The 57,671-nt window shown below is 58.4% G+C and carries 51 protein-coding genes (2 of these 51 only partly in view); 23 read left to right on the top strand and 28 right to left on the bottom strand.

Annotated features, from left to right (window positions below; translation table 11 throughout):
- The 6 genes from rpoB to H9Q16_RS18670 all read right to left on the bottom strand — a co-directional run.
- Positions 1 to 2,971, bottom strand: partial view of a DNA-directed RNA polymerase subunit beta gene (rpoB, locus tag H9Q16_RS18695; protein WP_191076998.1) — the 5' portion only. The gene continues 1,169 nt to the left of window position 1, outside the view; only the first 2,971 of its 4,140 coding nucleotides appear in the window; it begins with the start codon at positions 2,969 to 2,971; the stop codon falls past the left edge of the window.
- A gap of 435 nt (positions 2,972 to 3,406) precedes the next feature.
- Positions 3,407 to 3,952: a hypothetical protein gene (locus H9Q16_RS18690; protein WP_191076997.1), complete on the bottom strand. Its 546-nt coding sequence runs from the start codon at positions 3,950 to 3,952 to the stop codon at positions 3,407 to 3,409.
- Positions 3,949 to 5,220, bottom strand: coding sequence for a ParB N-terminal domain-containing protein (locus tag H9Q16_RS18685; protein WP_216859502.1), 1,272 nt, complete (start codon positions 5,218 to 5,220; stop codon positions 3,949 to 3,951). Before H9Q16_RS18685 ends, H9Q16_RS18690 begins: the two co-directional genes overlap by 4 nt.
- A gap of 151 nt (positions 5,221 to 5,371) precedes the next feature.
- Positions 5,372 to 5,746 (bottom strand): 50S ribosomal protein L7/L12, encoded by a 375-nt coding sequence (gene rplL, locus H9Q16_RS18680; protein WP_191076996.1) that lies wholly within the window; start codon positions 5,744 to 5,746, stop codon positions 5,372 to 5,374.
- Between the two features lie 66 nt (positions 5,747 to 5,812).
- Entirely contained in the window at positions 5,813 to 6,325 is a 513-nt protein-coding gene (gene rplJ, locus H9Q16_RS18675; RefSeq protein WP_191076995.1) for a 50S ribosomal protein L10, read from the bottom strand.
- Between the two features lie 312 nt (positions 6,326 to 6,637).
- Positions 6,638 to 7,234: a GNAT family N-acetyltransferase gene (locus H9Q16_RS18670; protein ID WP_191076994.1), complete on the bottom strand. Its 597-nt coding sequence runs from the start codon at positions 7,232 to 7,234 to the stop codon at positions 6,638 to 6,640.
- Between the two features lie 408 nt (positions 7,235 to 7,642).
- Here H9Q16_RS18670 and H9Q16_RS18665 point away from each other — a divergent pair, with 408 nt between their 5' ends.
- Positions 7,643 to 8,986, top strand: a complete 1,344-nt coding sequence (locus H9Q16_RS18665; RefSeq protein WP_191076993.1) for a sulfatase-like hydrolase/transferase — start codon at positions 7,643 to 7,645, stop codon at positions 8,984 to 8,986.
- A 102-nt stretch (positions 8,987 to 9,088) separates the two neighbouring features.
- Here the strand turns inward: H9Q16_RS18665 and rplA are convergent, their stop codons facing one another.
- Together rplA and rplK are read right to left on the bottom strand one after the other, a co-directional pair.
- On the bottom strand, positions 9,089 to 9,787 hold the full coding sequence (gene rplA, locus H9Q16_RS18660; protein WP_191076992.1) for a 50S ribosomal protein L1: 699 nt from the start codon (positions 9,785 to 9,787) through the stop codon (positions 9,089 to 9,091).
- 1 nt (position 9,788) lies between these two features.
- Positions 9,789 to 10,214 carry a 50S ribosomal protein L11 gene (gene rplK / locus H9Q16_RS18655; RefSeq protein WP_191076991.1) on the bottom strand — a complete coding sequence of 142 codons (426 nt, stop codon included), beginning with the start codon at positions 10,212 to 10,214 and terminating at the stop codon, positions 9,789 to 9,791.
- Between the two features lie 245 nt (positions 10,215 to 10,459).
- On the opposite strand from rplK, the gene H9Q16_RS18650 reads away from it, so the two are divergent.
- From H9Q16_RS18650 to H9Q16_RS18640, 3 genes are all read left to right on the top strand, one after another.
- A complete protein-coding gene (locus H9Q16_RS18650; RefSeq protein ID WP_191076990.1) occupies positions 10,460 to 11,647 on the top strand; it encodes a Hint domain-containing protein in 1,188 nt (395 codons plus the stop codon).
- A gap of 203 nt (positions 11,648 to 11,850) precedes the next feature.
- Positions 11,851 to 12,408, top strand: a complete 558-nt coding sequence (locus tag H9Q16_RS18645; RefSeq protein WP_191076989.1) for an adenylate/guanylate cyclase domain-containing protein — start codon at positions 11,851 to 11,853, stop codon at positions 12,406 to 12,408.
- A 291-nt stretch (positions 12,409 to 12,699) separates the two neighbouring features.
- Positions 12,700 to 13,227, top strand: a complete 528-nt coding sequence (locus H9Q16_RS18640; RefSeq protein ID WP_191076988.1) for a flavodoxin domain-containing protein — start codon at positions 12,700 to 12,702, stop codon at positions 13,225 to 13,227.
- 256 nt (positions 13,228 to 13,483) lie between these two features.
- Here H9Q16_RS18640 and tuf read toward each other — a convergent pair whose 3' ends face one another.
- Both tuf and H9Q16_RS18630 read right to left on the bottom strand, forming a co-directional pair.
- Positions 13,484 to 14,659, bottom strand: coding sequence for an elongation factor Tu (gene tuf / locus H9Q16_RS18635; RefSeq protein ID WP_191076987.1), 1,176 nt, complete (start codon positions 14,657 to 14,659; stop codon positions 13,484 to 13,486).
- Between the two features lie 121 nt (positions 14,660 to 14,780).
- The gene (locus H9Q16_RS18630; RefSeq protein ID WP_246455866.1) at positions 14,781 to 15,332 is read right to left on the bottom strand and encodes a hypothetical protein; all 552 of its coding nucleotides are present in this window, start codon (positions 15,330 to 15,332) and stop codon (positions 14,781 to 14,783) included.
- Positions 15,333 to 15,464: 132 nt separating this feature from the next.
- Between H9Q16_RS18630 and H9Q16_RS18625 the strand changes: the two genes are divergently transcribed.
- Positions 15,465 to 16,826, top strand: a complete 1,362-nt coding sequence (locus H9Q16_RS18625; RefSeq protein ID WP_191076986.1) for a cytochrome P450 — start codon at positions 15,465 to 15,467, stop codon at positions 16,824 to 16,826.
- Between the two features lie 130 nt (positions 16,827 to 16,956).
- On the opposite strand, the gene H9Q16_RS18620 is transcribed toward H9Q16_RS18625, so the two are convergent.
- From H9Q16_RS18620 to parC, 3 genes are all read right to left on the bottom strand, one after another.
- Positions 16,957 to 18,063: a M48 family metallopeptidase gene (locus tag H9Q16_RS18620; protein WP_191076985.1), complete on the bottom strand. Its 1,107-nt coding sequence runs from the start codon at positions 18,061 to 18,063 to the stop codon at positions 16,957 to 16,959.
- Positions 18,060 to 19,316, bottom strand: a complete 1,257-nt coding sequence (locus tag H9Q16_RS18615) for a DUF898 family protein (RefSeq protein WP_191077146.1) — start codon at positions 19,314 to 19,316, stop codon at positions 18,060 to 18,062. The genes H9Q16_RS18620 and H9Q16_RS18615 overlap by 4 nt, the downstream gene beginning before the upstream one ends.
- 97 nt (positions 19,317 to 19,413) lie before the next feature.
- Positions 19,414 to 21,717, bottom strand: a complete 2,304-nt coding sequence (parC, locus tag H9Q16_RS18610) for a DNA topoisomerase IV subunit A (RefSeq protein ID WP_191076984.1) — start codon at positions 21,715 to 21,717, stop codon at positions 19,414 to 19,416.
- 201 nt (positions 21,718 to 21,918) lie between these two features.
- Between parC and H9Q16_RS18605 the strand changes: the two genes are divergently transcribed.
- The 6 genes from H9Q16_RS18605 to H9Q16_RS18580 all read left to right on the top strand — a co-directional run bounded on the left by H9Q16_RS18605 (position 21,919) and on the right by H9Q16_RS18580 (position 26,142).
- The gene (locus tag H9Q16_RS18605) at positions 21,919 to 22,572 is read left to right on the top strand and encodes an SH3 domain-containing protein (protein WP_191076983.1); all 654 of its coding nucleotides are present in this window, start codon (positions 21,919 to 21,921) and stop codon (positions 22,570 to 22,572) included.
- Positions 22,573 to 22,628: 56 nt separating this feature from the next.
- The gene (locus H9Q16_RS18600) at positions 22,629 to 23,456 is read left to right on the top strand and encodes an SDR family NAD(P)-dependent oxidoreductase (RefSeq protein ID WP_191076982.1); all 828 of its coding nucleotides are present in this window, start codon (positions 22,629 to 22,631) and stop codon (positions 23,454 to 23,456) included.
- Between the two features lie 59 nt (positions 23,457 to 23,515).
- A complete protein-coding gene (locus tag H9Q16_RS18595) occupies positions 23,516 to 23,713 on the top strand; it encodes a twin transmembrane helix small protein (protein WP_191076981.1) in 198 nt (65 codons plus the stop codon).
- 4 nt (positions 23,714 to 23,717) lie between these two features.
- On the top strand, positions 23,718 to 24,293 hold the full coding sequence (locus H9Q16_RS18590) for a cob(I)yrinic acid a,c-diamide adenosyltransferase (RefSeq protein WP_191076980.1): 576 nt from the start codon (positions 23,718 to 23,720) through the stop codon (positions 24,291 to 24,293).
- 164 nt (positions 24,294 to 24,457) lie between these two features.
- Positions 24,458 to 25,216 (top strand): electron transfer flavoprotein subunit beta/FixA family protein, encoded by a 759-nt coding sequence (locus tag H9Q16_RS18585; RefSeq protein WP_191076979.1) that lies wholly within the window; start codon positions 24,458 to 24,460, stop codon positions 25,214 to 25,216.
- On the top strand, positions 25,216 to 26,142 hold the full coding sequence (locus H9Q16_RS18580) for an electron transfer flavoprotein subunit alpha/FixB family protein (RefSeq protein WP_191076978.1): 927 nt from the start codon (positions 25,216 to 25,218) through the stop codon (positions 26,140 to 26,142). The genes H9Q16_RS18585 and H9Q16_RS18580 overlap by 1 nt, the downstream gene beginning before the upstream one ends.
- A gap of 117 nt (positions 26,143 to 26,259) precedes the next feature.
- On the opposite strand, the gene H9Q16_RS18575 is transcribed toward H9Q16_RS18580, so the two are convergent.
- Positions 26,260 to 27,090, bottom strand: coding sequence for a DUF6473 family protein (locus tag H9Q16_RS18575; RefSeq protein ID WP_191076977.1), 831 nt, complete (start codon positions 27,088 to 27,090; stop codon positions 26,260 to 26,262).
- Positions 27,091 to 27,248: 158 nt separating this feature from the next.
- Between H9Q16_RS18575 and H9Q16_RS18570 the strand changes: the two genes are divergently transcribed.
- Positions 27,249 to 28,124, top strand: coding sequence for a 3-hydroxybutyryl-CoA dehydrogenase (locus tag H9Q16_RS18570; protein ID WP_191076976.1), 876 nt, complete (start codon positions 27,249 to 27,251; stop codon positions 28,122 to 28,124).
- Positions 28,125 to 28,169: 45 nt separating this feature from the next.
- On the opposite strand, the gene H9Q16_RS18565 is transcribed toward H9Q16_RS18570, so the two are convergent.
- The 7 genes from H9Q16_RS18565 to H9Q16_RS18535 form a co-directional block, all read right to left on the bottom strand.
- A complete protein-coding gene (locus H9Q16_RS18565) occupies positions 28,170 to 29,024 on the bottom strand; it encodes a lysophospholipid acyltransferase family protein (RefSeq protein ID WP_343067897.1) in 855 nt (284 codons plus the stop codon).
- A 69-nt stretch (positions 29,025 to 29,093) separates the two neighbouring features.
- The gene (locus tag H9Q16_RS18560; protein WP_191076974.1) at positions 29,094 to 29,363 is read right to left on the bottom strand and encodes an HPr family phosphocarrier protein; all 270 of its coding nucleotides are present in this window, start codon (positions 29,361 to 29,363) and stop codon (positions 29,094 to 29,096) included.
- 13 nt (positions 29,364 to 29,376) lie between these two features.
- Positions 29,377 to 29,769: a PTS sugar transporter subunit IIA domain-containing protein gene (locus tag H9Q16_RS18555; RefSeq protein ID WP_191076973.1), complete on the bottom strand. Its 393-nt coding sequence runs from the start codon at positions 29,767 to 29,769 to the stop codon at positions 29,377 to 29,379.
- A gap of 3 nt (positions 29,770 to 29,772) precedes the next feature.
- Positions 29,773 to 30,684, bottom strand: coding sequence for an RNase adapter RapZ (gene rapZ, locus H9Q16_RS18550; protein ID WP_191076972.1), 912 nt, complete (start codon positions 30,682 to 30,684; stop codon positions 29,773 to 29,775).
- Positions 30,681 to 31,112: a serine kinase gene (locus H9Q16_RS18545; RefSeq protein WP_191076971.1), complete on the bottom strand. Its 432-nt coding sequence runs from the start codon at positions 31,110 to 31,112 to the stop codon at positions 30,681 to 30,683. The genes rapZ and H9Q16_RS18545 overlap by 4 nt, the downstream gene beginning before the upstream one ends.
- A 20-nt stretch (positions 31,113 to 31,132) precedes the next feature.
- Complete coding sequence (locus H9Q16_RS18540; RefSeq protein ID WP_191076970.1) at positions 31,133 to 32,830, bottom strand: sensor N-terminal transmembrane domain-containing protein; 1,698 nt, start codon at positions 32,828 to 32,830, stop codon at positions 31,133 to 31,135.
- A 33-nt stretch (positions 32,831 to 32,863) separates the two neighbouring features.
- A complete protein-coding gene (locus H9Q16_RS18535) occupies positions 32,864 to 33,565 on the bottom strand; it encodes a response regulator transcription factor (protein ID WP_191076969.1) in 702 nt (233 codons plus the stop codon).
- Between the two features lie 374 nt (positions 33,566 to 33,939).
- On the opposite strand from H9Q16_RS18535, the gene H9Q16_RS18530 reads away from it, so the two are divergent.
- Entirely contained in the window at positions 33,940 to 35,538 is a 1,599-nt protein-coding gene (locus tag H9Q16_RS18530; protein WP_191076968.1) for a phosphoenolpyruvate carboxykinase, read from the top strand.
- A 52-nt stretch (positions 35,539 to 35,590) separates the two neighbouring features.
- Here the strand turns inward: H9Q16_RS18530 and H9Q16_RS18525 are convergent, their stop codons facing one another.
- Both H9Q16_RS18525 and H9Q16_RS18520 read right to left on the bottom strand, forming a co-directional pair.
- A complete protein-coding gene (locus H9Q16_RS18525; protein WP_191076967.1) occupies positions 35,591 to 36,307 on the bottom strand; it encodes a hypothetical protein in 717 nt (238 codons plus the stop codon).
- Between the two features lie 38 nt (positions 36,308 to 36,345).
- Complete coding sequence (locus tag H9Q16_RS18520; RefSeq protein ID WP_191076966.1) at positions 36,346 to 37,299, bottom strand: helix-turn-helix domain-containing protein; 954 nt, start codon at positions 37,297 to 37,299, stop codon at positions 36,346 to 36,348.
- A gap of 153 nt (positions 37,300 to 37,452) precedes the next feature.
- Here H9Q16_RS18520 and H9Q16_RS18515 point away from each other — a divergent pair, with 153 nt between their 5' ends.
- The 8 genes from H9Q16_RS18515 to H9Q16_RS18480 all read left to right on the top strand — a co-directional run bounded on the left by H9Q16_RS18515 (position 37,453) and on the right by H9Q16_RS18480 (position 50,985).
- The gene (locus tag H9Q16_RS18515; protein WP_191076965.1) at positions 37,453 to 37,812 is read left to right on the top strand and encodes a helix-turn-helix domain-containing protein; all 360 of its coding nucleotides are present in this window, start codon (positions 37,453 to 37,455) and stop codon (positions 37,810 to 37,812) included.
- Between the two features lie 344 nt (positions 37,813 to 38,156).
- Positions 38,157 to 39,842: an acyl-CoA dehydrogenase family protein gene (locus tag H9Q16_RS18510; RefSeq protein ID WP_191076964.1), complete on the top strand. Its 1,686-nt coding sequence runs from the start codon at positions 38,157 to 38,159 to the stop codon at positions 39,840 to 39,842.
- A 198-nt stretch (positions 39,843 to 40,040) separates the two neighbouring features.
- On the top strand, positions 40,041 to 41,276 hold the full coding sequence (locus H9Q16_RS18505) for a putative DNA modification/repair radical SAM protein (protein ID WP_191076963.1): 1,236 nt from the start codon (positions 40,041 to 40,043) through the stop codon (positions 41,274 to 41,276).
- 8 nt (positions 41,277 to 41,284) lie between these two features.
- Complete coding sequence (locus H9Q16_RS18500) at positions 41,285 to 42,724, top strand: UdgX family uracil-DNA binding protein (protein ID WP_343067892.1); 1,440 nt, start codon at positions 41,285 to 41,287, stop codon at positions 42,722 to 42,724.
- Positions 42,725 to 42,810: 86 nt separating this feature from the next.
- A complete protein-coding gene (locus tag H9Q16_RS18495) occupies positions 42,811 to 45,765 on the top strand; it encodes a cytochrome P460 family protein (RefSeq protein WP_191076961.1) in 2,955 nt (984 codons plus the stop codon).
- Between the two features lie 26 nt (positions 45,766 to 45,791).
- Positions 45,792 to 47,501, top strand: coding sequence for a cis-3-hydroxy-L-proline dehydratase (lhpI, locus tag H9Q16_RS18490; RefSeq protein ID WP_191076960.1), 1,710 nt, complete (start codon positions 45,792 to 45,794; stop codon positions 47,499 to 47,501).
- A 125-nt stretch (positions 47,502 to 47,626) separates the two neighbouring features.
- Positions 47,627 to 48,133 (top strand): adenylate/guanylate cyclase domain-containing protein, encoded by a 507-nt coding sequence (locus tag H9Q16_RS18485; protein ID WP_191076959.1) that lies wholly within the window; start codon positions 47,627 to 47,629, stop codon positions 48,131 to 48,133.
- The gene (locus H9Q16_RS18480) at positions 48,130 to 50,985 is read left to right on the top strand and encodes an AAA family ATPase (RefSeq protein ID WP_191076958.1); all 2,856 of its coding nucleotides are present in this window, start codon (positions 48,130 to 48,132) and stop codon (positions 50,983 to 50,985) included. The genes H9Q16_RS18485 and H9Q16_RS18480 overlap by 4 nt, the downstream gene beginning before the upstream one ends.
- A 58-nt stretch (positions 50,986 to 51,043) precedes the next feature.
- On the opposite strand, the gene glnT is transcribed toward H9Q16_RS18480, so the two are convergent.
- From glnT to H9Q16_RS18455, 5 genes are all read right to left on the bottom strand, one after another.
- Positions 51,044 to 52,378, bottom strand: coding sequence for a type III glutamate--ammonia ligase (gene glnT / locus H9Q16_RS18475; RefSeq protein WP_191076957.1), 1,335 nt, complete (start codon positions 52,376 to 52,378; stop codon positions 51,044 to 51,046).
- 57 nt (positions 52,379 to 52,435) lie between these two features.
- The gene (locus H9Q16_RS18470; protein WP_191076956.1) at positions 52,436 to 53,779 is read right to left on the bottom strand and encodes an FMN-binding glutamate synthase family protein; all 1,344 of its coding nucleotides are present in this window, start codon (positions 53,777 to 53,779) and stop codon (positions 52,436 to 52,438) included.
- Between the two features lie 10 nt (positions 53,780 to 53,789).
- A complete protein-coding gene (locus H9Q16_RS18465) occupies positions 53,790 to 54,467 on the bottom strand; it encodes a GltB/FmdC/FwdC-like GXGXG domain-containing protein (RefSeq protein WP_191076955.1) in 678 nt (225 codons plus the stop codon).
- A gap of 1 nt (position 54,468) precedes the next feature.
- The gene (locus H9Q16_RS18460) at positions 54,469 to 55,392 is read right to left on the bottom strand and encodes a class II glutamine amidotransferase (protein ID WP_191076954.1); all 924 of its coding nucleotides are present in this window, start codon (positions 55,390 to 55,392) and stop codon (positions 54,469 to 54,471) included.
- Between the two features lie 134 nt (positions 55,393 to 55,526).
- A complete protein-coding gene (locus H9Q16_RS18455; RefSeq protein WP_191076953.1) occupies positions 55,527 to 56,156 on the bottom strand; it encodes a helix-turn-helix domain-containing protein in 630 nt (209 codons plus the stop codon).
- 111 nt (positions 56,157 to 56,267) lie between these two features.
- Between H9Q16_RS18455 and H9Q16_RS18450 the strand changes: the two genes are divergently transcribed.
- On the top strand, positions 56,268 to 57,269 hold the full coding sequence (locus H9Q16_RS18450) for a GlxA family transcriptional regulator (RefSeq protein WP_191076952.1): 1,002 nt from the start codon (positions 56,268 to 56,270) through the stop codon (positions 57,267 to 57,269).
- Positions 57,270 to 57,518: 249 nt separating this feature from the next.
- Positions 57,519 to 57,671: the 5' end (the start) of a hypothetical protein gene (locus H9Q16_RS18445; protein WP_191076951.1), read on the top strand. It continues 342 nt past the right edge of the window; 153 of the gene's 495 nt are visible here — the first part of the coding sequence; its start codon is at positions 57,519 to 57,521; its stop codon lies beyond the right edge, outside the window.

Raw genomic sequence — 57,671 nt, 5'->3', positions numbered from 1 at the left:
AGATGTTGCGGTCAAGGATCGCAAGTTCGTCATCCCGGTCACGGGCCAGACGCTCGACTTCTTCACGCTCGATCTGCAGCGCACGTTCGTCTTTTTCCACGCCGTGGCGGTTAAAGACGCGCACTTCGACAACCGTGCCGAAATCACCCGGCTTCACGCGCAGGGATGTGTCCCGCACGTCGCTGGCTTTCTCACCAAAGATCGCACGGAGCAACTTCTCTTCCGGCGTCATCGGGCTTTCGCCCTTTGGTGTGATCTTGCCCACAAGGATATCACCCGGCTCAACGTCCGCGCCGATATAGACGATGCCCGCCTCATCGAGATTGCGCAGCGCTTCTTCACCAACGTTTGGAATGTCGCGGGTGATCTCTTCCGGACCCAGCTTGGTGTCACGCGCGGCGACTTCGAATTCCTCGATGTGGATCGAGGTGAAGACGTCGTCGCGGGAAACCCGCTCGGAAATCAGGATCGAGTCCTCGTAGTTGTAGCCATTCCACGGCATGAACGCGACGACCACGTTCTTGCCCAAAGCCAGTTCACCCATATCCGTCGACGGACCATCAGCGATCACCTGGCCCTTGCCCACCGTGTCACCCACTTTGACCAGCGGACGCTGGTTGATGCAGGTGTTCTGGTTAGAGCGCTGGAATTTGCGCATGCGGTAGATGTCCACGCCCGCGTCGCCCAGCTCCAGATCCTCGGTGGCCCGGATCACGATCCGGCTGGCATCGACCTGGTCGATGACACCGGCGCGTTTGGCCATGATGGCCGCACCGGAGTCGCGTGCCACGACCTCTTCGATACCTGTGCCAACAAGCGGAGCTTCCGCCTGCAGCAAGGGCACCGCCTGCCGTTGCATGTTGGAGCCCATAAGCGCGCGGTTCGCGTCGTCGTTCTCAAGGAACGGGATCAGCGAGGCAGCGACAGAGACCAGCTGCTTTGGGGATACGTCAATCAGATCGACATGTTCGGAAGGTGCCAGCGTGTATTCACCGGACTGGCGGGTGTTCACGAATTCATTGGTGAACTTTCCGTTCTCGTCGATGGAGGCGTTGGCCTGCGCCACAGTATGACGCATTTCCTCGGTCGCGGACATGTACTGCACTTCGTCCGAGACAACCGCGTTTTCAACCTTGCGGTAGGGCGTCTCGATAAATCCGTACTTGTTCACGCGGGCGAAGGTGGCCAGCGAGTTGATCAGACCAATGTTCGGCCCTTCCGGCGTCTCAATCGGGCACATCCGACCATAGTGGGTGGGATGCACGTCGCGCACCTCAAAACCGGCACGCTCGCGGGTGAGACCGCCCGGGCCAAGCGCTGAAAGGCGGCGCTTGTGCGTCACTTCCGACAGCGGGTTGGTCTGGTCCATGAACTGCGACAGCTGCGAGGAGCCGAAAAATTCGCGCACCGCAGCGGCGGCGGGCTTGGCATTGATCAGGTCCTGCGGCATGACGGTATCGATCTCGACCGATGACATGCGTTCTTTGATCGCACGCTCCATGCGCAGCAGACCAACGCGGTACTGGTTTTCCATCAATTCACCCACGGACCGCACACGACGGTTCCCAAGGTGGTCGATGTCGTCAATGTCGCCACGCCCATCGCGCAGGTCCACCAACGCCTTGATGCAGGCCACGATATCATCGCGGTCCAGCGTGCGCTGTGTGTCTTCCTTGTCGAGGTTGAGGCGCATGTTCATCTTCACCCGGCCAACCGCGCTAAGGTCATACCGCTCGCTGTCGAAGAAGAGTGTGTCAAAGAGCGCAGAGGCCGCTTCGACGGTGGGCGGCTCGCCTGGGCGCATGACACGGTAGATATCCATGAGCGCGGTGTCGCGATTCATGTTCTTGTCGTTGGCCATTGTGTTGCGCATGTACGGACCGACATTGACATTATCGATGTCCAGCAGCGGAATCTCAGTGATCCCGGCGTCGATCAGTTCCTTTGCGGTGCCGCCGATCAGCTCACCGTCCTTGCTGTATTCCAGCGTCAGCTCATCGCCAGCCTCGACGTAGATCGCGCCGGTTTCTTCGTTGATGATGTCTTTGGCGCTGAACTTGCCCACGATATGCTCGAACGGCAGCAGCAGGTCCTTGACCTTGCCGTCGTCGATGATCTGCTTGACCGCACGTGGCGTGACTTTCTTGCCTGCCTCGAACAGCACATCGCCGGATTTGGCATCGACAATATCATACGTGGGGCGTGTACCGCGCACACGGTCAGCGAAGAACGGGGCGACCCAGCCTTTGTTCTTCTTCAGTTTGTAGGTCACCGTCTCGTAATAGGCATCCATGATCGCTTCCTGATCAAGGCCCAGCGCATAAAGCAGCGTGGTGACAGGCAGTTTGCGGCGACGGTCGATGCGCGCGAACACGATGTCCTTGGCGTCGAACTCAAAGTCAAGCCAGGAGCCGCGATAGGGAATGATCCGGCAAGCAAAAAGCAATTTGCCGCTGGAATGCGTCTTGCCCTTGTCATGGTCAAAGAACACGCCCGGGGAGCGGTGCATCTGGCTGACGATCACACGCTCGGTGCCATTCACGATGAACGTCCCATTGGGGGTCATCAGGGGCATGTCGCCCATGAACACGTCCTGTTCCTTGATGTCCTTGACGGATTTCGCACCCGTGTCCTCGTCTACATCAAACACGATCAGGCGCAGCGTCACCTTGAGCGGCGCGCTGTAGGTCATGTCGCGCTGCTGGCATTCCTCGACGTCGTACTTGGGCTTTTCAAGCTCGTACTTGACGTATTCCAGCACGGAGGTTTCGTTGAAGTCCTTGATCGGAAAAACCGACTGGAACACGCCCTGAATGCCGTCGCCATCCGTCGGCTGAGGCTGATCGCCGGAATTCAGGAAAAGATCATAGGAAGACTTCTGTACCTCGATGAGGTTCGGCATATCCAGAACTTCGCGGATTTTGCCATAATATTTACGGAGACGTTTCTGGCCAAGGAACGATTGTGCCATGTGTCGGAACACCTTTTTTGTTTCTCACCGGTCGCGCGCGCAGTCGGGTCCCTGCGCGGGCAGCCATACGGAGACGGCGCGGGTTCAGTCCATTCTCGCCACACGACCCAAAGTGCGGCACTCGACTGCGTCCCTGCCTTGGAAAAGCCCGCGCTGTGGGGCCTTGCCAAGATAGGTCTGTTGCGCAAATGCGGTGCCGCCCCTCAGGTGACTTGTGTCATGTCAGAGGGGGATGCGGACTCCTAAGGCTGCGCGACAGGAAAAGCGGCCTCGAATCGTTCGAAACCGCGTGAGGGGTTCAGATAGGACGGGAAAGGGGGAAGTGCAAGGGGGTGACGGCCCTTGTTTTTGCACGAAGCGCCAGTGGATGGCGATGGAAGGGAGTGTGCGGGAGGAAGGGGGGTTGGGTCAAGGGGGTTGTCGGGGAACGACGGGTCATTGTGTTTCTGGGCCGAGGTGCAACCCGAGCGCGCTTGGTGGAAAGGGCTTCCCAAAGATAGCATGATAAAGTGCGGACAGACACCCGAGTGCTGCAAGTATCGCTCTTTCAACATCGGCATGAGTTATCTTGTGGGCGTTCTTTGGGTGTACTAATCTGTTACGCACTGCGATGGATGTCTTTAAGTTAGAAAACCAATCTCCTTTCGATTTCTGAAGGTTTTCAGCAAATCTCGCTAAGAGGAATTCTATTCTATCTTCAAGGTTATAATATTTCTGACGCTCAGTAATGACAAACCGCCCTTTTTCCAAAGCTATATCTCGCTCCCGCAGAAGGGATTTTTCAATAGTGCTAAACTCCACTGAATTCTCAAAATGGGAAGCAATATAATTTAATTGTGACTCAAGGAAAAAGAATGCATGTGTCAAAGACGCTCTAAATAGCCGCTGCTCTTCAACTTGTGACTTGCTATTTTTCGCTTGGAGTAAGAACTCTTTCGAAGATTGAAGCAGCTCATTCGAGTAGTTCTCAAATTCACTCACTTGAGTTTGTCCCGCATTGCCCGCGCTCGGAGATTTGCTTGTTTCGCTTCGTATTCTTGAATCGCTAACTCAATTCCCTTTTTTGATATTCCCAGTCCCTTCTCTGCTTGAAGCCAAAATAACTCCGCGAACCGTCCCCGCTCCTTAGGATCCGATCGATAACCCAATCCCCGATAGTTCGCCGGGTCGGTTGAATGGCGGCCATTAGCCAATAGGTCTGCTCTTAGTGGATCTTTGGACTTGCCCTTCTCCGCCAATGAATAGTGGCGCTTCAATCGCGTCAGATTTTCAGAAAGACAACCCGCGACGAAGGCCCAGCCGGCAAGTAGAGCCAAGTTTTTGGCCTTATGACGGTAATCTGCCGGGCCCATATACTTGTCTTTGGTGTTGTCATAGAACGCGGCCATCTGAGCGGCCCTAAGAGCCGCAAACGCCTTTCCAGCGCCCCTCAATTTCGGGTCTTTCCACAATTCCGGATGCCGTTGTTTGGTTTCTCTCCAAATCACTGGCTCTCGCTTGCCAGACTCAACCAGTTGGGGTGTAGTGTCTCGACTTGCCCAATCAGCAGAATCAACTGCTTTGCCCAAGTAGTAGTTGGTGATGAAAGACCGTGCTTCCTTAACAGTAATTGGGTTACTACGGCCGGGTTTGTCAGCAAAATCCTGTTTCTTTTCTAACAGACCGCACTTCTGGCACCAATCTCGAAGCTCCGCACCAGCCAACGTCTCAAACATCCGGTCCAGCAATTCCTTCGAAACCGATATGTTGGTATTTGAGATGATTTGAACGTCTAAGCGCTGCTCGTTGTCGAGTTGAAAGTAGACCTTCACACCATGTTCTATGTCTACATCTTCTTCCTGTGCCTCGCTGATTGCTTCAAATCGATGTTGCCCTCCGATAATCTTAAGTGGTTCGTCCGCTTCACCGTCAAATTCGGCAACAATGTTGCTGAAGCGACGCCCCTCAACCGCATCGCTGCGCATTTGTTCAAATGCGGCGTGGTCTGCCACAACGTCCCGGTTGGCGCGGTACTCTGCTGAGGCTTCGGCATCGAGAGGAACATCAGTTGTACCCAGAGATGTAATTTTGGACGCGAGGATATGACATTCGATAAAGACCGCTCCTGTTCTATGGTCCCTTAGAAGAGTCAAATTCTCCCGCTCCAACGGATCAAACAATTCAACGAATTTTTCGATGTCTTCCACATAATCATCAAGATCGACATCATCCTCCCAAACGGTAATTTCGAATGCAATTTGATCTGTCATGGTTCTTTTTCCCACTTGTATGGGTTGGAAGCGTCTGCGCTTGGAGCACCAAGTTCAAGACCCATTGAAACAAAAAAAACGGCGGCCCCTCTCGGGACCGCCGCTCTCAATCTCACCGCAGGCCCGGGTTCACCCCGGCACACAGCAAAACTTACGCGAGTTCGACCTCGGCGCCAGCTGCTTCCAGCTTGGCCTTGATCTCTTCGGCTTCGGCTTTGTCGACGCCTTCTTTGATCTTGCCACCGGCTTCGACCATGTCCTTGGCTTCTTTCAGGCCCAGGCCCGTGATGCCGCGGACTTCCTTGATCACGTTGATCTTGGAGGCGCCAGCGTTCTTGAGAACGACGTCAAATTCTGTCTTCTCTTCTGCTGCGTCGCCACCGCCATCGGCAGGGCCTGCCATCATGACAGCGCCACCAGCGGCGGGCTCGATGCCGTATTCATCCTTGAGGATGGTTTTCAGTTCTTGTGCTTCCAGCAGGGTCAGACCAACGATCTCTTCTGCCAGTTTCTTCAGATCAGCCATTTCAGCTCTCCGTTTTTAAGTGTGTTCCAACGTGTGTGACCATTCACCACGCCGATCGAAAGTTGCTTACGCTGCCTTGTCCTCGATAGTGGACAGGATACCAGCGATGTTTGCCGCAGGTGCGCCAATGGCCCCGGCGATGTTCGATGCAGGTGCGCCCAGCATGCCCGCGATAGTAGCAATAAGCTCCTCGCGCGAAGGCATCTTGGACACGGATTCCACACCGGCCACGTCGAGTACGTTCTCACCCATTGCACCGCCGAGGATGACGAACTTGTCATTCTCCTTGGCGAAGTCCTGTGCCACCTTGGCGGCGGCGACAGGGTCTTCGGAATAGGTCAGAACGGTCATGCCCGTCAGAAGGTCGGCAATGCTTGCGCATGGCTTACCCTCAAGGGCGATCTTGGCGAGCCTGTTCTTGGCAACACGCACGGCCCCGCCTGCGTCACGAGCACGCGCGCGAAGGTCCTGCATTTCAGCAACTGTCAGACCGACGTAGTGGCTCACCACAACGACGCCAGAGCTTTCAAAGATCTGGCCGAGTTCGTCGACCAACTGTTCTTTTTGTGCTCTATCCACAGTTTCACTCCAGTAAGGGAGGGTTTCCCCTCCGGCTCAGTTTTGCCGGGGGTGTCCCCGACATTTCGGGTCCTTACGGGTGGGGAGAGTGCACTGCGCAGAGCGCCCTTGCGGGTGCTCGGAAACAGAATTTCTACCTTCCCGTCTCAGGCAGGAATTATGAGGGCCTTGGGTCCTCACCCACCGTCTCGGACGAAAAGCACGAAAGCGCGACGAATCGCGCTTGGGTACTTGGTCGGTGCATTACCGCCTCTGGGGGCGTTTTCCAACCCCTGCCATTGGTTTTGGTCGATATTCCCGGCATGGCGCGGCTCAGTGTGGCGCCACCTCTGGCCGCACAGGGTCAGCAGGGGCTTTCACATGATAGATCGACCTCAGGTAGCTGCGCGAGTCGGCAACCACTTCTTCGATGATCGACAGAGGTGTCGGCGACGGCGGATCCAGCGTGGCTTCGACATCGTCAGGATCGAAGCCCATGATGGCGTGGTTCTTTTCAGCCAACGCCTGCATCCGCTTGTTCTCAGGAAGCCAGCTCATTTCAAGCGTGTGCACCAGACGGTTTTGGGCCGCAGCCACCACTCTGTGTAGCAGGGCATCGCCCAGCCCGTAGTCCTGCCAATCCGGTTCCACCAGCAGCGCTACCTCGGCCCGCCGCGGCAGGCTGTCAGGCAAGATACATAATTCAGCAACCCCGCGCAGTTTACCGTCAGGGAATGCGCCAAAGACAAGCGCGTCGCTGTTGATGAGGTTGCGCGCGTAAGCTTCGACGCGCGTGTCGCTCACCGACGCGCAAAATCTAAGGCGGCGCGTATCTGAATCGAGTTTGAGGAAGTATGCGACCAGCATGTCTTCGTCTGCTTTCCAAAGCCGACGAATTTCGGGGCGCATCTTTTGTGGTAGTCTGTGCATCGTTCTGGACTTTCCGGCTGGTACCGGCGTTGCCGGCAGCTGTTTCGTCCTCCCGATTTGAAGGTAATGCTGCAATGCAGCGATTTCCAGTGCCCCCTTTTGCATTTCCAGAAAGGTGACGCGACGGAGGTCAGAAATCTATCAAAGCTGCCAAAAAAATGGACGGTATCTCGAAAAACAGGCATCTGACCGAAGCAAGTGGCCATGATGTGAATGAAGGCCTGAGCAAAGATTTTTGGCCGAACGCTCCTGTTCGCATTTTCACCAATTCTTGATTGCGTCCCTTTATTCCTATGTGAGATTGCCCCAAGGTGGCCTGGTCATGGCCGCAGGTTGTCAGCACTTCGCCTGCACTGACCAAGAAGGCAGGGATCAGCTTTGCCCCAAGAGCCACGTACAGGAAACCAGATGTCTCACGCGCGCAAGAATATCGTGCTCATCAGCCTTGATGACACCGTCGCGTTCTGGAAATACAAAAGCATCTTTGGCGAAGAGCTGAAAACACCTAACCTTGACCGCATCTGCGGGCAATCCACCGCTTTTCATTCCGCATACTGTCAGGTGCCAATCTGCAGCCCCTCGCGTGCCAGCATGATGACCGGGAAATCCCCGCATCAAACCGGCATCACCCTCAGTGACAAGCATTATCTCGACAAAGTCCCTCTTCAAAGTCTGTTGCCGTACAGGATGAAGGAAAACGGGTATTTCTGTTCATCGGGAGGCAAGGTTATCGCGGGCTACAGACCTGTTTCAGACGAGGTGCAGCAAACGCTTTATTCCGATGTGGGCAGAACGTACCGCATGGCACCGCGTTTGCGCCAGCATAAGCGCGGCGAAGAACCTGACAGCGATAGTTACGTACTGACCGGCGGGTTTCGCGACGGTGTCGGAACCATAGATCCAAAAATGGAACGAACCTATTATGACCGACAGGTCGTTCAATCCGCGCGGCGGTTCTTCAAGAGTTATGACGGCGACATGCCATTCTATCGCGAGATTGGTCTGTGCGCGGCGCACGGGCCTTGGATCACGCCGATCAGGTACAAGGAAATGTATAATGAGCGCGCCATCAAACGGCCGCGTGCCTGGGGCAGAGGGTTTGATGAAAACGCATTCATGAACGCGTTGACGGTCAAGAACTTCGACAGCTCAGATCTACAGTTCTGGAAGAAGAGCGTGCGGAACTATTTCTCGGCGATGACCTTTGCCGATATGCACGTCGGATTGATCTGGGACGCGATAAAACGCTCTCGGCATGCAGACAATACCCTCATTGTCATCGTGGCGGATCACGGACTGCACCTGGGCGAGCGGGATCGTTTTCGCAAACATACATTGTGGGAACAGGTGGCAAATGTGCCGCTGATCATTCACGACCCCGCGCACCCCGAAGCACGGGTTGTCACCGACCCTGTCGGGTTAATCGATGTCGGCCCCACCATCCTTGACTACCTCGATTTGCCGCCGATCGTAGATAGCCCCGGCAAATCCTTGTGCCCTTTGATGGAACTGGGGTCGGACCCCGACCGCGCGGTGCCAACGTTCATTGGCGACTGCGCGGCGATCCGGAAGGGAAGGTATCGCTTCATCCGATACGGCGATGGCTCAACCCAATTGTTCGATCTGGCAAAGGACTGGTGGCAAACCACCAATCTGGGCGAAGGCCACCCCGCGTATGGTGATATGCAGGTGGCATTTGCAGCATGCTGCACGGAATACAACTATCGTGTGGTGGCCCAGGCGGCGCAGTAGCCGGGTATCCATCGGCCGACGATCCGGTTATCTGCACCAAGAAAAGAAAAAGGGCGCCGGAATGGCCCGACGCCCCTTGCTACAGTTATCACGGGTGAGCGATCACTCAGTCACAGCATCTTCAACCGAAATGCTGATCCCCGGACCCATGGTGGAGGTCAGGTTGATCTTCTTCATGTAGGTACCCTTGGACCCAGACGGCTTGGCCTTGGCCACAGCACCGACAAAGGCCCGCACGTTTTCGACCAGTTTTGCTTCGTCAAAGCTGAGTTTGCCGATGCCCGCATGCACGACACCACCTTTTTCGGCTTTGAACTGCACTTCGCCACCCTTGGCCGCTTTGACGGCGTCCGCGACGTCCATGGTCACGGTGCCAACCTTGGGGTTTGGCATCAGGTTGCGGGGGCCAAGGACCTTACCCAGACGGCCCACGATGGGCATCATGTCGGGGGTGGCGATGCAGCGGTCAAAGTCGATCTTGCCGGACTGCACGGTTTCCATCAGGTCTTCTGCGCCGACGATGTCCGCACCGGCCTTCTCGGCCTCTTCAGCCTTGGGGCCACGGGCAAAGACGGCGACGCGCATGGTCTTGCCGGTGCCGTTGGGCAGGCCGACCACACCGCGGACCATCTGGTCTGCGTGACGCGGGTCAACGCCGAGGTTCATGGCAATTTCCATGGTCTCGTCAAATTTGACCTTTGAATTACTCTTGATCAGCTTGACCGCCTCTTCGACGGTCACATCATCCTTGCCTGCAAATGCTTCGCGGGCAGCGGTGGTACGTTTTCCAAGTTTTGCCATCTTACTTTACCTCGATGCCCATGGACTTAGCGGAGCCCAGAATGATCTTCATCGCCTGTTCGACGTCATTGGCGGACAGATCCACCATCTTGGCTTCCGCGATTTCACGCAGTTGCTTGGTCGTCACGCTGCCGACGGTCTCGCGGCTGGGTGTTTTGGCGCCGGAATTCACCTTGGCGGCTTTCTTCAGGTAGTAGGACGCAGGCGGCGTCTTGATGTCCATCGTAAAGGACTTGTCCTGATAATAGCTGATCACAGTGGGGCACGGTGCACCCGGCTCCATTTCTGCGGTCTTGGCGTTGAACGCCTTGCAGAATTCCATGATGTTGATGCCGCGCTGACCCAAAGCGGGTCCTACGGGCGGGGAGGGGTTTGCTTGCCCCGCCTTGATCTGCAACTTCATCGTACCGACGAGTTTCTTGGCCATTGGCCTTCTCCTTTCAACACCCTTGCGACGCGTCGCGAAGGGATATTTCGTTGCGTGGTCCGGTCGGGACATCGCGATGCCCGTACCTCCCACGTGTGAATCACCCTTTGGGGCGATTGCGGCGGCTTACCTCTGTCCGGCATGCATTGCAAGACGGGATGCCAGCGCACCGCGCGAGGCTTCACCCCTTCTTTACTTCCTTGCGCGAGGATTCGGGGTTCATGCGCATGATAAGGGTAAGGTGAATGACAGTTTATCTGTGGAACGCGATCTATCTTGGCAATGCGCCCGACATGGACCCCAACGAGACCAATCCCAAGGCAGAAAACGCCAAAATGCTTCTTGGTACTTATGGCTCGTCCGACGCACCGCTGCGCAACAATATTGTTGATGTCAAAGCAAACGACGCGGACGGCGATGCGACGATCAACTACGACGACCCAAGCGAAACTCTTGAGATCGGCGGGGTCAAATATACGCTGGATTCAGGCGCATTGTTTGATGCGACAATCACCTACACAGACGGCAGCACCGCAACCATAACGGCTGTAATTTTGCAGACGACGACCGGCGATCTTTATCTGGCACCAGAACTGACGGCAAACGCCGATCAGGCGGCGATGGAGGCCCGGCCGATCCAATCGCTGACGCTAGACAAGGTTGCTGATAACAAAAAGCCCGCCGGTGCTGATCGCCAACAGACCGATTTTGTCTGCTTTGCGAACGGCACACGCATCGCGACACCTTCGGGCGATCGTCTGATCGAAAAGCTGACCATAGGGGACGAGGTCACCGTTCAAGGGGGCAGCACAAAAGTGATCCGCTGGATCAGTCACCGACCCATCTCTGTTTGCCGCCAGATCGTTGACCCCGCAGCACGGCCCGTTCGCATTGCCGCTGGCGCTCTTGGACCTGGACAACCAGTTGCGCCGTTGTTCGTCTCGCAACAACATCGGCTGTTGCTGACAGATCCGTTGGCGTGCCGCATGTTCGGAGCCGCAGGCGTATTGGTGGCTGCTAAAAAGCTCCTGGCGTTTGAGGGTTTTTCGCTGGCTCCGGCACAAAGGCCGATCTCATATTTTCACATTGTACTGGACAGACACATAATTTTGCTTGCCAACGGCGCGCCAGCAGAAAGCCTTCTGTTAGGCAAAGAAGCACAAAAGGTGCTTCAGGATTTGCCGGGCGCACAAGTCGCGCTGACATCTGCGCGGCACAGGCCATGCCGCCCGATCGCCACGGGACAAAAGCTGCAGCGTTTCCTTTGGAGACAGCAAAGGCGACGCGACAGGGGCGGAACTGGATTGGGCGGACAGTTGGCCTTGGGCAATCGAAACGATCCATATCCTGAGGTTTCGCTCGATCTTAAACCCCGCACGGTCAGTCGCGAGGCCGGTCTCTGGTCGCCACAACGACCGACACCTTGCCGGTAAAACGCAACCTTCTGACATTTTGAGTGCCCTAAGGCTCGCCCCAATGGCTTTGGCCAGTGAACGTTTTACTCAAACAACGTGCGCGCGCGCCGCGCATCGTTGCGCTTGAGGATTTCCCGATGTCGCAATGATTTGCCAATATATCATTACCGGGTATCGTCTGCTCAGTAATCCAAGATAGCGGCGTTTGAGGCAGCGGACCCATGAGCGATCCAGACATCGAACTTGAGCGGCAGTTGATTGCCATTCTTGCGGCGGATGTCGTTGGCTATTCGTCCCTTGTCAGCAAGAACGAAGATGGGGCCATCTGCGCGATTGGCCTGCTGTGGCAAAACATTGTCGAACCTGCCGCACGGGGCGTTGGGGGCCGCGTAGTGAAAACTATGGGCGACGGCGTTCTGATTGCATTCAGTAGCGCAGTGAATGCAGTGAAATGTGCGCTTGCGGTGCAAGAGGCGCTGGCGGCGGGCGACACAGCCTTTTCCGATGGCATCCAGTTTTTTCTGCGTATCGGGGTGCATCTTGGGGATGTCGTGATCGACGGTGATGACATTCTTGGCACCGGCGTCAACATGGCTGCACGGCTTGAGGGGCTGGCAAACCCCGGCGGGATTTGCGTCTCTGGCGCGGCCTGGGATCAGTTGGGGTCTGACCTGGCACAGGATGGATCCGCAGGCACCCTGCGGCCCCTCGTTACGTCAGATGACCGTGTCTGGCAGGACTACCGCGCGAACCTGATTGCAAGCGGCTTGCCGAAATGAGACATGCATCCGCCCTGCGTCAGGCACCATCGGAGTGGAGGTTCTGTGCCTCATCAACCATGGTCTTGATGATCCGCACCCCATAAAGACGCGAAAAGGGATTTTTGCGAACTCGGGACGGGATCGCGGTACAGACTTTGATCTAAAACAACGACCCAGCCGCAAAACCACGCCACCCTTTCGGGAGACGTCGAAGGTGCAAGGGGACCAAAAACGCTTCAGCGATGGAACTTTGTTCAAAGGGTATATGCGGATCGATCCTGCGCCAGGAACAACAAAAGGGAGAAACACATGAACGTTCTCATCTTGTTTGAAAGTGTAGAAGGCCAAACCCAAAAGATTGCGACTTTCGTTGCCGATGAGGTCAGTAAGCTGGGTCATACCTCGACCTTGGCGAACGCAGAAGAAACGGCAGCTGTCACCTTTGACAGCGTCGACGCCGTGATCCTTGCCGCCCCGGTCCACCAACGTCGGCACCCCCGAAAATTCGAAGCGCTGCTGGCAGGCTTTGTGGGAAACTTGGCGCAGTGCAGGACAATGTTATTGTCGATCAGCCTCAGTGCGGCCTTTCCGGATGGACTGGAAGAAGCCGGCGAATATGTCACCGAAATGCTGATGCGAACACGCCTCAAGCCCGACAAAACCTTGCTGGTCGCCGGTGCCGTCAGGACATCACAGTACGACTACTTTGCAACGCAGGTTATCCGGCATGTGGTAATGCGCGGGCGCGAATATGACGCCAGCGCAGGAGAGCACGAGTTTACGGATTGGGGTGCGATCTCGGACGGCGTGAGAGCATTCTTGAACGCGCGCGTTTAAGGGCACAAAGGCCGCCCCTGTGCAGGGCTACCTTTGTTGTTTCAGCCAAGATGAGTGCGAGCACCCATGCCAGGAGCGTAGGCCGGGGTTCACCCCGGCACTTGCTGCAAAGCAAAAGGCCGCTCCGGTGTGGAGCGGCCTTCTCTATTGTCTCTAACGGGTGCTGCGGCGGGGGGGCTCGTGACATTCCATGCAGGAATGCACTGCCACCCCGTGCCGCACACGCGGCTGGTTTTGCGATGCAAAACCGCCGTGTTTAGTCCGTGATCTTGGACACCACGCCAGCACCCACAGTCCGGCCACCTTCGCGGATGGCAAAGCGCAGGCCCTGCTCCATCGCGATGGGCGCGATCAGCTCGACGCCGAAGGACACGTTGTCGCCCGGCATCACCATCTCGGTGCCCTCGGCCAGCTGAACCGTGCCGGTCACGTCCGTCGTGCGGAAGTAGAACTGAGGACGGTAGTTGGCGAAGAACGGCGTGTGACGGCCACCCTCTTCCTTGGTCAGGATATAGGCTTCGGCTTCGAACTTGGTGTGCGGCGTCACAGAACCCGGCTTGCACAGAACCTGTCCGCGCTCAACGCCTTCACGGTCGATGCCACGCAGCAGCGCGCCGATGTTGTCGCCCGCTTCACCACGATCCAGCAGCTTGCGGAACATTTCCACGCCCGTGCAGGTCGTCTTCTTGGTGTCGCGGATGCCCACGATCTCGATCTCGTCGCCCACGTTGATCACGCCACGCTCCACACGACCGGTCACAACCGTGCCCCGGCCAGAGATCGAGAACACGTCCTCGACCGGCATCAGGAAAGGCTGATCCACCGCGCGCTCGGGCGTGGGGATGTATTCGTCAACCGCTTCCATCAGCTTGCGGATGGAGTTCTCGCCGATCTCCTCGTCACGGCCTTCCATCGCCGCCAACGCAGAGCCGGGGATGATCGGAATGTCATCGCCGGGGTATTCATACGAAGACAGCAGCTCGCGGATTTCCATTTCCACCAGTTCCAGCAGTTCCTCGTCGTCCACCTGGTCGACCTTGTTCATGTAGACAACCATGTGCGGGATGCCCACCTGGCGGCCCAGCAGGATGTGCTCGCGGGTCTGGGGCATCGGGCCGTCGGCCGCGTTCACCACCAGGATCGCGCCGTCCATCTGTGCGGCACCGGTGATCATGTTCTTGACGTAGTCGGCGTGGCCGGGGCAATCAACGTGCGCGTAGTGGCGCGCCTCGGTCTCGTATTCCACGTGCGCGGTGGAAATGGTGATCCCACGCGCCTTTTCTTCGGGCGCCCCGTCAATCTGGTCATACGCCTGGAAGTCACCGAAGTACTTGGTGATCGCCGCTGTCAACGTCGTCTTGCCGTGGTCAACGTGACCAATCGTGCCGATGTTCACATGCGGTTTCGTGCGTTCAAACTTTGCCTTTGCCATGGTGGCGCCCTTTATATTGAGGGGCCTCACAGCTGAGACCCAAACCCTATCTGGCGCGCGATGTATGGGATGCGCGCGGTAAAATCAAGCAGGTTTGAAGGGCTAGGCCCGTAAAGCGCTTCTATTCGGCAGCAGGCCCCATGAACCAGCCTTCCGCCTTGTTCTGCTTGACCAGATAGGTCTCAATCGACTTGGCCGCGTTCTGCGCCAGATTCTTGAGCTGCTCTTCGGCTGATTTGGTATACCCCGAGCCCACGATCGGCCCCTGATCGAGCGATTCCAGCACGGTAATCTGATGCGGTTTTTCGTTCAGTTTCTTGTTTTTTGCATCATCCCAGACGGTCAGGTTGATGATCATCACCGACTTGGGCGCAAAGACCAGCGGGATGCCTGGCGTGGCCAGATTATATCCTTCGACGCTCATCCCAAAGTGATAGCGGCGTGCACCGCTATACCGCGCGAAACGTTCCGCGGTTGCATCCGTCAGCGCCGTGGTAAGTTGCGCTTTGGTGACCTCTCGGCTCAGCGGGCCTTTCTGCGCCTTTGGTGCCACGGCGATATTATGCTCCAACCTGAAATCGCCCAGCGGGACCGGGGCATCATCAAGGTCTGCGGCGCCATTGCAGGCGGCAAGCAGGGCAAACGACATCAAAAGGGCAACAAGGCGTGTCATCAGGTTCTCCGGACGCATGGATGCTTCTTGCGATAGCTCATGCCCTAAAGGGGTGCAATCAAATGCCGCGTTGGCAGGTGGGGAGGCGCACCCTATCTTAAGACTGTAGCGCCCCAAAAAAGGAGGCCCGCGATGCTTGATCACTCCCCTACCCCGACGCCTGTACGCGTTCCGCTGGTAACGGAGCCCTGGGGCATCCTCAAAAGCCTGCAGGAAGCCCGGCGCAACGTGCTGAGCATCATTCCCCAGATTGCGGTCAAGCAAAGGATGGTTTCTGGCAAGACCGGCAAACGCTGGCACATGGTGATGGACCCGCAGGCCATTCGCGAAATGCTCTTGGACCGGGTCGACGATTATCCCAAGTCGGTGGTGACCAAGAACCTGCTGAAACCTGCCATCGGGGATTCGCTGTTCATCGCTGAAGGCGCCCATTGGCGCTGGCAGCGGCGCGCGGCGGCGCCTGTGTTTTCGCACCGTAACGTGATGAATTTGTCGCCAATCATGAGCGCGGCCGCCGAACGCGCCGCCAGCCGTGTCACACAGGCCGGACCACGCGCGGTCAACATGCTGGACGAGATGGTCACGACCACATTTGACGTCATCGGCGATGTGACTTTTTCAGGTGGCGACACGTTTGACCGCGACGCGGTGCACGGTGCCATCGACGACTATATTGCGGAGGCGGGTAAGATCAGCCTGTTCGACATTCTGGGTTTTCCAGACTGGATCCCGCGACCGGGTCGGTTGATGTCTGGCAAGGCGCTGAAGGAAATGAAGGCCATGGCCGACGGCGCGATAGACGCGCGCGCCAAGCGCGGTCATGAAGGCGTGCCAGATCTGCTGGACCTGCTGCTGGACGGCGAAGACCCCAAGACCAAGCGCAAGATGAACACATCAGAGCTACGTGATAATCTGCTGACCTTCATCGTTGCGGGCCATGAAACCACCGCGCTGACTTTGGCTTGGGCCATGTATCTGGTCGGCTTCGATCAAGCCGTGCAGGACCGCGCGCGGGCAGAGGCCCAGAACGTGCTGCAGGGACGGGCCTGCACGGGCGAAGACGTTGAAAAGCTCCCCTTCATCCGCATGATCATCGACGAAGCACTCAGGATGTACCCGGCTGCCGGCATTATCAGCCGCACCGCGCAAAAACAGGATACACTGGGCGGGCGCGAGATCCTGCCCGGCGATACCGTCATGATCCCAATCTATGCGCTGGGGCGACATGAAATGCTGTGGGATGAACCCGACGCCTTCCGCCCCGAGCGGTTCAAGGATCGCAAGGCCATAGACCGTTATGCGTACTTGCCCTTCGGAGATGGGCCGCGCATCTGCATCGGGGCGAGCTTTGCCCTGCAGGAGGCCGTGATCATCTTGGCTACCCTGCTGTCACGGTTCAGGTTTACTCCCGTTCAGGGCAAGGAGCCTGAGCCAGTTATGATCCTGACACTGCGCCCGGAAGGCGGGGTGTGGATGACGGCGGAGGCGATCTAAGCCAAGTGCGACAGCGTTTGGATCAAAGCAGTTCGCACGGATTGCATGCTTGTCAGACAAACATGAAATCAACGATCAGGATGGCGTTTCCCTTGCATCGGATCGGACTTTCTCAAATTCCGCCTATACGTCATTCGCAAATGTTTCGAAGGGCTTCCCACGCCGCATCGTCAAGCGATTGTGTATAGTTTGCCCCGTCTTTCTCAGCCGCACGCGCGGCATCAATCCGTTCACCTAGCGCTGGATGGCTTAGAAAGTGCGCCGCGACCCCATCACGTTCCCCATGCTTGCGGCGCATGGTTTCAAACAAGTCTCCCAGCGCGCCCGGATTGATCCCGGCCTCGGCCAGCAATTCAAGCGCGAAGGCATCCGCACCAGATTCTGCCTCTTGGGAATATTGAGCAGAGATCAGCCGCTCTGTAAGAAAAAGCACCGCAGCCCCACCTGCAAAATCACCGAAAAGCAAGCCCAAGACACCGATAGACCCAGCTGAGCGCAGCGCGTGACGGGTGGGATCACGGCTGATCACATGGCCGATCTCATGGCCCAGCACCGCGACCACCTCGTCTGGCCCCGTGGCAGCGTCGATCAGGCCGCGAAACAGCACGACATAGCCACCGGGAAGTGCAAAGGCGTTGATCATGCTGTGATCCAGCACGTAAACTTTGATGTCCTGGCGAAAGCCGCGATCATCAGTAAGCTTTGCCACCGCCTGATCCAATGCCGCGCGCCCCTTTTCATTTTCGCACAGGGGAATTGGGTTGGTACCGGTTTCGCTCAGCACCTCGCGAATTTGCTCAAAAGTGGCATCGCCCAGCGCCTGCTCGCCTGCGGGTGGGACGTATTCGGCCAGATTGTCTGCCAATAGCGGGATCAGGATGCCGATTTGCACGGCCACGGCCCCAACAGCTGCCAGAGCCCATCCCGCAAGACGCATTCGGCCCTTCGGCGGTGCTGCGCGATTCGCCCGAGGCAGAGCTGCGGCGACAAAGGGGTTTGGTGTGCACAGTCGGGCCAACGGGTCAGTGGTGCTGCGCAATATCGCCGCGCCTTGCTTGGCCATATCAGACACGCGCCTCACTGAACCGGCGGGCCAAGACACCGTTCCCTGATCTGTTTCGATCTCAAGTGTTGCCCCGTCATCGGTCAGTGCCAAGGTCCGCACGTTTCGCGGAAGGGGCACATCACCGTCGAAATAAGACGCCCCCGTGACATCGAAACTGCGGTTGCTGCTCATATGGCTGCCCCCAGATCCAATGCCTCGGCAAAACCTTCGGCTTCAGCGAATTCATCGCGCGTACGCTGGCTGATACGCGCCAGGCCCGATGCCGTTGGCAAGGTTGTCGTCAGGGCCATGTGCCGCATCAACGGAAAGGTCACAAAGGTGTTGTGCAGCACACCCCACAACAAAAAGACACCCAGATACAGCGCGCCAAGCAGAACAAAGCTAAGCCACTGCGGCATATCAGCCATCACCGCAATGTCATCGCCCAGGACCGCGTCGAACCCCAAGGCCCCAATGACCAGAAGGATCAGCAAGGCCAGCCCGAAAACCAATACGGAGTAGGACAGAGAAATGCCCAGCACATAGATCATCGTGACCCTTGGCGGTTTGATCTTTGACGCAAAGCGCACGCCGTCCGCGCTTTTGTGGTTCGCCATGATGCGTTTGGTTGCCCATCGATAATGTATGGCACCATAAACAAGGGCAGACATGCACAGCGGGATCAGAAACAGCCGCTCTGGCCAGTTCATCGATAGCATTTCCCCGTCCTGAAACAGAAGGAGGTAAACGCTGCGGATCGCCCTGTCGACATCCGACAGCGTATCGGGCCAGACGGGGTCAATCAGCAGCAACCATGCCGCCACGCCGCTCGTCGCTACCAGCGCGAGAACAAAAGGAATGGCGGCGCGATAAAGCATTTGCCAGCGCCCACCCTGCAGCAATTTGGCAGAGCCGAAGTATGTCCTGTCCGTGCGGTATTTTTCCAACAGAAAGGTCATGCGCGGCCACAGAACGCCAAGCGAGATGATCGTGAGGAACCAGTACAGCATCGCGCGGCCTGCATACCCCCAGGCACCGGGCTCAAGCGCAAAGCGTACACCACGCCAGCGTGTGCGTCCCAGCACGTAGCGGCGTGCCCGGTAGCGCGCATAAAACCAGATCGGGATCACACCTGCGATGCTGGCCAGATACCCTACCCAGGAAGAGTTGAAGACAGAAAAGCTGACAAACATCAGAAGCAGGTTCACGATGCCGATGTAGAAGGTCAGAATGACCACAGCGATGAAAAAGCCCAATAGCTTTTCAAACGGATCGCCGACGTACTCCATTGGGTGCCCACCCGGGCGTATCGCTGACCAGTACCAGCGCCTGAGCCGGGTCTTCATCCAGAAGCGATAGATCCCCAGCGTCAGAATCGTGAAGAACCCTGTCTTCAGTGCCAGCCAGAAAAGAGCGCCACGCTTGCCGACAAATTCGACACCCATGCCGTCTGGAGGCGTCGGCGCTGGGGCGTGCACCTGCGGCTGGGCAGGCGCATCTCGCCCAAGGGCCGTGCTCCACGGCCCCGGGCGTTCTACCGCGTCAGGTGAACTTGTTGTCACGAGGAAAGCCGCGGGGGGCCATGCGACCCGCCGAGGCGCGCTTGCCCGACCATTCGGTCAACTCCGTTTCTGTGCGGGTCCGGCCTGCCGGGTCCAGCCAGCTCAGGCCCTCGGCACCGGTGAATGTGGTGGCGTCTGACAGACCGCCATCCTTGTACTTCTGGAGCCGCACACCTTTTCCGCGGCCCATCTCGGGCAGTTCATCTGCGCCAAAGATCAGCACTTTGCGGTTCTCGCCCACGGTCGCGACCATGTCCCCGCTCACGGGTTTGCAAACCAGTGCTTTTACCTCACCTCGCACATTCAGCACCTGCTTGCCGCTGCGGGTCTGCGCCACAACATCGTTTTCAGGTACGATGAATCCATCCCCCGAACTGGAGGCGACCAGCAGCTTGCGGTCCGGCTGGTGAATAAAGAGGCCCACAATCGCCGCCTCGTTTGGCAGGTCCACCATCAGGCGCAGGGGTTCGCCCATGCCGCGCCCGCCGGGCAGGTTGGACGCAGACAGCGTGTAGAACCGCCCATTCGAGCCGAATACCAGCAAACGATCTGTCGTCTCTGCATGGAAGATAAATCGCGGGCCGTCCCCATCCTTGAACTTCAGGTCCCGGGTCAGGTCGATGTGGCCTGTCATGGCCCTGATCCACCCCATCTGGCTGCAGACGATGGTGATTGGTTCGCGCTCGATCATGGCTTCAAGGGGCACATCCTCGATCTCTCCGGCCTCGGCAAAGATCGTCCGCCGCGCGCCGCCATGATAGTCCTTGCCGAACTGCTTTTTGGTCTCGCGCAACTGGCCGATGATGTGGTCCCACTGCAGATCATCACTTTCAAGCAGGTCTTCAAGCCCTGCGCGTTCTTCCATCAGATCGGATTGTTCGCGCAAAAGTTCCAGTTCCTCGAGCCGCCGCAGCGACCGCAGGCGCATGTTGAGAATAGCGTCGACCTGTACCTCGCTCAATTCGCCCTCACCGGGCGCGGGCGAGACATAGTCCTTCTCGTCAGTGGCGCGCACATGCGGCTTGCCCCAGTCCTCGCGCATCAGCGCTGCCTTGGGGTCGTCGTCATACCGAATGATGTCGATCACGCGATCCAGATTGAGAAAGGCAACGATAAAACCTTCGAGCACCTCAAGCCGATGGTCGATCTTTTCCATCCGGTGCACAGAACGCCGTTGCAGGACCTCGCGCCGGTGATCGACAAAGGCTCGCAGCACCTCTTTCATCGAACACACTCGTGGCGTGACCCCATCAATCAGCACGTTCATGTTGAGCGAAAAGCGCACTTCAAGGTCGGAACTGCGGAACATCATCCCCATCAGCACATCCGCATCCACATTCTTGGATCGCGGTTCAAGGATCATGCGCACATCTTCGGCGCTCTCGTCACGCACGTCTGCAAGGATCGGAATTTTCTTGGTCTGGATCGCTTCAGCGATCTTTTCGATCAGCTTGGATTTCTGCACCTGATACGGGATTTCGGTAACGACAATCTGCCACTGCCCGCGCCCCAGCTCCTCAACGTGCCATTTGCACCGCAGGCGGAACCCACCTTTGCCGGTTCGGTACGCGGTGGCGATGTTCTCTTGCGGCTCAACAATCACGCCGCCCGTCGGGAAATCAGGGCCCGGTACGTAGTTGAGCAGCGTGTCATCGCGTACATCGGGCGTCTTGATCAGATGGATGCAAGCATCACAGAGCTCCGCAATGTTATGCGGCGGGATGTTGGTGGCCATGCCCACCGCGATCCCGCTGGAGCCATTGGCCAGAAGATTCGGGAACTGCGCAGGCAACACTACAGGTTCAGTGAGTGTGCCATCATAGTTGTCTCGAAAATCAACGGCGTTTTCGTTGAGACCCTCGAGCATGGCTTCGGCAACGGCGGTCATGCGCGCCTCGGTGTAGCGCGATGCCGCCGGGTTATCCCCATCGATATTGCCAAAGTTGCCCTGCCCGTCCACCAGCGGATAGCGCACGTTGAAATCCTGCGCGAGACGGGCCATCGCATCATAAATCGCGGCGTCGCCATGCGGGTGATAGTTGCCCATCACATCGCCGCTGATCTTGGCCGACTTGCGGAACCCCCCGTTTGAGGCCAGCCGCAACTCGCGCATCGCATAAAGTATCCGGCGGTGCACAGGCTTCAGGCCATCGCGCGCATCCGGCAACGCCCGATGCATGATCGTGGACAGCGCGTATGTCAGATACCGGTCCCCCAGCGCGCGGCGCAGCGGTTCGGACACATTGTTGGGGTCCATATTGGGGGGATCAGTGACGTCAGCCATATATGCTGTGTAGCGGTGCAGAATGGAGGCGGCAAGCATCCGATGCTGAGATTTCAACGCTTCGCTTACGCATTTCGGATATCCCGGGGACCGGGGGAAGGTTTTGAGATTTTCCCCTGCCGCGCAGCGCAGTTTTTTGATATGAACCTAAAGGGGGTCGTCTGCGTTAGACTTCCGACAGTGTGACATTGGGGTAATGAAATGAAGCGGTTTATTCTGCTGACATTCGGTTTTCTGGGGTGGGCCTTTTACGAAATGAGCGGCGGCGCAGCCTTTGAGCCTGCGTCCGCCAAGGCAGCGCGGCTGCAGCCTGCACCTGAGGTTGTCGTAGCGGAGGTCGTGCAGGAAGAGACGGTAACGCAGGCCGACGCTGGTCCGACTATCGTCGATACGGATCCGCCCCTGAACGAGCCAGACGAAGAAGTGACACGGGTATCGCTTAACCTGACGACCCTGCAGAACGTCACACAAGATCCCGCACCCGCACCGACCGTGCCTGTGACATCCGCATCTGTAGATGCTCAGACGGGCGTGGCGATTAACTCTGACGTCACACTCGCGTCTGCGGACACGCCGGCGATCATCCCCAGCCTGATCATCCCAAATGATACAGGCGCGGCAACGGTCAACAACGCTGTGATTGAAAGCGACCCGATTGGGGATATCCGCACTGTCACGGGCAGCCGTGTGAACGTGCGCGGCGGTCCCGGTACAGACTTCGGCATCGTGTCGAGGCTGGTGCGCGGCGATGCGGTCGAAGTGTTGCAAGACGATGGGGATGGCTGGGTGCTGATGCGGTCTATCGACAGCGGCGAAGAAGGCTGGATGGCCGATTTCCTTCTGACCGCTGGCTGACTTGCCAATCGCCCGACGAAACGCGATGTAGGGCCTCCGAACCGGGGGCCTTTTTCATGTCCAAGCGCACAATGCTGATCACCGGCTGTTCCAGCGGCATCGGATATGCCTGTGCCGTTGGCATGCGCGCCCGCGGGTGGCGCGTCTTTGCGTCCTGCCGCAAACAGGAAGACTGCGACCGGCTGCGGTCCGAAGGGTTTGACGCACCGCGCATCGATTACCAGGACGAAGACAGCATCCGGTCGGGCCTGGCGGAGGTTCTTGATGCCACCGGAGGCACGCTTGATGTGCTTTTCAACAACGGGGCCTACGCCATTCCCGGCGCCACCGAAGATCTGCCAACCGACGCCCTGCGTGACATATTCGAGACCAATGTTTTTGGCTGGCATACCCTGACGCGCGCGGCAATCCCGGTCATGCGCGCTCAGGGCCGGGGTCGCATCGTGCAATGCTCTTCGGTTCTGGGGCTCATTGCGATGCCTTGGCGGGGGGCTTACACCGCCTCCAAGTTCGCCCTCGAAGGTTTGGCAGATACCCTGCGCATGGAAATGCGTGATACCGGCATTGACATCATCACTATCGAACCGGGCCCGATCACGTCGCAATTCAGGGCCAACTCCATTACACAGTTTGACCGTTGGATCGACTGGAAAGGATCCGCCCGGTCTGACCAATACGAAGCCAAGCTGATCGCGCGCCTGCATAATTCAACCGAAAAATCCATGTTCACACTTTCCCCGGACGCCGTGTTGAAGAAACTGGTGCACGCCACGGAAAGCACCCGGCCCCGGCCGCGCTACTATGTCACAACCCCGACCTATCTCGCCGGTTTTGCGCGCCGATTGCTGCCCACGCGGGCTCTTGACTGGGTGTTCAACCGTTGAATGCACCTTGCGCTGACGCGCCCAACCGCTACATCACGGTACAATAGCAAGGATTTCTTATGTCTGACCCCTTTCTGATACTGATTGTCATCGCCTGTCTGGCGGTCGTGGTTATCTTGATGTTCGGGCTTGGCGGCTTTGCCGGGGGCGGGGCATTCAACAAAAAGAACGCAAACAAGATCATGCGCCTGCGCATCGCGGCACAGTTCGTGGCGGTCGTTCTGATCGTGATCTATGTCTGGTATATCAAGGGTTGACGACATGGTTGTGCTGAACAAAATCTACACCCGTACAGGGGATGCTGGCACCACGGCCCTTGGCAACGGCGACCGCGTCGCAAAACATAATGCTCGTGTCGAAGCATATGGCACCTCGGATGAACTGAACTGCTTTGTCGGCGTGGCGCGGCTGGACGCATCTGATGAGACGGACAGGGCGCTGTCGCGCATTCAAAACGATCTATTTGATCTGGGCGCCGACCTGTGCCGCCCCGACATGGAAAAAGACGCCGACGCTGAATACCCGCCGCTGCGTATGACGCAGGCCCAGATTGACCGGCTGGAGGCAGAAATCGATATCATGAACGCCGATCTGGAACCGCTGCGCAGCTTTATACTGCCCGGCGGCAAGGCGCTGGCCGCGCATCTGCATGTCTGCCGCACCGTTGCGCGCCGCGCTGAACGGCTGGCCGTGCTGGCCAGCGAAGCGGAACAGGTCAATCAGATCGCGATTACCTATCTCAACCGGCTGAGCGACTGGTTTTTTGTCGCGGCCCGTATGGCCAACAATGGCGGCAATGACGATGTGCTGTGGGTTCCGGGGGCCAACCGCGCATAGCGTGCGCGGATCGCAACGCGTGCAAACTGGTGAAACGCGGCGTCCAAAGTGCCGCATGTGCCGATTTTGCACTGTTTTCACCTCTCTGCCTTCGATAAACGGGCGCAGAGAAGTTTTGGGGGCTTTCCCGGCAGGGTGAGTCGTAATTGAAGGAGAGAACGCTCATGAAGGTGCTTGTGCCCGTCAAACGCGTGATCGACTACAACGTGAAAGTCCGCGTCAAAGCGGACGGTTCCGGGGTCGATCTTGCCAACGTAAAAATGTCGATGAACCCGTTTGACGAAATTTCCGTCGAACAGGCGATCCGCCTGAAAGAAGCCGGTCAGGCGGACGAAGTCGTCGCTGTTTCCATTGGCGTCAAACAGTCTCAGGAAACGCTGCGGACGGCGCTGGCAATGGGCGCGGATCGCGCAATCCTCGTGGTCGCCACAGACGACGTGCACAACGACATCGAGCCTTTGGCAGTGGCCAAGATTCTCAAGGCCATCGTGGACGAAGAGCAGCCCGGCCTCGTGCTTTGTGGCAAACAAGCCATCGACAATGACATGAACGCCACCGGCCAGATGCTGGCCGCGCTCATGGGTTGGTCGCAGGCGACATTTGCATCAGAAGTTTCGATCGAAGGCGACAAGGCCAAGGTCACCCGCGAAGTAGACGGCGGTTTGCAGACAATTGAGGTTTCCATGCCTACGGTTATCACCGTGGACCTGCGCCTTAATGAGCCGCGCTATGCCTCGCTGCCCAACATCATGAAGGCCAAGAAAAAGCCGTTGGATGAAAAGACGCCGGAAGACTACGGCGTGGATGTTTCCAACCGTCTGGAAATCGTGAAAACCGAAGAGCCCGAGGCGCGCGCCGCTGGCATCAAGGTCGGCTCTGTTGATGAGCTGGTCGAGAAACTCAAAGAAGCGGGGGCTGTGTAATGGCTGTTCTTCTTCTCGCAGAAGTAAACGATGGTGAACTGGCAATGGACGCAACGGCCAAGGCCGTGACTGCCGCCAAGCAACTGGGTGACGTCACTGTTCTGGCCGCTGGCGGTTCTGCCGCCGCCGCTGGTGAGGCCGCCTCGAAAATCAATGGTGTCGCCAAGGTCCTGGTTGCCGAGGATCCAACGCTGGGGCACCGCCTTGCTGAATCCACGGCTGCCCTCATTGTGTCGCTGGCAGATGATTACGAACACATCGTGGCACCCGCCACGACCGATGCCAAGAACGTCATGCCCCGTGTCGCGGCATTGCTGGACGTGATGGTCATTTCTGACGCTTCCGGCGTTGTGGATGCCAATACATTTGAGCGTCCGATCTATGCGGGTAACGCGATCCAGACCGTCAAGTCATCGGATGCAAAAAAGGTCGTGACGTTCCGGACGTCCACATTTGACGCAGCTGGCGAAGGCGGATCGGCCTCGGTTGAGACAATCGGCGCTGCAGCCGATCCGGGCCTTTCAAGCTGGGTCGAGGACAAGGTTGCCGAAAGCGATCGCCCCGAACTCACGTCGGCTGGGGTGGTTGTGTCCGGTGGTCGTGGTGTCGGCTCCGAAGACGACTTTGCCCTGATCGAAAAGCTGGCCGACAAGCTGGGTGCCGCTGTTGGCGCGTCCCGTGCGGCAGTCGATTCTGGCTATGCGCCCAACGACTGGCAGGTTGGTCAGACTGGCAAGGTCGTGGCCCCCGATCTTTACGTGGCCGTCGGCATTTCCGGTGCAATCCAGCACCTTGCGGGGATGAAGGACAGCAAGATCATCGTGGCCATCAACAAGGACGAGGAAGCACCAATCTTCCAGGTGGCCGATTACGGACTGGTTGCCGACCTCTTCACAGCCGTACCCGAGCTGATTGAAAAGCTCTGAGGCGATCAGGCCCGAACAAGATCAAGGCCCGCTCATTCGAGCGGGCCTTTTTTTTGGTCCCAACGGCCCATGCGCGAACGTGGCTGACCGACAAAGGTCGCACCCGTCAAATGTGCCTTACATGAGCGATTTCATCGCCTTGCAAACGGCTGTCGCCACTTCTTGGTGTGCTTTTGGGCCCAGCATCTGCTGGGCCGCAAGGGTTTCCATCTGACTGAACACCATACCGTCGGTTCCCGCCTCCATCGCCTCTTTTGACGCAGTCACTTCCACATACTCGGTTGCAAGCGGTGCAATTTCATCGACCATCTCGCGGGTGACAAAGAGCGGATCATCCCCAAGAGCGATCGACGCCGCCCGCCCCCGTGCTGGCGCGTGGTTCGCAAACCAGACCAGAACCACCTTACCGCTGAACTGGCTCAACATCATCCGCATGCGCGCGACCCACGCCTGCTGCAATTCTGAGCGCACGACATCAAAACGGTCCTGCGAGATATCCAGCAGCGTCTTCAGCATATGCTTGTTGAAATGGAATTCCGAAAAATCGACCTCGCGATAGATCGTACTTAGCAGGACCGACGCCTTGACGAACCGGTCATTGCGTCGCGGGTGTACGGAATAGAACCTGTTCGACATATTCTGTGTGCCCATGATCTGCATCACTGTCACCCGGGCATCTCCGGTGGCCTCAACCACAAAGGGATCATGCAAAAATACATCTACACCGGCATTGATGGTCCCGAAATTCGCGCAGGTCAGACCAATCTCTTCCTCAATCAGGGCCGGAAAGGGTTTTTCGATGAACTTGCCGTAGGTCTCTGTCCCTCCGATGAAGGCGGCAAATGGCTTACTAAGGTTGCGGCGCGGTCCGCGAAACAGCAACCGTGATGTGCCATAGCGACACGGCAGATAATCGAGGGCCCCCGCCCCAAGGACATCATACGTCATAAACCCACCTCACTCATTTTCACCCAAATGCAACGATGCCCCGCCGTGTCCTGCGATTCGCTTAACGCGCATATTTTGCTTTAGTTTTCGTCAAAACGCGCCCTTGCGGCCATGCGCCTGCGCGCCATACTGTGCCCTATCAAGCAGGAGAACAGGTGATGGAAATCCAATCCGTAGGGGTCGTGGGCGCAGGTCAGATGGGAAACGGGATTGCCCATGTGATGGCGCTGGCCGGCTATGATGTGATGATGACGGATATCAGCGCTGATGCGCTGGATGCAGCCATGAAAACAATCACCGGCAACCTGGATCGGCAGGTCAGCCGGGAAAAGATCACCGCGGACGAGCGGAACAATGCATTGGATCGGATCGCATCCACAACAACCCTGTCCGATCTTGGCCAATGCGATCTGATTATCGAAAGTGCGACTGAGCGCGAAACCGTCAAGCAGGCCATATTTGAAGACCTGCTGCCACACCTCACCCCCGAAACGATCCTGACATCAAATACGTCCTCAATCTCGATCACACGGTTGGCCAGCCGTACGGATCGACCGGAAAAGTTCATGGGCTTTCATTTCATGAACCCCGTACCGGTGATGCCGCTTGTGGAACTGATCCGCGGCATTGCGACCGACGAGCCGACGTTCAAGGCCTGCAAGGCAGTCGTGGATAAGCTGGGCAAAACCGCTGCCACAGCCGAAGATTTCCCGGCCTTTATCGTGAACCGCATCCTGATGCCGATGATAAACGAGGCGGTCTATACGTTGTATGAGGGCGTCGGAAACGTCGAAAGTATCGACAAGGCTATGAAGCTGGGCACCAACCACCCCATGGGCCCGCTGGAACTGGCGGACTTCATTGGGCTGGATACCTGTCTGGCGATCATGAATGTGCTGCACGACGGTTTGGCAGATACCAAATACCGCCCCTGCCCGCTGCTGACCAAGTATGTGGAGGCCGGATGGCTGGGCCGCAAATCGCAGCGCGGGTTTTATGACTATCGCGGAGACGTGCCGGTGCCCACGCGCTGATCGCGGCGCCCCAGAACTTCGGATGGAGTATGTTTAAGGGCGCAACTAATCCTTCAGATCAAGCGTCGTCTTGCGCAGCCATGACATGAACTCGCGCGGATTCTCCGCCCGCTTGTCAATATCTTCCTGTGCGATCGGATGGCCGACAATAGGCGCCTGCGGTTTGTTACAGCTGTGCACGATTTCATGCAGCAGCAGCCCTTGGCGCAACATCGGGCTGACCTTGTTGGCGATTTGATAGGCACGCGAATTCTGTCCCGGAAATTTCATCGGCACCACCTGCGCGCCAGAACGGCGGATCATCTTGGCGGTGAAGACGTTCCACTCTGCCTCGACAGCCGGGCCCCACCAGGTCTCTGACGAGGCGACGACACCGGACGGGAACAGGCAAACAACACCGCCGTCCTTAAGATGCGCCATCGCCTTGGCACGCATCTCGACCCCTTTGCGCTGCGCATCAGGGTCATGCGGGAATGGTACCGGGATCATGTAACTGCCCGCCACCTCGTCAATGGAGGTCAGCAGTGACCGGGTGAGAATACGGTAGTCTTGCCGCACTCGCCCGATGAGATCGGCAAAGATCATGCCATCGACCATCCCGTGCGGATGATTGGCCACGACCACCACCGGCCCTTCCTTGGGAAGGCGATCAAGCTGTTCCTGTGGGGTCTCCAGGTCAATCCCCATGGTGTCCAGCGCTGCGCGCCAGAAGGCCTGACCCGTTGGAGCACCGCGCTTCTCGAACTTGCGGATCATCCGCAGAACTTTCAGCTTACCGGTGAAAAGCTCGATCGTGCTGATGATGCGGCTTTGCCAGGGATTCTGGAAGGTGGACGCGTAAGAAAGGCTCTTGCGATCATATTTGATCGGCGCCGGAGCCTCCTTTGGCGCGGCGGGCACATCCTTTGCGGAAAGCGGTCCTGCGTTGTCCGACACGTTCAATCACCTCTGGTCCGGGCATCTCGGCCCTCAGGAACCTTCACCAAATTTGTCCGCCACAAGCGCCGTCAAGGCTTCGGCCAATGCGTCTTCATCTGGGCCGGACGTTTGGACGTCAATAGTGCTTCCACGCGCTGCTGCCAACATCAAAAGCCCCATGATGCTGTCGCCCGACGCGCTCATCCCATCTTTGCTGACCTCGCAGCGGGCGTCAAATGCCTCTACAACTTCGACCAACTTAGCCGAGGCCCGGGCGTGCAAACCCTTTTCGTTTACGATCTTGAGAGAGATTTCCGGCATGAATTTGAGGCCCTTAGCTGGCACTGACGTTATGACTGTCGATATACTTCTTGCCAGCTTCCAAGGCGGCCCGCACGGCATCATTCACATCCAACTGCCGCGATTTGGCAAGTTTCAACAACATCGGCAGGTTTGCGCCATAGATAATGCGCCGGTTGTCGGGCTGGCATGCCATCAAACTAAGGTTGGACGGCGAGCCCCCGAAAAGGTCCGTCACCATCACCACACCCGCCCCCTGATCTACCGCGTCGGCGGCCGCGCAAATTTCGCGCTGCTTTTCGTCACGGTCGTGATCCGCGCGGATCGATATCGCGCGCACACCGATCTGGTCTCCGATCACATGCTCGATTGCCGACAGATACTCCTCTGCCAGCCCGCCATGTGCGACTATCACGATTCCGATCACCGGTTAGTTTTCCTCAGGTTGCTGGCGGTCCAGCTCGCGGTGTCTAATTGACACCTGCCAGCCCTGTTCTGCAAGGCGCAAAGCATGGTCTTCTGCCAGCGTAACCGACCGGTGTTGCCCTCCGGTGCACCCAAAGGCGATGGCAATGTGCGACTTCCCCTCTTCACGGAACGCCGGAAGCAGCAGCGCGCTGAGATCAAACACCGTATCGGCAAAGGTCTTGTAGCGCGCATCCTGGGCCACGAAGTCAGCGACATCTGGGTGGGTGCCATTCAATTTCCGCAGTGCTGGCTCCCAATAGGGATTTCGCAAAAACCGGCAGTCATGGACAATATCAACGCTGCGTGGCAGGCCGCGTTTATAGGAAAAGGACTGCACGGAGACTGCCAGATAATGCCTGCCATCCGGTGCGAACCAATGCTCCACCTCCGCGCGCAACTGGTGGATATTCAGATTGCTGCTGTCAATCAGGACGTCGGCGCGTTCCCGGATCGGTGCCAGCAGCTTTTTCTCAAGCAAGATCCCCTCGCCCGGGGAATCCGCGGGCGCAAGAGGATGTCTGCGCCGCGTCTCGGAAAACCTGCGCAACAGGATGTCATCTGCACAATCGAGATACAGCAGCTCAAGCATCACGTCTGAAGACGCCGCAATCTCACCGATCAGATCCAGCAACCGAGTGGTGGAAAAGTCCCGGTTGCGCGCATCAATGCCCAGTGCCACCGACCGTTCGGTGGTCTGCCCTTTCAACAACGCCGGCAGCATGCGCAGCGGCAGATTGTCGATTGCCTCAAACCCGGCATCCTCAAGCACATTCAGTGCAGACGACCGCCCTGCGCCGGACGGGCCCGTCACAAGGACAAGGCGGCGTTTGCCCGACAGGGCAGAAGCAACGGTGGGGGCTTGATCAGTGGTCATGGTACCTTTGAACTATTTCCGTACATATAAAGCAAAATCGCGTGTGCAAAATGTGGGGTGTCAACTTTGTGAAGACAAGGAAGTTCGATGCCCAGCACATCGTGGTGCTTTGTCGCAGGTAATCGATCCGATTCTATCTGGCCCATATCAATGACCAGGCGGATATCTGTCGGGCCCGCGGGCGGCACATTGATAAGACCGACACCCCGGGCCTCAATCAAACCGGCAATATTCTCGGGCACGTCAGCAATGACACGCCCCCCCTCCAGCGAAACGGACGTGCGATCATCCGCCACCAGACGGGCACCTAGCGCCAGAAGCTGCAACGCGAGCGAGGATTTTCCGGAGCCCGAAGGCCCGATAATCAAGACACCCTTTTTCGCCACCGAAACAGTGGTGGCGTGGATGATCTTTGCGGATGGTGTCACAGTGTTGCCGAGGCCGCCACTCAGGTCGGCAGACCGACAACAAATCGCGCGCCCAGCGGTTCAGAGGTGATATCCGCCTCGGTCGGGCGAATGTTTTCCGCCCAGATCACGCCGCCATGGGCCTCAACAATCTGTTTGGAAATCGCCAGCCCAAGGCCAGAGTTGTTTCCAAAATGCTCGTCAGGGCGTTGCGAATAGAACCGCTTAAAGATCTTGCCCAGCGCCTGATCCGGAATGCCCGGGCCGGTATCTTCGACCACAACCAACACGCGGTTTTCCTTTTGGCGCGCCCAGACACGGATCGCATCGCCATCTTCGCAGAACGAAATCGCATTGGTGATCAGGTTGACAAAGACCTGCGCCAGCCGTGCTTCCAATCCGTGTACATTAATCGGGTTGGAAGGTAGATCTGTAATGAAATCAATGCCTTTTGTTTTCGCATCCTCTCCCAGATACTGACCGAGATTATTCAGCATCTGCAACAGATCGAACGGCTCTTCCTCTTCCTTGACCAGCTCTGAATCCAAACGACTGGCGTTGGAGATATCGCTCACCAGACGGTCCAGTCGGCGCACATCGTGGTCGATCACATCCAGCAACTTTTCGCGCTGATCGTCGCGCTTGACCATGCGCAGAGTGCCAACTGCAGACCGCAGAGACGCCAGCGGGTTCTTGATTTCATGGCTGACGTCTGCGGCAAACTGTTCGTTGCCGTCTATGCGGTTGTAAAGCGCTGATACCATGCCACGCAGCGCGCCGGATAACCGGCCGATCTCGTCCGGCCGCGCCGTCAGATCAGGTATGCGAATGCGACCGGGATTCATCTTGCGCGCATTCTTTTCGCGCCCCAACTCGGCCGCAGCAGAGAGATCCGCCAGCGGATTAGCGATCTGTGAGGCCAGCGCAAGGCTCAGCCCGATAGACACCAGCGTGGCGATGATAAACATCTGCAACACGCGTTCACGTTCGCTCCGCACCAGACGGTCGATTTCGCCTGCGGCAGATGCAATGGCAACGAACCCAACAGGCGTGTCGCCCTGCATGATCGGCGTGGTCACGGTGAACAATGTGCCCCCGCTACCATCCTTGCGCTGCTCGATTTGCGTGCCATCTCTCAAGGTCGCCGCGAATTGTGCCTTGAGCTGCTCTTCGATCGGCATCTGCGCGACCTCAGCAGAGCGCGTACCGCCCAGCGGAGAGGAAATCTTCGTCCAGAGCCAGCTCAATCCGTCCGTCAGCAAGGTGCGTTCGTCACTTGCGGCAAAACCATCCTCAGCACTGTCCGTGGCTTCGAGGCTGGCGATCAGCGTTTCGGACATATCGTAGACAAGGACTTCGATCCCGCTGCGAAAATTGAGGCCTTGAAGGGTCTCACCGACATCAACAGTGTCACCTTCGGCAAGATCGACAGACGGGCCGAGCGGCAATTGCACCTCGATCACATCGGCAATCAACACTGCCGACGAAACCAAGCTGCCCCCGCGCTGAATCGCCAGGGAATCGCGCGAGGAATTGAGATAAAGAATGCCTGCAACCAATACGTTAAGGGCAATCAAGTTGAACGTGATAATCTTGCGGGTCAGTGGCGAGGTCCGCAACGAGGACAGGCCACGCCGCTCGCGGCGCGCCCGTATCTCATCGGGAGAGGCGTCAGGGGCGACCCAATCGTCGCCCAGAACCACGTCGCCTTCCCGAGTGGCAGGGGTTAAGTCCCGCACAAAGTTCCTTTCGGCCAGTGCCACGCGCCTATATCACTCTTCGTTGTATCTGTAGCCGATACCGTAGAGCGTCTCAATCGCGGAGAACTCATCGTCCGCCGTGCGCATCTTCTTGCGCAAACGCTTGATGTGGCTGTCGATGGTCCGGTCGTCGACATAAACCTGATCGTCATAGGCGACGTCCATCAGCTGATCGCGCGATTTGACGAAACCGGGGCGTTGGGCAAGAGCCTGAAGCAACAGAAACTCTGTCACGGTCAGTGACACGTCTTTACCCTTCCAGCTAACCGCGTGACGCAGCGGGTCCATCCGCAAGTCGCCCCGCTCCATCACCTTGGTCTCTTCGGTATCGCCGACCTCGTCGGTGGCAACCGCATCCTGACGGCGCAAAAGGGCGCGAATACGCTCGACTAGCAAGCGCTGGCTGAAGGGTTTCTTGACGTAGTCGTCGGCCCCCATGCGCAGGCCCAGAACCTCGTCGATCTCATCGTCCTTGGACGTCAGAAAGATGACCGGCATCGCGGTCTTCTGGCGCAGACGCTGCAACAGATCCATCCCGTCCATGCGCGGCATCTTGATGTCCAGCACGGCCATATCGGGAAGTTTCTTGTTGAAAGCGTCAAGGGCGGCTTGCCCGTCATTATATGTCTCGACCTCGAACCCTTCGGCTTCGAGAGTCATCGAGACGGACGTCAGGATATTCCTGTCGTCATCCACTAATGCAATCTTGTTCATTGCCTGTATCCTTATCCTGCTCAATTGGTCGTTTATGATTTTTCGGCCATTGATCCCTACTTTTGGCCACCGAATCAATCTCAAATTGCGAATCACTCGGGCAAGTAGCCCCATTTCGGCCACAATTTGGTTAGGAATGGCTAAATTGCCGCACTTTAGCATCGACCTTGAAAGATAAGATTTGATCAACCTGCCTCGCATATGTGTTGTCGCGGCCAAAGATCGCTGTGGTGGCGCTAACTGTGACAAAGCTCCCTGTTCATCCCTAAAACGGGCATGCTAAGACCCGCATTAAGGCCTCAGAAGGCCAACGGGCACACGCCCTCAAAGGGACAGAGTACGACGCGCCCTTGCGCGGAAACAGGAGACACCACATGACATCAGGACGGGTAAACCCGCAATTCCGCCTAGAGGATCAACAGATCACAGGGCTTGGGGATGTTTATTACAACCTGATGGAACCTGCGCTGATCGAAACCGCCCTGAAGCGGGGTGAAGGTACATTGGGCAATGGCGGCGCCTTTCTGGTGACAACGGGCAAATTCACCGGCCGGTCCCCCAAGGACAAGCACGTGGTCAAGACAGACAGCGTGGCCGACACCATCTGGTGGGAAAACAACGCGGAAATGTCGCCCGAAGGTTTTGATGCGCTTTACGACGACATGCTCGCGCATATGCAGGGCAAAGAGTACTTTGTACAGGATCTGGTGGGCGGGGCCGACCCGCGCCACGCGATAAATGTCCGCATGGTCACGGAACTTGCCTGGCATGGCCTTTTCATCCGCACCATGCTGCGTCGCCCCGACCGTGAAGACTTGGATGATTTCGTCGCAGATTTCACTGTCATCAACTGCCCCAGCTTTCAGGCGGACCCCAAAAAGCACGGCTGTCGCTCAGAGACCGTGATCGCCATGAACTTTGACCGCAAGATGATCCTGATTGGCGGCACTGAATATGCGGGCGAGAACAAAAAATCCGTCTTTTCGCTGCTCAACTACCTGCTGCCAGAAAAAAACATCATGCCGATGCACTGCTCTGCCAACCATGCGACAGGCAATCCCGTGGACACGGCTGTCTTTTTCGGCCTCTCCGGTACTGGCAAGACGACGTTGTCGGCAGACCCCCAGCGCGTTCTGATCGGGGATGACGAACACGGCTGGTCGGACAATGGCACCTTCAACTTCGAAGGGGGCTGCTATGCCAAGACAATCAACCTCTCGCCCGAAGCCGAGCCCGAGATTTACGCGACCACCAAGAAGTTCGGGACCGTCATTGAGAACATGGTATTTGACCCGGACACAAAAGAGCTCGACTTTGACGATGATAGTCTGACCGCCAACATGCGCTGTGCCTATCCGCTGCACTATATCTCGAACGCATCCGAAAAGGCCGTTGGCGGGCACCCCAAGAACATTATCATGCTGACCTGCGACGCCTTTGGCGTCTTGCCCCCCATCGCGCGGCTGTCGCCTGCACAGGCGATGTATCACTTTCTTTCGGGCTTTACCTCAAAGGTCGCGGGCACAGAGCGCGGCGTGACAGAGCCCGAGCCCACGTTCTCCACATGCTTTGGCGCGCCCTTCATGCCGCGCAGACCAGAGGTGTACGGGAACCTGCTGCGTGAAAAGATCGCGCAACACGGGGCAACCTGCTGGTTGGTGAATACCGGCTGGACCGGGGGTGCCTATGGCACCGGCTCTCGCATGCCGATCCGGGCAACACGCGCACTATTGACGGCGGCGCTTGAAGGCGATCTGGCGGATGTAAAATACCGCAAGGATGCAAATTTTGGGTTTGAAGTGCCGGTATCCGTCGAGGGGGTCGCGGATATCCTGCTGGATCCGCGCCGGACATGGGACAATCCCGAAAGCTATGACCGCCAGGCGGCCAAGCTGGTCAAAATGTTCTCGGAGAATTTTGCCCAGTACGTCCCGTTCATTGATGACGACGTAAAGGCAGCCGCAATCGGTTAAAAACCCTATGCGGCGCGTGCGGTGGGCGGGCCACACGGCCCGCCCCCTCGTTTTATGCGGCTTGTTGAATGATCTCGTATAGCGGCATCTCGAACAGGAACCGCACATCCGCATTGCTGAGATAGCTCAGGAACCCTTCCATGGCCGTGTCGCTGCCCATCCGGTACCAGCGCAGCGAACCCGGTTCGTTGTGCATGTACCCCATGCGTTCCGCAAATCCCTTGAATGCGACCGTGCGCGCCATGAAACCAAAGATGTAGTCTGGGTTCCACTGCTCCATGATCAACATGAGGCCATAACGCGCGAATACGGACGACAAACCGACCCCGCGATATTCACCTGCCTCTTTGTTAATCCAGATGTCACCGTGATACACCACTTCGCCAGAAATCGTGTGTGCTCCGGGCGTTGCGCGGTATCTGGAGCGCACAAAATCGATGTCAGGCAGTGCTGGAGGGAACTCACGGAATCGCTTGAGCATATATTCACTCAGCGTTTTTCCACCCATCGGCGTCAGCTTTGCAGCCTGCGTATGGATAAGCACATCATCGGAATTATAGGCCGCCAACCAGAACGCATTCTTCTCGTTCAGATCATGCAGCTTTGGGTCGAAAGGCGCGCCAAGTGCTTGAATAGGCCTACCTTTTTTGACGATCTTTGCATATTCGTCAAAGTCAGTTCCGATCTCAATCCGAATTCCCGCGCCGTGAAGAATGTCGTGGCTCGCAGCAAAAAACTGCGCGCCATCGTTCACAAATTGGACTGTCATTTTCGCTTCCTTTACCGAGTCGTTAACTCAAAGGTAGCTCAATCTTCCTCTTTCTGCTCGAATTTTGCCTCATTTTTGTCAAAATTTATCAACACGTCGGCTGGAATCGGCGCAAGTGCCGCCGTTTCGACCCCTTCGATCTCGATATTTGCGATCGGTTCGACCAGCGCAAACAGCGCCGTACTGCCGTCCGGAAACTGCCCACCCATCATCAAACGGGCATAGCGGATAGCCTGCAATCTGCCCTTCTCTCCGCGCGGCACCTGAGTAGATACATGGTCCAACCGGGCCCCTTGCGTATTGGTCACCTCCGAAAAGGGCTGTTCCAGCAGGCGTGCGAAATTCTCGCCGCCGGGCATATTGCCAATACTGCGCCCCACGCTGCTGCGTGCCTTCGCCCAGCCGAACCATTTAACGTAAAAACACTCTTCGCCGAATTCGACACAGATCCAGCCTGTCTGGGTCAGCCGGTATACGATCAGAAACGGCCTGACATGCGCAAGCTCCGGCGCTTCGATCGCCCCGCCGCTCATCGCCCACGCCCGCAACGTTTCGCGCATCAGGACAGAGTCGCCAGCCCAGACCTTGCTCAGCGGGTGTTGCTGCTGGTGGAATGACCATCCGTTGGGAAGGCGGAAATTCACATATTGCATGTTGTCGTGGTGCTTGGCCGTGCCGCGCAGCCACATGGTAAACCGCGCCACCAGGTCAAGCGCCTCAGGCAGCGCCTCTTCTCCGGCTTTGGTCAGGCTGTACCGACGATCTTCGACATTAAACAGCTGAACGCCCATCTCAGTCTCAAGCTGCGTGATGTGACGCCGCAGGGTCTGGCGCGTGCTGGACAGTTCCGCCACGGCATGGCTCAGGTTAAGAGTGCGTGCGAGCGTCACGAAAGACCGCGTCATTTCAAACAAAAGCGCGGGGGGTGGGGTTTCTTTCGGGGCCTCTACTGCTTCGCTGCCCGTGCCACTTTGGGTCATTTGTTGGTTCATGAAACCATTGGTAAGCAAATCACCCATTAATGCAACGAAAATCACCCATTAAGTGTAAAATTTTTCGCGGAAAGGAAAAATATCTATGCAATTGAATGAATATCAGAATCTGACGATCAATGAGGTGTAGTTCAACCAGAGGTTCGCAAAATAATGTCCCATCCCGTAGATATCCACGTCGGACGCAAGTTAAAGCAAATTCGCACACTGCGCCGTTTTTCTCAGACTGATGTCGCCCGTAAGCTTAACCTGTCATTCCAGCAGATCCAAAAATACGAAATCGGCTCAAACCGTGTAGCGGCAAGCCGGCTTTTCGAGCTTGCTCAGATACTTGACGTGCCGCCGTCCTATTTCTTTGACGGGCTGCATGGCAACAACGACGAAACGCCCAAAGATGACAACGGCATGCAGATCGTCTCGGCCTTGGCCGCGATCAAGGACGAAAAGATGAAATCTCGGATCGTCACGTTCATCGAAGACATTTCAGGGATGACAGTCGCACGTCACGTGTGATGGTCCGAGGCCTCAGCGGGCGTGCAGCAATCGGGCAACAGTCCGATCAAGAAAAACAAGAACGTTGCACGTCACATACCCGGCCCCAGAGAATCAGCTTTTCCGCAATGCGTCAGAAGGCGCCCTGCGGTGAAGACCTCCCCGATCAAAGCGATAACGGGGTGTGACGGCTACCGCCACCGCCGCAAGGTGGTCGAAATTGGGCCAAGGGCCAATGCGAACCTTGCTTGAGAATCGCTTGGGGCGCGCAACTTTCGAACAAATTGCCGCATCCCCGCGCATCTTTGTTGTGCTGCAGTTGCGAACGGTTTATGCCGCATCACAGCAGGAAAAGGATGCAGCAGATGGCGCATGATGGTCAGGATATGAGGATGCAAAGCCCCGTGGTAATGGATGATCTGCTCAACATCACCCGTGCGGCGCTTCCCCCGGTCGAGCAATTGCTTGAAACCGCGACTGCCTCCGTGCGGGCCATGGTCACCGACGGGGATCGGGTATCTGCCCAATTGATCGAAGCGCATCAGACAGCGGCCCATGGGCTTGCATGGCTTGCAACCTACGCCCAGGCGCTGCGCCAGATGCAGGGTTGGGCAGAACGTTTGCAGGCCGACGGTAAGTTCTCGGAAATTGAGCAGTTGCTGCACCAGATCGCGTTTGGCGAATACCTTTGGCAGATCTATGGCGGCATCCAGATGAACCAGGGTGAAGTAGTGCGGCTGCAGGACCTTGGCGTCAGCCAGGAGGATCAGCGCGCTCTGATGGACCCGTCTGTCATGACCCTTTGCCAGTCCGGCAACACGCAGGATGCCCGCGTGCGCCTTGTCACGTTGATGCAGGAACAGTCTGCCAATATCACCGTCGGCGCGTCCGGTCTGGATGAAGAACTGGAAATGATCCGCGAACAGTTCCGCCGTTACGCGGTCGAAAAAGTCGAACCGCACGCGCATGACTGGCACCTCAATGACGAACTGATCCCGATGGAGGTCATCAACGACTTGGCCGAAATGGGTGTCTTTGGCCTGACCATCCCCGAAGAATTCGGCGGCTTTGGGCTTTCCAAAGCGTCCATGTGTGTTGTGTCGGAAGAGCTATCGCGCGGCTATATTGGCGTCGGATCGCTTGGCACCCGCTCCGAAATCGCGGCAGAGCTGATTATCGCGGGTGGTACAGACGACCAAAAGGCCAAGTGGCTCCCCCGGATCGCAAGCGCAGAGACACTGCCGACGGCCGTGTTTACAGAACCCAACACAGGCTCTGACCTTGGCGCGCTGCGCACCCGCGCGGTCAAGGACGGAGATGACTACAAAATTACCGGCAACAAGACCTGGATTACCCACGCGGCACGTACCCATGTGATGACCCTTCTCGCGCGCACAGACCCCGAGACATCAAACTATAAAGGCCTGTCGATGTTTCTGGCCGAAAAGACCCCCGGCGACGATGAAACCCCCTTCCCAACGGACGGCATGACCGGTGGCGAGATCGAGGTGCTGGGCTATCGCGGCATGAAGGAATACGAACTGGCTTTTGATGGCTTCCATGTCAAAGGCGAAAATCTGCTTGGCGGGGAAGAAGGCAAAGGCTTCAAACAGCTGATGGAAACCTTTGAAAGCGCGCGTATCCAGACGGCGGCCCGCGCCATTGGCGTGGCCCAATCCGCGCTCGATATCTCCATGCAATACGCGCAGGATCGCAAGCAATTCGGCAAGTCCCTGATCGAATTCCCCCGTGTCGCCTCCAAACTGGCCATAATGGCGGTCGAGATCATGGTGTCACGGCAGCTCACCTACTTTTCCGCTTGGGAGAAAGACCACGGTCGCCGGTGCGACTTGGAGGCCGGCATGGCAAAACTGCTGGGCGCGCGCGTCGCTTGGGCTGCGGCAGACAATGGTCTGCAAATTCACGGTGGCAATGGTTTCGCGCTGGAATACAAGATCAGCCGCGTGCTGTGTGACGCTCGCATCCTCAATATCTTTGAAGGCGCCGCGGAAATCCAGGCACAGGTCATCGCGCGGCGGCTTCTTGGCTGACGCCTGAAGATTTTCCGGCCATATCTCGGACAGGTTTGACGGATCATTGCTCAAAAACGTCGCAGGGCCCGCCAAGGGCTTTGCCTATGCCCTAGGATCAAGGGCACATCACGAAATCAACCGATTTTCTGCCCATCGAATAAAGCTATGACACAGCGGCCACTTGCCTTGATAGTAATGTGAACATATCAAGAACAAATGGCTCGTATGACCCTTCAGGAAAAACTCGCGCTGCTCAGTGATGCAGCGAAGTACGACGCCAGTTGTGCGTCTTCCGGCACCACGCGGCGCCACTCTGCGGACGGAAAGGGGCTGGGCAGCACCGAAGGGTCCGGCATCTGTCACGCCTATGCACCTGACGGACGTTGCATAAGCTTGCTGAAAATCCTGATGACGAACTTTTGCATCTACGATTGTGCGTATTGCATCAACCGCGTCAGCTCGAACGTCGAACGCGCGCGCTTTACCCCCGAAGAAGTCGTGCATCTGACCATCGAGTTTTACCGACGCAACTATATCGAAGGGCTGTTTCTGTCCTCTGGCATTATCAAATCACCCGACGACACGATGTCGGATATGGTGCAGATCGCCCGAACCCTGCGCGAAGAGCACCATTTTCGCGGCTACATCCATCTCAAGACCATCCCGGATGCTGCCCCCGAACTGATCGAAGAAGCAGGGCTTTTGGCGGATCGCTTATCGATGAACATCGAAATGCCCACCGATGCGGGCATCAAGACTTATGCGCCAGAAAAGAACCCCGACGAAATCAGGCGCGCCATGGGCAACGTGCGGCTGCGCAAGGAAGAGGCCCGCAACAAGACCCATACAGGCCGCCGGGCCCCAAAATTCGCCCCCGCCGGGCAATCGACCCAGCTGATCGTGGGGGCGGATGGCGCCAATGACGCGACGATCCTCAAAAGCTCCACCCGGCTTTACGCCAGCTACAAACTCAAACGGGTCTACTATTCGGCTTTCTCGCCCATCCCCGACAGCACTGCCAGTCTGCCGCTGATCAAACCACCGCTGGTGCGCGAACACCGTCTCTATCAGGCCGATTGGCTGATGCGGTTCTATGGCTTCGACGCGGACGAGATTACCCCCGAACCGGATGGTGGGATGCTGGACCTTGAAATTGATCCCAAGCTCGCCTGGGCGCTTGCCCACCGCGAGGCTTTCCCCGTGGACGTCAACCGCGCAAGCCGCGAAAACCTGCTGCGCGTGCCGGGATTTGGCACCAAATCGGTGGGGCGCATCCTGTCGGCCCGCCGCTCCGGTGCGTTGGGATACGGCGACCTGCGCCGGATCGGCGCACTAATGAACAAGGCGAAACCTTTCATCGTCGCGCGTGACTGGACCCCGGGCTCACTGACCGATGCGGCCAACCTGCGCGCGCGTTTCACCCCTCCGCCAGAGCAGCTTTCACTGCTGTGAGGCACACCGTGGCTCTGCCACGCCTCGGCCTTGCTACGGCCTGGCGCGACGCCGCAAGGGCGCTGGCCAGCAACGGGGTCAGGGGGGATGACGTCAATTGGGTCATGGCAGACACCGAAGCTGGGCTTTTCGATGCGCCCGACCTGCCACTGCCGCCCCCTGGCATGCGCAAGGTCGCCGTGCCCAAAACCTTTCCAGCGTTGGCAGAACAGGTCTGCTGTTCCCGCACGCCAGGCGCCCATGATGCGCTTTACCAATTGCTGCTGCGCCTTCAGCACACGCCACGCCTGCTGACCAATCGCGCCGATCCTCTGGTCCGCAAGGTCGAGGAAATGGCCAAGAACATCCGTCGCGATCGCCACAAGATGCGCGCCTTCGTGCGCTTTCGCGAAGTGACCGAACCGGGCGCAAACCGCCGCAGATTTGTTGCGTGGTTCGAACCCGATCATCGCATCGAAGAACTGAATGCCAGTTTCTTTGCCCGCCGCTTTGCCGATATGGACTGGGCCATCGTGACACCCGAGGTGACCACGACTTTCAAAGACGGCACACTCAGCTTCAACGCCGTCGCCAGCGTCCCCCCTGACATCAGGGATGATACCGAAGAATTGTGGCGCACCTACTATGCCAACATCTTCAATCCCGCCCGGCTCAAGATCAAGGCGATGCAGGCCGAAATGCCCAAGAAATACTGGAAGAACATGCCAGAGGCCGTTCTGATCCCCGATCTGATCGCACAAGCCGAAGCGAGGGTCAGGGACATGCGCGAAACCGCTCCCACTCTTGCCCCCGCGCGCGCCCGGCGCATTCTTGACCGCCTGCCAGAGCGATCATTGCCGTCGGGCGAGACCGCCTTGCAGGGGATAGAGGCGTGCACACGATGCCCCCTAGGCCAGATGGCCACGCAGGCTGTTCCCGGTGAGGGGCCTATGGACGCGCGTTTAATGATTGTTGGCGAACAGCCCGGGGATCAGGAGGATCTTCACGGTCGCCCCTTCGTCGGGCCCGCCGGGCAGCTTTTCAATGAGATCGCCGCGCAGGCAGGTCTAGATCGCAGCACCGTCTACCTGACCAACGCTGTCAAACACTTCAAATTCACCCCGCGCGGCAAGCGGCGCATCCATCAACGTCCCAGTGCCTCCGAAGTTCATCATTGCCGCTGGTGGCTCTCGCGCGAGGTGTCGCAGGTCGCCCCACAGCTGATCATGGCGATGGGTGCCACCGCAGCGCTGTCACTGACAGGAAACGGCAAGGGACTGCTAAAGCGGTGCGGCAAGATCGAGGAAACGCTTGAAGGCATACGTGTTTTGATCACTCTGCACCCCTCCGCAATCCTGCGCGCGCATGACCCAGCCACAGCCGCCCAGTATCGCGCCGTCCTGCGCAGGGACCTCGCTTTGGCGGCAGCCATGCTGCGTTCAACAGACAACGATTCCTCCATCCACTGACGTTGGCTGCGTAAAGATCTGCATCCCGAGATTGATTTATTCCCTTAATGCGTGTATCTTCGCGCCATTATTTTAAGGAGCATTTGATGAATTTCCTGTCCCGCCTCGCGGCAGCTTTGCTATGCCTATTCACCGCATCCCCTCCCGCGCAGGCAGAAGAATTACCCCTGCCCTCCAGCCTGCCGCTGCTGGACTACGAAGCGCAGCTTTATCCGTTCATCGCCAACCGGCTGTTTCACGACGCAAAGTGGACCCGCGACAAGCGCTGGCGCGACACCGGGCCGTTTGTGCTGGATGCCAACTATGGCGTCCACCCGGCCGTCCGCATCTACTATTCGCCTGCTGTCCTGCAATGGCTCAAGGATAATCGCCAAGGCGATATTCCCGACGGGGCAATGGTGGTCAAGGAAATGGCCTCGCCGCCCGCCGCGCGCTACGTCGAGTATCGCGAGATGCTGGATTACATATATCCCGACGACCCCGAAAAGGTCGAAGCCGAGATGATCGCCTACCTTAAGGACACCGGCAGTCTGAACTGGACGGTGATGGTCAAGGACAGCGCACTCAGCCATGGCGGATGGTTCTTTGCTTCTGTCGGTCAGCAAGGCACAATCGATAATTTCGACGCCCCCTTTACCCCGCCCACCGGATCCGCAGGCGATGGCACCTGCATGCGCTGTCATGCCTCTGCCGCCGAAGAACTGATCTACTCCTCGCTCAACAATGTTGCCGGGTTCGGGGGGGAGCCGCTGATCTTTCGTGTCGATGAAAGCTGGCGTGATCTGCCCGCCGTTCAGCGGCCTGCCGATGGCCTTACCGAAGCAGAGCTGATCAGTGATGTGTTCCACGATCAGACCGTGATGGCCGCAGCGGCTGCCAAACCGCCAGCTTCCCCTACAGACGTAAACCCGGCCTTTGCCGCGACGTTCCCGCCAACGGGCGGCATCGACGTCAGCCGCGCCGATCTGCAGACCCTGCCCAGCCAATGGCTGGATCACGTGCCCGCCCGCCCCAATGACACCCAGCATTTCCTGACATCCGACAACTGTGTGGGCTGTCATGGCGGGTTGGGGGGACCCCCTTCCGGCACCACGATGTTCTTGCAGACCGGGCCGAAATACGGCGAGGGCTACAACATCTCTGAATACGGCGAATGGCGCTGGTCACCGATGGGCCTTGCGGGCCGCGACCCGATCTTCTTTGCGCAACTCGAAAGCGAATTTGCCCTGCTCGAAGAATTGGGCGCAAGTGATCTCTCATCCAACCTCGGCACCACCTGCTTGTCGTGTCACGGGGCCATGGGCCAGCGCCAGTTGCAGATCGACGCCCATGCCGACCCCGACGCAAAACTTGACCCGAACAATTTCAAACCGTCCTACACCCTGTTGCACGCGCCCCTGACCAAAGCCGAAGAGGACAAGCAGCGACAGGATGGCGTCTTTGCCTACCACCAATACGGCAATCTGGCACGCGAGGGGATTTCCTGCGCGGTCTGCCACCACATCCAGCCCCCTGAGCGGGCAGAAGGGCAGCCAGACTACAACACGCTCGATACCTATCTGATGAATGGCACCACCGGCGTCTTCCGGCTAAGCGACGCAGACAAGTTGATCGGGCCCTATGACGACGTGCGCCAAAAACCGATGCAAAATGCCATGGGCATCACGCCGGAAGGCGACGACTACATCAAGGACAGCCAATTATGCGGCGCCTGCCATACGATCAATCTGCCCAACGTCGACGCGGACAAGACCGAACCGCTCGAAGGGTACACGGCGGCGGATCAGGAAGTCTTTAATCAGGCGGGCCGCAACGGCGCGGCATTCCTGAACGCCGAATACGGTGTGACCTTCCCCGAAGGCCTGACCGATTTCCAACATTCCGTCGAACAGGCCACCTACATCGAATGGGTCAACAGCATCTATAATGAAGAAGGCACCGCGCAATCGTGTCAGGACTGCCATATGAAAAGCAGTTTCCAAAGCACGGATGGCGCGATCAACATCCCCCAGATCACCACCCAGATCGCATCGATCCAGGACAGCAACTACCCCGATGTGGACAACTTGTTGCCGGTAGAAGATGTGACCGTGCCCTTCCGCGACACCTACAAGCGGCACAACTTTGTGGGCCTCAATGTCTTCATGGTCGAAATGCTGCGCCAGTTCAGTGCCGAAATGGGCATGGGGCTCATTGACCCGATGACCTACGCCGATAATGGGGCTCAACTGTCGGTCGATACGATGGCACTTCAGGCCGCACACGAAACAGCTGACATTACGCTGAACCTTGAAGAAGGATATGGCGGGCTTGTGGCGCAGGTCGCAGTCGCCAACAAGACGGGGCACCGCCTGCCTTCGGGCGTCGGGTTCCGCCGCTCCTTTCTTGAGGTGAAAGTGACAGATACCGGGGGCGATACGCTCTGGTGCTCGGGCTGCACGAACGGCGCGGGCGTGATAGTGGATGGCAACGGCAAGCCGCTGGTGACCGAATTTCTGGACGTGGTGCCTTTGGGCGGCACCGAGGCACTCTATCAGCCGCATCACCGGGTGATAACGAACCAGACGCAGGTGCAGATTTACGAAGAACTGACCCAGAACGCCAAAAAGGAATTCACCACAAGCTTTGTCCAACGCGACTATCACCCCAAGGACAACCGCCTGACACCTCTTGGCACGCTGAACCCCGGCACCGAGGCGTTCAAGGCCAAGTTTGGTGACAGCGACGTGACCGCTGCTTTCATGAAAGCCACCCGGCCAGAGGGGCGCGCGGCGAACGACCCGAACTTTATTCCGGGCTCTGACGGGGTGGAATACCGGATTGTGCTACCGCAGGACACGGATCTCAAGAGTGTGACAGTAAGCGCAACACTCTATTCCCAGTCGATCCCGCCCTATTACCTCAAACAGCGTTTTGAAACGGCCCCCACAGGCCCTGCCACCCAACGGCTTTACTATCTGGCCAGCCGGCTTGAGACCAAAGGCACGCTGATCGAGGATTGGAAGCTCAAGACCGTGAGTGCCTCTGCCGTCTTGCCCTAAGGGATCGCACCGCTCTAGATGTGCGGATGGACTGCGCATCATCCCTCTTGATCCTGCCTGCAAACGCGTCAGGCGAAATCTGCGTTTCAAACGAGGGGCTCAGCTTTTGGGGCGGCGTCGACCCCGAAAGCGGCACGGTCATCGACGCCCATCACCCGCTGCACGGGGTCTGTCTGGCAGGTAAGGTCGTGCTGATGCCGACCAGCCGCGGATCCTGTTCGGGCAGCGGCGTGCTGCTGGAACTGGCGCTGAATGGCAAGGCCCCGGCCGCACTGGTGTTTCGCGAAGAAGAAGAAGTGTTGACGCTGGGCGCCCTCATCGCCGCAGAGATGTTTGATTGCCCCCTCGCAGTCGTGCGCCTTAACGCGGCGGACCATGGCGCGCTGGCCCTGCACGACCACGCGGCGCTGCGTGGCACAACCCTCACGGCGGACGGGCTGAGAATAGATTTGCGCACTGTCACTCAGGCCGATCTTACCCTCTCAGCCGCAGACCAGCGTATGCTGGATGGCGAGGCTGGCAAGGCCACCGCGCTGGCCATGAAAGTCCTTTGCACCATGGCGGCTGCACAGGGGGCCCAGCGCCTGATTGACGTCACACGCGGGCACATCGACGGATGCATTTATGCTCACCCAGCTAACCTGCGTTTTGCCCGAACGATGGCCGACATGGGCGCGCAGGTGTGCATCCCGACCACGATCAATGCCATTTCCGTGGACCGCGAAAACTGGATAGCGCAAGGTCTGCCGCCCCGTTTGGGCCAGCCGGCAAGCGCGCTGGCCGATGCATACGTCGAAATGGGCGCGCGGCCCACCTTCACCTGCGCGCCCTATCTGGCCGAAGACCGACCCGCGCTTGGCGAAGACATCGGGTGGTCGGAGTCAAATGCCGTGATCTTTGCGAACTCTGTGCTCGGTGCGCGCACCGCCAAGCACCCAGACTACTTCGACCTTTTTGTCGCCATGACAGGCCGTGCTCCGGAAACCGGCGTCTACCTGCTGCATAACCGCCATCCTGAAATGATCATTGATGTAGATGCGCCAGCACAGGCTGACGATGCTTTCTGGCCTTTACTGGGATGGATTGCCGGGCGCCATGCCCCTGATTGCATCCCGGTTATCCGCGGTGTGGCGCACCTAAATCCGAACGCAGACGACCTGCGCGCGCTATGTGCGGCCTTCGGCACCACCTCCGCTGCACCAATGCTTCACGTGCAGGGCGTGACACCCGAAGCCGACTTGCCAACCGCCAACAGCGCCCCGCATTTCCGTGTGACCGCGGCCGCACTTGCCGCCGGATGGGACGCGCTGAACACAGGGCCAAACAAGATCGATCTCGTGGCACTGGGCAGCCCACACCTTTCCCTGGCCGAGGTGCGCCGTTTTGCCGCGCTGATGGCAGGAGAGACCTGCCACAACGGCACAAGTGTGATCCTGACGCTGGGCCGCGACATTCGGGCGCAGGCGCAGCACGAAGGGCTGGTGGATATCCTTCAGAAAGCCGGCGCAACGCTGCTCAGCGATCTTTGCTGGTGCTCCATCACAGAACCGCTTTTCCCGCCCCAAACCCGGTCCCTGATGACAAATTCGGGCAAATACGCCCACTATGCACCGGGTCTGAGTGGCCGCAGCGTACGTTTTGGCAGTCTCGAGGCCTGTGCCATAGCTGCGCAAACCGGGCGGGCACCAACGAAACAACCGGATTGGTTGACCCAAGACACAGCCGACACGCTGTGATAGTTGTATCTCGGTGACGGCGAATCTGGGGCCCTTTAAAGGGCCATCTTTTTCGTTTGGAACCTTGCGTTTAGCACCGTGAATGGTCTTACTGTTAACGAGTACTTAACCGATTGATCAAAATAATGACTGAAGTTGAACTAAGCGCCTGGCTGGCCGATCTTGGCCTTGGCGTCTACGCGGAAGCGTTCGAAAGCAACGAGATCGACTGGTCTGTGTTGCCTGAATTGACGAACGACGACCTCAAGGATTTGGGGGTCAATCTGGTGGGCCACAGGCGCAAGCTGCTCAAGGCCATTTCAGAACTCAATAGCGCCCCTGACAAACCCGTGCCCGCGCCAGTTCAACCCGAACCGGAACCAGAGCCGGAAACCTTTGCCGAACGCCGGCAGGTGTCAGTGCTCTTCTGCGATATGGTCGGATCAACCTCGCTTTCCACCCAGATCGACCCCGAAGACCTGCGCGAAGTGCAACGCCGGTATCAGGACGCCGTGGCAACGGCTGTCAGCGCTCATGGCGGCCATATCGGCAGCTTTGTCGGCGACGGAATCGTGATCTATTTCGGCTGGCCGATCGCCACCGAAAATCAGGCAGAGCGGGCCGTGCCGCTTTGGAAATGGTGTCAGGTTTGACCGTTCCCGACACTTCAATCCCGCTGCGTGCACGTGCCGGTATTGCAACGGGTAATGTTGTGGTGGGCGACCTTTCAGGCGAACGTTCGCATCAGTCTGCAGCTATTTCCGGCACCGCCCCAAACCGGGCGGCGCGGTTGCAGGATTTGGCCGAACCTGGCCAGCTGGCGATCGACGACAAGACCCGCGAACTCCTCAACTCCTCCTTCGAAGTGGAGGATCTGGGCATTCACCAGCTCAAAGGTCTGTCACCCGACGTGCAGGTCTGGCGCGTCGGAGAAGAGATCACCGTCGACAGCCGGTTTGATGCGATGAGCGGGCGCGCAGGGATCAAGCCGCTGGTGGGTCGCAAAGGTGACTACCAGCTGATCCGGGACAGATGGGACCACGCCGTATCGGGCGAGGGGCAGGTTATTTTGCTGACCGGCGAGGCCGGGATCGGCAAAAGCCGCATGATCCGTCAGCTTGAAGAAGATATCAGGAACGAGGCCAAGACAGTCTTGCGCTACCAATGCTCGCAATACCTGAGCAACGCTGCCCTGCACCCCTTTGCGGCCAATCTGGAACGCGCAGCGGGGTTTGATCGCAGTGACGACGCGTCATCGAAACTCGACAAGCTCGAGAGCTTCCTGCGCAAGACCACAAGGCAACCCGATCAGACCGCAGCCCTTCTGGGGTCGGTGCTGAACCTGCCCGTCGAAGACCGCTATCCCGCGCTTGAAATGACCCCCCAAAGGTTGCTCGAGGAAACCCTGCTGGCGCTGCAGGAACAGATAATAGCCGTCAGCGAGGACGGGCCGGTGCTGATCATCTTCGAGGATCTGCATTGGGCTGATCCCACAACGACCGACCTCATCGGTCGTTTGATGGTCGATCTGACAACCAGTCCGATCCTGCTCTTGGCGACGTACAGGCAAGAATTCGAACCGCCCTGGCCCGCGCATCCGCATGTCACCAACCTGTCCCTGAACCGCATTGGCGCCGAGGAATGTAGCGCGATGATCGACCAGCTAACTTCCGGAAAGCCGCTGCATCCGGGCCTGAAAGCCCAGATCATCGAAAAAGCCGATGGTGTTCCGCTCTTCGTCGAGGAACTGACCAAAACGGTTCTGGAAGCCGAGTATGTGGTGGAAACGGAAACCTCCTATGAGCCAGTTGGCAACCTTGTGGACCTGTCCATTCCCTCGACCATTCAGGCGACCCTGATGGCGCGTCTTGACCGATACGCCTCCGTCAAGAATGTCGCCCAGATCGGCGCCTGCATCGGGCGCGAGTTCTCATACGATCCGCTGCTTGCGATTGCCGCTATGCCAGAAGAAAAGCTGCAGGATGCGCTGGACCAGCTGGCCGACGTCGAGATCGTCTTTCGACGCGGCGCACCACCTTCAAGCACCTACTCTTTCAAACACGCGCTGTTGCGCGATGCGGCATATGACAGCCTGCTGCGTGCCCGCAAACGTCAGTTGCATCAGGAAATTGTCAATTTCATCGAAGGGCACGACAGTCAGGATCTGGTCACAGCCGCCCTGCACTGCGCCGCTGCCGGGCTCGGGGAAAAGGCCGCCGCCTACTTCTTGGAAGCCGGGCGCGCGTCTCTCAATGCCGGTACCTTCAGCGAAGCCGTCAGTCAGTTGCGTCTGGGTCTGGACGAAATCCCAAGGATCAAGGAAGGCACCGAACGCGATCGGCTTGAACTTGATCTGCGTGTCGCCCTTGGCACCGCCGAAATGGCCTGGAAGGGCTGGGCCGCCGACGAGATCATCGAAGTCCTTGACCCCGCAGTGCCGATTGCAAAGGCGATCAAGGACGATTTTGCCTTGGGGCTGTCCCTGTTCAGTATCTGGATCTACCACGCGACCCGCGCCGAGATGGACAAGGCCGCAGTCAGGCTGGCCGAAATGGATAAGGTTACCCAGGAAAATCAAAGCCTTGAGTTGCAGATGATTGCGGACACCGCCGCCAGCATGCACTATTTCTGGACCGCCGACTTTGACAAGGCCACAGAACGCCGCAAGCGCACCCTGCAGGACTATGACTTTGAAAAGCATCGGCATCTTGTCCACCACATGAACCACGATCCCTATGCGACCGTCCTGCAATGGGGCGGTGCCACACAGCTGTGGTGTCAGGGATATCCCGATCAGGCGATTGCCGCCGTCGACAAGGCCATCGCGCATGCCCGCACGCTGGAAAACCCATTCGCTGTGGTCTTTGCCCTGACGCTCGGCGCGCTCGCCCTGGTCGAGGCCGGTCAAGGCGCGCGCATGGTCGAGCAATGCCGCGAAGCAAGCGCCATTTGCGACGAAATCAACCTGCCCTTCATCAAGATCGTGTCTTGCGATTCCCTCAGGGGCCGCGCGCTGACCGCCATGGGCGAAAATCCCATCGGTGCGGAAACCCTCAGAGATGCCGCCGCCGTTTGGGGTCTTGCAGGGGGGCGCACCACCTACGGGGAAACCACGTCACGCGTCGCGGAGGCTTTGGGCCGACAAGGTCAAATCGAAGAAGCGCTGGACCTCAGCCAAAAGGCTCTGGATCATCAGCATGCCACGGGCGAGGTTTGGTATCTTGCTGAATCCACACGCATTCATGGCAAGCTCTTGTTGTCAGCATCCGGGGATCACAGGCAAGCGGGGCTGGAGCACCTGGAAAAGGCAGCCGAGATCGCACGCACCCAAGGCGCGCTGTCGTTCGAGCTGCGCGTGGCAATGACCCAGGCAGAGCATTTGCTGAGCGAAGGTCAGGCCGCAAAAGGCAAAGCGCTGCTTGAACCTGTGTTTGCGCGATTCACCGAGGGCTTTGGAACCCCCGATCTGATGGCCGCAAAAGCCTTGTTGGAAAAGCTGTCCTGAGCAGCAGCAAGGCCGCCACCTTAGGCCACAGAGTGTGGGCAGCGGCGGCGCACCTGCGTCAGATATCCAGCGTGTTGTCTTTTTCCCATTGGCTGAAATGCGCGGTGAAGTCGTTCCATTCAGCCGTTTTCAATTTGATGTAGGCGGCAGAGAATTCATCGCCCAAGGCTGCCTTCAGGCCCTTGTCCTTGTCAAAGGCACGCAGGGCGTCCAGCATGTTGAGCGGCAGCTTGGGCGCACCGCGCACCTTGTGACCTTCCGCATACATATCAATGTCATAACGCTTGCCGGGATCGGCCTGTGTGCGGATGCCATCCAGACCCGCCGCAATGATCACCGCCTGCAAGAGGTAGGGGTTGGTGGCCCCGTCAGGTAGGCGCAACTCAAACCGACCCGGGCCGGGCACGCGCACCATATGGGTCCGGTTGTTGCCGGTCCATGTGACCGTATTGGGCGCCCATGTGGCCCCCGACAGAGTGCGCGGCGCGTTGATGCGCTTGTAGCTGTTGACGGTCGGGTTGGTGATCGCGGCCAGCGCACTGGCGTGTTTCATGATACCGCCCAGGAAATGCCGGCCTTTCTCCGACAGGCCCAACTCAGCTGTCTGGCTGCCGCTCTGGGGGTCCATCGCAAAAACGTTGGTCTTGGCCTTTTCTCCCGGCGCGTCCCAGACAGAGATATGCGCGTGGCATCCGTTCCCGGTGAGGCCCTCGACGGGCTTGGGCATGAAGGTTGCGCGGTAGCCGTGCTTTTCGGCGACGGATTTGGTCATGAACTTGAAAAAGCTGTGTTTGTCCGCCGTGCGCAGGGCGTCGTCGAATTCCCAGTTCATTTCGAACTGGCCATTCGCGTCCTCATGGTCGTTCTGATAGGGACCCCAGCCCATATCCAGCATGTAATCGCAAATCTCGCGCACCACATCATAGCGGCGCATGACGGCCTGCTGGTCATAGCAGGGCTTAGCCGCAGTGTCGTATTCGTCGCTGATCTGGCTGCCATCGGGGGACATCAAAAAGTACTCTGCCTCGATGCCCGTCTTGACGTGCAGGCCCTCATCGGCCGCTTCTTTGATGAGCTTTCTCAAGACGTTACGGGGGGCCTGTGCGACCTCTTGATCCTCCATCACGCAATTGCCCGCAACCCAGGCAACCTCGGGCTTCCAAGGCAGTTGCACCACCGACGACGGGTCGGGCACCGCCAGCATATCGGGATGCGCAGGCGTCATGTCGAGCCATGTGGCAAAGCCTGCAAAACCGGCCCCCTCTGCCTGCATGTCGGCAATTGCCTGCGCCGGCACCAGCTTGGCGCGCTGCCCACCAAAGAGGTCCGTGAATGAGATCATGAAGTATTTGACGCCGTTTTTCTTGGCGAAGGCTGCGAGGTCTTTGGTCATCGTTTTCCCCTGTCGGTATCACGTCGGTATAACGTCGGTATCGTGTCGGTATTTTCGTCAGTATCCGCTGCCCGGTTTGCCCGGATACCAATCCGTGCCTGCCAGCGGGATCTTGGCCATCGCGGCGGCCTCCATCGTTAGCGCGCACAGATCCTCCGGCTCAAGATTGTGCAGATGGTTCTTGCCGCAGGCGCGCGCGATGGTCTGCGCCTCGAGCGTCATCACCTTGAGGTAATTGTTAAGCCGCCGTCCGCCCTCGACGGGATCAAGACGCGCCATCAGATCCGGGTCCTGTGTGGTGATCCCGGCGGGGTCACGCCCCTCGTGCCAGTCGTCATAGGCCCCGGCGGTGGTGCCCAGCTTGTTATACTCGGCCTCCCAGCGCGGATCATTGTCGCCCAGCGCAATCAACGCCGCCGTGCCGATGGCCACCGCATCAGCGCCCAGCGCCATCGCCTTGGCCACATCGGCCCCATGGCGAATGCCGCCCGAAACGATGAGCTGGACCTCACGGTGCATATCGAGATCCTGCAACGCGCGCACGGCCTCGCGGATGCAGGCAAGAATGGGCTGACCCACGTGTTCGATAAAGACATCCTGCGTCGCCGCCGTCCCGCCCTGCATGCCGTCCAGCACGACCACGTCCGCACCCGCCTTGATCGCAAGGGTGGTGTCAAAATAGGGCCGCGCGCCGCCGATCTTGATATAGATCGGCTTTTCCCAGCCGGTGATCTCGCGCAGTTCCAGAATCTTGATTTCCAGATCATCCGGCCCCGTCCAGTCCGGGTGGCGACAGGCGGAACGTTGGTCGATTCCCTTTGGCAGATTGCGCATCTCGGCCACGCGGTCGCTGATCTTCTGGCCCAGCAACATGCCCCCACCGCCGGGCTTGGCCCCCTGCCCCACCACGATCTCAATGGCATCGCAGCGGCGCAGATCGTCAGGGTTCATGCCATAGCGGCTGGGCAGATACTGATAGACCAGCTTGTCGGAGTGGCCGCGTTCCTCTTCGGTCATGCCCCCGTCGCCTGTGGTGGTGGATGTGCCCGCCAGCGTCGCACCACGCCCCAGCGCTTCCTTGGCCGGGCCGGACAGCGCACCGAACGACATGCCCGCGATGGTGACGGGGATATCCAACTGGATCGGGGTCTTTGCAAAGCGTGTCCCCAGCGTGACAGAGGTTTCGCATTTCTCGCGATACCCTTCGAGCGGATAGCGAGAGATCGACGCCCCCAGAAACAGCAGATCGTCAAAATGCGGCACCTTGCGCTTGGCCCCGCCACCGCGGATGTCATAGATGCCCGTCGCCGCAGCGCGGCGGATTTCCGCATTCACCGGATTGGAAAACGTCGCCGACTGGATCGGAACCGTACGCGGTGCGCCGTTTGGGTCGTCTTGCATGGGCCGCTCCTCAGTACGCGTTATCGATGTTGAAAGTGTAAAGCTTGCGGGCAGAGCCATAGCGCCTGAACTCCTCAGGCTTGGCGTCACAACCGCCGCGCGCCAGCAGGTCGGCCAAGATCTCCAGATGTTCGGGTCGCATCTCTTTCTCAATGCAATCCGCACCCAGCGATTTGACCGAACCGCGCACGAAAAGCCGCGCCTCATAAAGGCTGTCCCCCAGCGCATCGCCCGCATCGCCGCAGACCACCAGATTTCCAGATTGCGCCATAAAGGCGGACATATGCCCGATGTTGCCATGCACGATGATGTCGATGCCCTTCATCGAGATGCCGCAGCGCGACGACGCGTTGCCCTTGATCACCAGCGTGCCGCCATGGCCCGTGGCCCCGGCGTACTGGCTGGCATCACCGTCGATCACCACCATGCCCGACATCATGTTTTCCGCCACCCCCGGCCCGGCAGAGCCATGCACATGCACCGTCGCCTGTTTGTTCATGCCCGCGCAATAATACCCGGTTGACCCTTTCACATTCACCTCAATCGGCGCGTCCAGCCCTACGGCAATCGCGTGGCTGCCCTTGGGGTTCACGATTTCCCAGACCGTCTGGTTGGTATCGGCCGCTTGCGCATGCAGACTGGCGTTAAGCGCGCGCAGACCTTCGGCTTCAAGATCGAATGTCTGCATCTCAGGCGGCCTTCGCTGTCGGAGGCGTGTCGTAGGACCAGAAATAGACGGTGGCGGGTTCGGGCTCCCAGACGCGGGCGACTTCGATGCCGGGCAGGTTCACCAACGCGCGATACTCAGATCCGAAGGCCACATAGCTTTCGGTTTCCGCCATCACTGCAGGTTTACAGGCAATCGGGTCGCGCACCACGCCAAAGCCGTCCTTGGTGCCGACGACGAACGTAAAAAAGCCGTCGAGGTCATTCAGTGAGCTTTCCAGCGCCTCGCCCAGTGTCGCGCCGTTCTGCATCCGCCATGTCAGATAGGCCGCGCCAACCTCGGTATCGTTTTCTGTCTCGATATGCACCCCATTACGGCGCAGTTTGCGGCGCAGCGAATTATGATTGCTCAGCGATCCGTTATGCACAAGACACTGATCAGAGCCGGTGTTGAACGGGTGGGCCCCCATGGTCGTGACGGCAGATTCCGTAGCCATGCGCGTGTGCCCAATGCCATGGGTCCCCGACATGCCGCGCAGATCAAACCGGGCGGCCACATCGCGGGGCAGGCCCACCTCTTTGTAGATCTCCAGCGTCTCGCCATGGCTCATGACCCGCACACCGGGGCAGGTGTTTTTGAGATAGCCGCGGGTGGCGGCCACGTAATCGTTCGGGATGGTCAGCACCGCATGGGTATCCGCGACGGTCATCGAAACCGTCCCCGTCACGGCCCTGCGCAGATCGTCTTCGAGCGTGGCAAAATCGCTATCCGGGGTATCAGACTGCACCGTCAGCTTAGCCGCCCCTGCCGTCTGGTCGCCGTATATCGCGATCCCCGCGCTGTCGGGGCCGCGATCGGTCATGGTGATCAGCATGTCCGTCAGCATATCGCCCAGCCGGGGCTCCAGCGACGGGTCCTTGAGAAAAAGTCCGACAATGCCGCACATGCTGCGTTCTCTCCTTTGGTAGTACTGATGGCGACCCTCACGCTAGCATCAAATATACTCCGCCTCAACTGAAAGGAAACTTTATTTCCCTTGATGCAAGACGTTCTGGCCGGGTGTGCCCTGCTCGCCCGCAGTCAGCTGCCTTGCGGATAGCTAATGATCGACAGGTATCGCGCGGGCAAATCCACCAGTTTTTCCGGTCCGTGCGGCGCATCTGCATCAAAGAACAGCGTATCGCCCGGCGTCAGGGAATAGACCGTATCGCCGTGACGATAGTCGACCTTGCCTTCCAGCATATAGATCGTTTCGATCCCCCCGTGCTGAAACGCGTCAAACACGTCTGATCGGTCGGTGAGGGTGATCAGGTAGGGTTCCACGATCACGCCAGAGGCATTCGATCCGATGTGACCCAGCAGGTTATACTGGTGGTTGGCGCGGGTGCCGGCGCGCTCGGTCTCGACACCTTCGCCGGATTTGGTGTGCACCGCCTCGCGGCGTTCCTCAAAGGTGCGAAAGAAGCTGGTGATCGGCACGCTTAGCGCATCCGCCAGCGTTTGCAGGGTATTGAGCGAGGCAGAGGTGTTCCCGTTCTCGATCTTGGACAGCATGCCAACCGACAGCCCGGTCCGCTGCGCCAGTTCGGCGCCGGTGATTTCTTTCTGGCGGCGAAAGCTGCGGACCTGGCGGCCAATGGCCACTTCCAGCACCTTCTCACGCTCACCGTCGCGGGTGCGGTGCGGATCCTGGGTGAGTTTGGCTGCCATGGCTGAACGTGTTCCGGTACAAGGGATGTGTCCCTTTCTATGGGGTAATCGGAACTGGAACAATGCGATTTGGCTTGCCTTGCGTCGACCGGTTTCTAGGGTGACATCAAGATGACGCAAGACGCTCAAATCAGAACTGTTGGTTTCTTGATCCTTCCAGGCTTTCCCATGGCCTGCCTGACGTCGATGATTGAACCCCTGCGCGCGGCCAACGAGATATCTCAGCAGGACCATTTCGCCTGGCGCGTGATTTCCGAAGACGGGGGCAAGGTCACCTCAAGCGCGCGGGTCGTCTTTGATGCCGATGTGGCGCTGGACGGGGCGCGCGACATTGATCTGCTGATGGTGCTGGCCAGTCCGGTCAGCAGCTTTGCCGACCCGCGCAAGGGAAACGGAGCGTTGCGGCGCATGGCGCGGGGCGGGCTACACTTTGGGGCGGTCAGCGGGGGCGTCTTCCAGTTGGCGCGGGCCGGGTTGCTTGAGGGACATCGCGCCTCGGTCCATTGGTGTTATGACGCGGCATTCCGCGCAGAGTTCCCCGACCTGGAGGTCGATGGCAATTTGATTGTCACTGATCGCCGCTGTCACACAGTATCGGGGTCCGACGCGGCCTTTGATCTGTCTCTGCGCCTGATCGAGGCGGCACTGGGCCCGCGCGTGTCCTATGAGGTTGCCTGTTGGTTCCAGCATCCGGTCATGCGCGGTGATGGTGTGCAACAGGCGATCCCGCTGCACCCCACCGGAGACGCGCGCCTGCCCGATCTTGTCGCCCGGGCAATTGCTCTTTTCAGTGCCGATCTTGAAGCGGGGATGAACGTCAATGATGTGGCGGCCGCCCTGGGTGTCACCCCGCGACAGGTCGAGCGGTCGTTCAAAAGCGCGTTGGGACAAAGTCCGCTGCATTACTTTCGCCAGCTACGCATGAAAGCAGCGCGTCAGATGGTTCTTTATACCCGCGAAAGCGTGGAAGACATCGCCTTTGCCGTCGGATACGCGACTGCAACGCCGCTGAACCGTCACTACAAAACCGCCTTTGGGCTGTTGCCGTCCCAGGACCGCGCGCAGATCAATACCTTTCGTGTCGAAGGGTCGCGCCCCCTGCCAAACGCGTGATGTGACAGCTGGCGTGCTTCTTTGTCTATCGGGCAAGAGAAAACTGCCCTTCGGTACATGATAGATTAACTCCGCCTCACCTTTTTCAGGAACTACATCCGGTTCCAGACGGTTTGTCTGCCATACACGCAGACCGTGCAGCGCTTTATGTGCCGTCAGTGCGCCTTGGGGTCTTACTTAACCGGGGGGCGCTAGCGGCACAGACTTGCAGCGGTCGAAGGACAAATGGAACGACAAAGGAGAGCCATGATGAGCCCCGACAACGATGCGAAAGAAGCCCTGAAACAGGGCGAATTCAAAAAGAGCGCCGAAGCAGCGGCAGCGACTGCATCCAGCATGGCGCAGGATGCCGCGGAAAGCGCCAAGGCGACCCTCGCCGCAAAATCGACCGAGGCCAAGGAT

This window comes from Sulfitobacter aestuariivivens (assembly GCF_014763045.1).
Classification (GTDB): Bacteria; Pseudomonadota; Alphaproteobacteria; order Rhodobacterales; family Rhodobacteraceae; genus Sulfitobacter; species Sulfitobacter aestuariivivens.
The sequence above is the reverse complement of the archived record's forward strand: the minus strand, read 5'-3'. Positions and strand labels throughout refer to the sequence as shown.

Excerpts from the sequence above, each read along its gene's own strand:
- H9Q16_RS18505 (WP_191076963.1), top strand. The coding sequence starts at position 40,041 with ATGGCTCGTATGACCCTTCAGGAAAAACTCGCGCTGCTCAGTGATGCA.
- H9Q16_RS18470 (WP_191076956.1), bottom strand. The coding sequence starts at position 53,779 with ATGCAAGACGACCCAAACGGCGCACCGCGTACGGTTCCGATCCAGTCG.
- H9Q16_RS18605 (WP_191076983.1), top strand. The coding sequence starts at position 21,919 with ATGAAGCGGTTTATTCTGCTGACATTCGGTTTTCTGGGGTGGGCCTTT.
- H9Q16_RS18575 (WP_191076977.1), bottom strand. The coding sequence starts at position 27,090 with ATGACGTATGATGTCCTTGGGGCGGGGGCCCTCGATTATCTGCCGTGT.
- H9Q16_RS18525 (WP_191076967.1), bottom strand. The coding sequence starts at position 36,307 with ATGACAGTCCAATTTGTGAACGATGGCGCGCAGTTTTTTGCTGCGAGC.
- H9Q16_RS18585 (WP_191076979.1), top strand. The coding sequence starts at position 24,458 with ATGAAGGTGCTTGTGCCCGTCAAACGCGTGATCGACTACAACGTGAAA.
- H9Q16_RS18650 (WP_191076990.1), top strand. The coding sequence starts at position 10,460 with ATGACAGTTTATCTGTGGAACGCGATCTATCTTGGCAATGCGCCCGAC.
- H9Q16_RS18570 (WP_191076976.1), top strand. The coding sequence starts at position 27,249 with ATGGAAATCCAATCCGTAGGGGTCGTGGGCGCAGGTCAGATGGGAAAC.
- H9Q16_RS18685 (WP_216859502.1), bottom strand. The coding sequence starts at position 5,220 with ATGACAGATCAAATTGCATTCGAAATTACCGTTTGGGAGGATGATGTC.
- rapZ (WP_191076972.1), bottom strand. The coding sequence starts at position 30,684 with ATGACCACTGATCAAGCCCCCACCGTTGCTTCTGCCCTGTCGGGCAAA.
- H9Q16_RS18450 (WP_191076952.1), top strand. The coding sequence starts at position 56,268 with ATGACGCAAGACGCTCAAATCAGAACTGTTGGTTTCTTGATCCTTCCA.
- H9Q16_RS18640 (WP_191076988.1), top strand. The coding sequence starts at position 12,700 with ATGAACGTTCTCATCTTGTTTGAAAGTGTAGAAGGCCAAACCCAAAAG.
- H9Q16_RS18580 (WP_191076978.1), top strand. The coding sequence starts at position 25,216 with ATGGCTGTTCTTCTTCTCGCAGAAGTAAACGATGGTGAACTGGCAATG.
- H9Q16_RS18645 (WP_191076989.1), top strand. The coding sequence starts at position 11,851 with ATGAGCGATCCAGACATCGAACTTGAGCGGCAGTTGATTGCCATTCTT.
- H9Q16_RS18530 (WP_191076968.1), top strand. The coding sequence starts at position 33,940 with ATGACATCAGGACGGGTAAACCCGCAATTCCGCCTAGAGGATCAACAG.
- H9Q16_RS18620 (WP_191076985.1), bottom strand. The coding sequence starts at position 18,063 with ATGAGCAGCAACCGCAGTTTCGATGTCACGGGGGCGTCTTATTTCGAC.
- rplA (WP_191076992.1), bottom strand. The coding sequence starts at position 9,787 with ATGGCAAAACTTGGAAAACGTACCACCGCTGCCCGCGAAGCATTTGCA.
- tuf (WP_191076987.1), bottom strand. The coding sequence starts at position 14,659 with ATGGCAAAGGCAAAGTTTGAACGCACGAAACCGCATGTGAACATCGGC.
- H9Q16_RS18615 (WP_191077146.1), bottom strand. The coding sequence starts at position 19,316 with ATGGGTGTCGAATTTGTCGGCAAGCGTGGCGCTCTTTTCTGGCTGGCA.
- H9Q16_RS18535 (WP_191076969.1), bottom strand. The coding sequence starts at position 33,565 with ATGAACAAGATTGCATTAGTGGATGACGACAGGAATATCCTGACGTCC.
- glnT (WP_191076957.1), bottom strand. The coding sequence starts at position 52,378 with ATGACCAAAGACCTCGCAGCCTTCGCCAAGAAAAACGGCGTCAAATAC.
- H9Q16_RS18510 (WP_191076964.1), top strand. The coding sequence starts at position 38,157 with ATGGCGCATGATGGTCAGGATATGAGGATGCAAAGCCCCGTGGTAATG.
- H9Q16_RS18595 (WP_191076981.1), top strand. The coding sequence starts at position 23,516 with ATGTCTGACCCCTTTCTGATACTGATTGTCATCGCCTGTCTGGCGGTC.
- H9Q16_RS18600 (WP_191076982.1), top strand. The coding sequence starts at position 22,629 with ATGTCCAAGCGCACAATGCTGATCACCGGCTGTTCCAGCGGCATCGGA.
- H9Q16_RS18670 (WP_191076994.1), bottom strand. The coding sequence starts at position 7,234 with ATGCACAGACTACCACAAAAGATGCGCCCCGAAATTCGTCGGCTTTGG.
- H9Q16_RS18630 (WP_246455866.1), bottom strand. The coding sequence starts at position 15,332 with ATGACACGCCTTGTTGCCCTTTTGATGTCGTTTGCCCTGCTTGCCGCC.
- H9Q16_RS18515 (WP_191076965.1), top strand. The coding sequence starts at position 37,453 with ATGTCCCATCCCGTAGATATCCACGTCGGACGCAAGTTAAAGCAAATT.
- H9Q16_RS18465 (WP_191076955.1), bottom strand. The coding sequence starts at position 54,467 with ATGCAGACATTCGATCTTGAAGCCGAAGGTCTGCGCGCGCTTAACGCC.
- H9Q16_RS18520 (WP_191076966.1), bottom strand. The coding sequence starts at position 37,299 with ATGAACCAACAAATGACCCAAAGTGGCACGGGCAGCGAAGCAGTAGAG.
- H9Q16_RS18495 (WP_191076961.1), top strand. The coding sequence starts at position 42,811 with ATGAATTTCCTGTCCCGCCTCGCGGCAGCTTTGCTATGCCTATTCACC.
- rplK (WP_191076991.1), bottom strand. The coding sequence starts at position 10,214 with ATGGCCAAGAAACTCGTCGGTACGATGAAGTTGCAGATCAAGGCGGGG.
- parC (WP_191076984.1), bottom strand. The coding sequence starts at position 21,717 with ATGGCTGACGTCACTGATCCCCCCAATATGGACCCCAACAATGTGTCC.
- H9Q16_RS18625 (WP_191076986.1), top strand. The coding sequence starts at position 15,465 with ATGCTTGATCACTCCCCTACCCCGACGCCTGTACGCGTTCCGCTGGTA.
- H9Q16_RS18560 (WP_191076974.1), bottom strand. The coding sequence starts at position 29,363 with ATGCCGGAAATCTCTCTCAAGATCGTAAACGAAAAGGGTTTGCACGCC.
- lhpI (WP_191076960.1), top strand. The coding sequence starts at position 45,792 with ATGGACTGCGCATCATCCCTCTTGATCCTGCCTGCAAACGCGTCAGGC.
- H9Q16_RS18485 (WP_191076959.1), top strand. The coding sequence starts at position 47,627 with ATGACTGAAGTTGAACTAAGCGCCTGGCTGGCCGATCTTGGCCTTGGC.
- H9Q16_RS18665 (WP_191076993.1), top strand. The coding sequence starts at position 7,643 with ATGTCTCACGCGCGCAAGAATATCGTGCTCATCAGCCTTGATGACACC.
- H9Q16_RS18460 (WP_191076954.1), bottom strand. The coding sequence starts at position 55,392 with ATGTGCGGCATTGTCGGACTTTTTCTCAAGGACCCGTCGCTGGAGCCC.
- H9Q16_RS18590 (WP_191076980.1), top strand. The coding sequence starts at position 23,718 with ATGGTTGTGCTGAACAAAATCTACACCCGTACAGGGGATGCTGGCACC.
- rplL (WP_191076996.1), bottom strand. The coding sequence starts at position 5,746 with ATGGCTGATCTGAAGAAACTGGCAGAAGAGATCGTTGGTCTGACCCTG.
- H9Q16_RS18455 (WP_191076953.1), bottom strand. The coding sequence starts at position 56,156 with ATGGCAGCCAAACTCACCCAGGATCCGCACCGCACCCGCGACGGTGAG.